Below are 53,923 nucleotides of genomic sequence, written 5' to 3' on the forward strand. Positions count from 1 at the left end.
GCCGGTGCTGGTGACCGAGCACATGATCGGTCACAAGTTCGGCGAGTTCGCTCCGACGCGGACCTTCTACGGCCACGCGGCGGACAAGAAGGCGAAGAGGAAGTAAGCGATGGGCAAGCCTTCCAACCCCAGCCGAGTCGCGGAGAACGAGGCGCTCGCCTCCAATCCGATGATCCGCACCAGCCCGCGCAAGCTCAACCTCGTCGCGCAGCTGATCCGCAACAAGGACGCCGGCAGCGCTCTGGCCGAGCTGACCTTCTCCAAGCGCCGCATCGCCGGCGAGGTGAAGAAGGTCCTGCAGGCCGCGATCGCCAACGCGGAGAACAACCATCAGCTCGACGTCGATCGGCTGTATGTGTCCTCCGCCACGGTCGGCCGCGCTCTGGTGATGAAGCGCTTCCACGCCCGTGCCCGCGGTCGCGGCGCCCGGGTCGAGAAGCTGTTCAGCAACCTGACGATCATCGTTCGCGAGCGCGACGCCGCCGTTGCCGAAGGGGCCGAGTAAGATGGGTCAGAAAGTCAATCCGATCGGGCTGCGCCTCGGCATCAACCGCACCTGGGACAGCCGGTGGTTCGCCAAGCGCGACTACGCCAACCTGCTGCACCAGGACCTGAAGCTTCGTGGCTACCTGCAGCAGCGCCTCCAGCAGGCGGGCTGCTCGCGCGTCGTCATCGAGCGTCCGGCCAAGAAGGCCCGCGTCACCATCCACTCGGCCCGTCCGGGCGTGGTGATCGGCAAGAAGGGCGCGGACATCGAGAAGCTGCGGTCCGAGCTGTCGAAGATGACCGGCAGCGAGGTCAGCCTGAACATCGTCGAGATCCGCAAGCCGGAGATCGACGCCCGGCTGATCGCCGAGAACATCGCCAGCCAGCTCGAGCGCCGCGTCGCCTTCCGTCGCGCCATGAAGCGCGCCGTGCAGTCGGCGATGCGTCTGGGCGCCCAGGGCATCCGGATCAACTGCTCCGGTCGTCTCGGCGGCGCCGAGATCGCCCGCATGGAGTGGTACCGCGAGGGCCGCGTTCCGCTGCACACCCTGCGCGCCGACATCGACTACGGTGTGGGCACCGCGAAGACCACCTACGGCACCTGCGGTGTCAAGGTGTGGGTGTTCAAGGGCGAGATCATGGCTCACGACCCGATGGCGCAGGACAAGCGCATGGGTGGCGAGCCGGTGTCGACCGATGGCGAGCCGCGCCGCGAGCGGCGCGAGCGCGGTGACCGCGAGGATCGGGGCGGCCGCGGCCGTGACCGGTCCGAGCGCACCGAGCGCGAGTAAAGGGGCTGAGCGATGCTTTCTCCGAAGCGTACGAAATACCGCAAGGCCCATAAGGGCCGCATCCACGGCAACGCCAAGGGCGGCACCGAGCTGAACTTCGGGTCCTTCGGCCTGAAGGCCCTGGAGCCGGAGCGCATCACCGCGCGTCAGATCGAGGCGGCCCGCCGCGCGATCACCCGCACGATGAAGCGTCAGGGTCGCGTCTGGATCCGGGTGTTCCCGGACCTGCCGGTGACCACGAAGCCCGCCGAAGTCCGCATGGGTTCCGGTAAGGGTTCTCCGGAATACTGGGCGGCCCGCGTCAAGCCCGGCCGCATCCTGTTCGAGCTCGACGGCGTTCCGGCCGACGTGGCGAAGCTGGCCTTCGCCCTGGCGGCGGCCAAGCTGCCGATCAAGACCAAGGTCGTGAGCCGCCTCGGCGGCGTTGAAGAGGTGGCGGCATGAAGGCCGTGGACATTCGGACCAAGAGCACGGACGAGCTGAACGATCAGCTCCTCCAGCTCAAGAAGGAGCAGTTCAACCTGCGCTTCCAGCGGGCCTCCGGCCAGCTGGAGAACACCGCGCGGGTTGGTGTGGTGCGTCGCGACATCGCCCGCATCAAGACCATTCTCGGCGAGCGCGCCCGCGCTCCCGAGGCCGGCAAGTAAGGGGGGTTGACCAATGCCTCGCCGCGTTCTGCAGGGCACGGTGGTCAGTGACAAGGAAGACAAGACGATTACCGTCCTTGTCGAGCGCCGCGTCATGCACCCCGTGTACAAGAAGTTCATTCGTCAGTCGAAGAAGTACGCCGCCCACGACGAGGGCAACCAGTTCAAGGTCGGCGATACGGTTTCGATCATCGAGTGCCGTCCGATCTCCAAGCGCAAGCGCTGGATGGTCGTGACGGAATCCGCCGCCACCGGCGGCGCCGCGTGATTACCGAAAGGTCGTAAACCATGATCCAGATGCAAACCAACCTGGAAGTCGCCGATAACAGCGGGGCGCGCCGGGTGCAGTGCATCAAGGTGCTTGGCGGGTCCAAGCGGAAGGTTGCCACCGTGGGCGACATCATCGTCGTCTCGGTCAAGGAGGCCATTCCGAAGGGCCGCGTCAAGAAGGGCGACGTGCATCGCGCCGTCATCGTCCGCACCGCGAAGGAACTGCGACGGGAGGACGGGTCGGCGATCCGCTTCGACCGCAATGCCGCCGTGCTGATCAACAAGCAGGGCGAGCCGATCGGCACCCGTATCTTCGGGCCGGTCACCCGTGAGCTTCGTGCGAAGAAGTTCATGAAGATCATCTCGCTGGCGCCGGAGGTGCTGTAATGGCCGCCAAGATCAAGACCAAGGACAAGGTCGTCGTCCTGGCCGGCAAGGACAAGGGCAAGACCGGCGAGGTGCTGAAGGTCCTCCCCAAGGAGGAGCGCGTCGTCGTCCAGGGCGTGAACGTGGTGAAGAAGCACCAGCGTCCCAGCGCCCGCTCGCAGGGCGGCATCGTCGAGTTCGAGGCGCCGATTCACGTCTCGAACGTTGCCCATGTCGATCCCAAGGACGGCAAGCCGACCCGCGTCGGTTTCAAGGTCCTTGAGGATGGCCGCAAGGTGCGTGTCGCCAAGCGGTCCGGCGAAGTCATCGACGTGTGAGGACCGGACCATGGCTGCACGTTTGAAGGAAGTCTACGAGAGCAAGATCCGCGCGGCTCTCAAGAGCGAGTTCGGCTACAAGAACGACCTCGAGGTTCCGCGTCTGGAGAAGATCGTGATCAACATGGGCGTCGGCGAGGCCGTCGGCGACTCCAAGAAGATCCAGAACGCGGTCGCCGAGCTGACCGCGATCTCCGGCCAGAAGCCGGTGGTGACCAAGTCCCGCAAGTCCATCGCGCAGTTCAAGCTGCGTGAGGGCATGGCGATCGGCTGCAAGGTCACGCTGCGCCGCGACCGGATGTACGAGTTCCTGGATCGCCTGGTGACGATCGCTCTGCCGCGCGTCCGCGACTTCCGCGGCATTCCCGGCAACAGCTTCGACGGCCGCGGCAACTATGCCATGGGCGTGAAGGAGCAGATCATTTTCCCGGAGATCGACTACGACAAGATCGATCAGATCCGCGGCATGGACATTATTTTCGTCACCACGGCGAAGACCGACCAGGAGGCCAAGGCTCTCCTCAAGGGCTTCGACATGCCGTTCGTGAGCTGACGGGAGCACGATCATGGCCAAGACCAGCGCTGTCGAAAAGAACAAGCGTCGTGCGAAGATGGTTCAGCAGTACGCCAACCGGCGTGCCAAGCTGAAGGCGATCGCCAACGACAAGACCCTCCCCCCGGAAGAGCAGTTCGCCGCCCGCCTGAAGCTGGCGGAACTGCCGCGCAACTCGTCGAAGGTGCGCATCCGGAACCGCTGCGAGATGACCGGCCGTCCGCGGGCGTTCTATCGCAAGTTCAAGCTGTCCCGTGTCACCCTGCGCGAACTGGCCTCCACCGGCCAGATCCCGGGCATGGTGAAGTCGAGCTGGTAAGGGGGGTCTGAGAATGTCTTTGAGCGATCCGCTCGGCGATATGCTGACCCGCATCCGCAACGGTCAGCACGCCCGCATGTCCGTTGTCGTGAGCCCGGCGTCCAAGCTGCGCACCAACGTCCTGGAAGTCCTGAAGCGCGAGGGGTTCATCCGCGGTTATTCCGAGGAAGAGCTGCGCCCCGGCGTGAAGAACCTGAAGATCGAGCTGAAGTATCACGAGGGGGAGCCTGTCATTAAGCAGATCTCCCGCGTGTCGAAGCCCGGCCGCCGCGTCTACTCGAAGATCGCCGACCTGCCCCGCGTCTACAACGGCCTGGGCATGGCGATCCTGTCGACGCCGCGCGGCGTGATGTCGGATAACGAGGCCCGCGCCGCCAACGTCGGCGGCGAAGTCCTCTGCCGCGTGTTCTAAGGGGGATCCGCGATGTCGCGCATTGGCAAGCATCCCGTGCCGGTCCCCGCTGGCGTTGACGTCTCCGTCAACGGCCAGCAGGTGACGGCCAAGGGCAAGCTGGGCTCGCTCAGCATGACCCTGATCGACGACATCTCGGCCAAGCTGGAAGACGGCAAGGTCGTGGTGACGCCGGCGAACGACAGCAAGCGGGCCCGCACCATGTGGGCCACCTCGCGCACCCTGATCAACAACATGGTCACCGGTGTCAGCCAGGGCTTCACCATCAACCTCGAGATCAACGGCGTCGGTTACCGCGCGGCCGTGCAGGGCAAGGAGCTGGTCATGCAGCTCGGCTTCTCGCACGACGTGAAGTACCCGATCCCCGAGGGTATCTCGATCAAGTGCGACAAGCCCACCTCCATCTCCGTGTCGGGTTTCGACAAGCAGAAGGTCGGTCAGGTCGCCGCCGAGATCCGCGGCTGGAAGAAGCCCGAGCCTTACAAGGGCAAGGGCATCAAGTACGAGACCGAGACCGTCCTCCGCAAGGAAGGTAAGAAGAAGTAACCGCCATGCTGAAGCCCAAGCAACTTCACGAGCGCCGCAAACTGCGTGTGCGCGCGCAGATTGCCAAGAAGGCTGGCGGGCGTGTTCGCCTCTCTGTCTTCCGGTCCAATCTGCACATCTATGCCCAGGTCATCGACGACGAGAGCGGCCGCACCCTTGCGTCCGCCTCGACGCTGGAGAAGGAGCTGCGCGAGCAGCTCAAGCACGGCGGCAATGTCGAGGCAGCCAAGCGGATCGGCGGTCTGATCGCCGAGCGCGCCAAGGCGGCGGGCGTCACCGAGGTGGTCTTCGACCGCGGTGGCTACATCTACCATGGCCGGGTCAAAGCCCTGGCCGACGCCGCCCGTGAGGGCGGGCTGTCGTTCTAAGGAGGCCCGAATATGGCACGTGAACGAGGGGAGCGGGACAACCGCGACCGGCAGCCGCGCGAGCGGGAAGAGAGCGAGCTGATCGAGAAGCTCGTCGGCATCAACCGCGTCGCCAAGGTGGTGAAGGGTGGCCGTCGCTTCGGCTTCGCCGCCCTGGTCGTGGTCGGTGACGGCAAGGGTCGCGTCGGCGTCGGCTCGGGCAAGGCCCGCGAGGTGCCGGAAGCCATCCGCAAGGCCACTGATCAGGCCAAGCGCGGCATGATCCGCGTCCCGCTGCGCGAGGGCCGCACCCTGCACCACGACACCAACGGCCACTTCGGTGCCGGCAAGGTCGTGCTGCGTGCGGCTCCGGCCGGTACCGGCATCATCGCCGGCGGCCCGATGCGCGCGATCTTCGAGGCTCTCGGCGTCCAGGACGTCGTGACCAAGTCGATCGGCACGTCGAACCCGCACAACATGATCAAGGCGACCTTCGACGCCCTGTCGCAGGTCACCAGCCCCCGCTCGGTCGCCGCCCGCCGCGGCCGCCGGGTCAGCGACATCCTCGGCCGTCGCGAGACCGCCGCCGGTGCGCAGGAGGCCTGATCATGGCTGACAAGAAGACTGTCGTCGTCACCCAGATCGCCAGCCCGATCGGGCGGAAGAACGACCAGCGTGCCACGCTGGTCGGTCTGGGTCTCAACAAGCTGCACCGGACCCGTGAGCTGGAGGATACTCCGGCGGTGCGGGGCATGATCGCCAAGGTCGCGCACCTGGTCCGCGTCGAGAACGAGGGCTGATGCCATGACGAAGCTCAACGACCTCCGGGACAACCCCGGTGCCCGCAAGTCGCGCATGCGCGTCGGTCGCGGTATCGGCTCGGGCAAGGGCAAGACCGGCGGCCGTGGCGTGAAGGGTCAGACCTCGCGCACCGGCGTCGCGATCAACGGCTTCGAAGGCGGTCAGATGCCCCTGCATCGCCGTCTGCCGAAGCGCGGTTTCCGGAACATCTTCGCCAAGGAATACTCGGTGGTGAATCTGGGCATGGTCCAGAAGGCCATCGACGCCGGCAAGCTGAACGCCGGCGAGACCGTGGACGCCGCGGCCCTGCAGGCCGCCGGCGTCACCGGCAAGGTGAAGAAGGACGGTGTCCGTCTGCTGGCCAAGGGCGCGCTGACCGCGAAGGTTTCCTTCACGGTCGCCGGTGCCTCCAAGTCGGCGGTCGAGGCGGTCGAGAAGGCGGGTGGCAGCGTCACGCTGACCGCTCCCGCCGCCGAAGCCGCCGAGTAAACCGGTCCATCCGGTGACGGGCCGGTCCCGTGCGGTCTTGCGCACGGGCGGCCTCCGGCACTAAAAGAAGCGCAGTCGCGAGGGGCGGCCTGCATAAAGCAGGACCGCCCCGTTCGCACGTAAGGGACAGGGATTCTACCCATGGCATCAGCGGCCGAGCAGCTTGCCGCAAACATCAACTTCGGCGCCTTCGCCAAGGCGACCGAGCTGAAAAAGCGGATTTGGTTCACCCTGGCGGCTCTGATCGTGTACCGCCTGGGCACCTACATTCCGCTCCCCGGGATCGACCCGCACATCCTGCAGGACGTGTTCAAGCAGCAGGGCGGCGGCATCCTCGGCATGTTCGACATGCTGGCGGGCGGTGCGCTGCACCGCATGACGATCTTCGCGCTCAACATCATGCCGTACATCTCGGCGTCGATCATCGTGCAGCTGCTGACCGCCGTGTCGCCGCAGCTCGAGGCGCTGAAGAAGGAAGGCGAGTCGGGCCGCAAGAAGCTGAACCAGTACACCCGCTTCGGCACCGTCGCGCTCGCCACCGTCCAGGCCTACGGCCTCGCGGTCGGGCTCGAGGCGATGAGGGGCTCGACGGGGGCTGCGGTCATCGATCCGGGCCTGTTCTTCCGCGTGTCCACGGTCATCACGCTGGTCGGCGGCACGATGTTCCTGATGTGGCTGGGCGAGCAGATCACCGCCCGCGGCATCGGCAACGGCATCTCGCTGATCATCTTCGCCGGCATCGTGGCCGAGCTGCCCCGCGCGCTGGTCAACACGCTGGAACTGGGACGCCAGGGTGCGCTGTCCACCGTCTTCATCATCTTCATGCTGCTGATGGCGGTCGGCGTCGTGTTCTTCATCGTGTTCATGGAGCGCGCCCAGCGCCGCCTGATCGTGCAGTATCCGAAACGACAGGTCGGCAACCGCGTGTTCGGCGGCGAGGCGTCGCACCTGCCGCTGAAGCTGAACACCTCGGGCGTCATTCCGCCGATCTTCGCGTCCTCGCTGCTGCTGCTGCCGCTGACGGCGGTCGGCTTCGCGGGCGGGGAGGGGCCGGAGTGGCTGCAGGCGGTGTCGCGCTATCTGGCGCACGGCACGCCGCTGTACATGTTCATGTACGCCGCGCTGATCGTGTTCTTCTGCTTCTTCTACACCGCCATCGTGTTCAACCCGTCCGAGACGGCCGAGAACCTGCGCAAGTATGGCGGCTTCATTCCCGGCATCCGTCCGGGCAAGAACACGGCCGACCATATCGATTACGTGCTGACCCGCCTGACGGTGATCGGCGCGGCCTACCTTGTGGCGGTTTGTCTCCTGCCCGAAATCCTGATTTCCCAGCACTCGGTTCCGTTCTATTTTGGCGGCACCAGTCTGCTGATCGTCGTCACCGTGACGATGGACACGGTCGCGCAGATCCATTCCCATCTGCTGGCTCACCAGTATGAAGGGCTGATCAAGAAAGCGAAGCTTCGGGGGAGAAAGTAATGAACCTCATTCTGCTCGGCCCGCCGGGCGCCGGGAAGGGGACCCAGGCGCGCCGGCTCGAGGACAAGCGGGGGCTCGTCCAGCTGTCGACCGGCGACATGCTCCGCGCCCTGGTTGCCGAAGGCGGTCCTCTCGGGCAGCAGGCCAAGGACATCATGTCGGCCGGCAAGCTGATGCCGGACGACCTGATGGTCCAGATGATCGGCGAGCGGATTGCGAAGCCGGACGTCAAGAACGGCTTCATCCTCGACGGCTTCCCGCGGACCGTCGCGCAGGCCGAGGCGCTGGACAAGATGCTGTCGGACAAGGGCCTGAAGCTCGACCATGTGATCGAGATGAAGGTCGTCGACGACATCCTGGTCGAGCGCATCACCGGCCGCTACACCTGCGCCAAGTGCGGCAAGGGCTATCACGACACCTTCGAGACTCCGAAGGTGGCCGGGGTCTGCGACGTCTGCGGCAGCACGGAGTTCAAGCGCCGGGCCGACGACAACGCCGAGACGGTGAAGACCCGCCTGACCCAGTATCACGAGCAGACGGCGCCGATCCTGCCCTATTACCAGGGCCGCGGCGTGCTGAAGTCGGTGGACGGCATGGCCGACATCGATGAGGTCACCAGGCAGATCGAAGCGATTCTCGGCGCCTGACGCCGGAGATCGGACCATGAGGAAAGCCGCCGTCCCGCGTGGGGCGGCGGCTTTTTGCCGTCTGCCGCGGTGTGGTCGGGGCCGCCGGTCAGGCGGCGGGCGGGGAGGGCGGCCGGGCGGCGGTCTGCTCGCTGATGCCCATGGCGCGGTAGCGCGCCAGCACCCAGCCGAGATGGGCGGTGACCGCCTGGGCCGCGGCGTCGGCGTCGCGGCGGGCGATGGCTTCGTAGATCGCGCGGTGATGCTCGATCATCAGCGCCTCGTGGCCCTCCATGAAGGGTTCGGTATGGTGCATCTCCACCATGTCGCTGAGGATGTCGCGGATCGTGGAGAGCAGGTGCAGATAGACCGGACTGCCGGCCGCCTGCGCCACCGCGACGTGGAAGTCCATGTCGCTCGCCACCCGTCCGCCGTCGCCCTTGGTCTCGCCCATGCCGGCGAGGATATGGCCGAGCCCGGCGATCTGCTCCTCGGTGGCGCGCAGCGCGGCGCGGCGGGCGGCCCAGCTTTCCAGCGCCATGCGGATCTCGACCAAGTCGCACAGGTTGTCGTGCTTGCTGCGCACCATGGCGGTCAGCGCGCCGTCCATCACGCCGGCCGACGACACCACGCGGGTGCCGCCGCCCTGGACCGCGGTGAGGAATCCCTGGGTCTTCAGCTTCTGCAGGGCGGCACGGACCGAGACGCGGCTGACGCGGAGCTGTTCGGCAAGCTGGCGTTCGCCGGGCAGCCGCTCCCCCGGGACCAGCTCGCCACGCGCAATCCGGTCGAGCAGTTGCTGGGCAACCCACTCCGAGATGCGCTGCGCGGAGGGCTGCGGAGAGAGGGAGTCGTCGGTGTCCGGCACTTGGTCAATCCCCTTCAGGATCTTCAAGGACTATAACTACCCGTAGCGGGGTTCGGCCCGGTAATCAACGGCACAAGGGGTGCGCCCAATCGGCCCACCCCTGCACCGGGCGCGGGGGCCGGGCGCGGGGCGGGGGAAACGCTCAACGGCTTCCGCGCCGTGCCAGCAGGATGCCGCCCAGGATCACCGCCGCGCCTGCCGCCTGCAGCGCCCCCAGCGGTTCGGCGAACAGCACCCAGGCGAGGATGGCCGCGCCGGCCGGCTGCAGCAGCAGGCTGACGGAGGAGAAGGCGGCCGGCAGATGGGCCAGCGCATGGGCGATCAGGCTCTGCCCGCCGACGTGGCTGACCAGCGCCAGCCCGGCCAGCACCGCCCAGCCGTCGAGGCTCGCCGGCAGCATCGTCTCACCGAACGCCAGCGCCACCGGCAGCACGGCGACCGCGGTGATGGCCGAACTCCAGGCCATGACGGTGGCGGTGGTGAAGGCGGCGCGCAGCCGTCCGATCGCCAGGATGTAGCCGGCGTAGAAGGTGGCGGAGAGCAGGGCGAGCGCGTCGCCGTAGAGCTGGTCGGCATTCAGCCGGAAGCTCTGCCCCATCAGCAGCACCGCCCCGGCGACGGCCATCGCCAGCCCGGCCAGGAAGCTGCGGCGGAACCGCTCGCCGAACAGCAGGAAGGAGACGGGGGCGACGAACATCGGCGCGAAGTTGGCGAGCAGCGTCGAGTTCGCGACCGAGGTGTAGCGCAGCGACAGGTGCCAGATGATCAGGTCGCCGGCCAGGAAGACGCCGGCCAGCGCCAGCCCGGCGAAGTCGCGGAACCCCGTCGGCGACCGGCGGCTGAAGCCCGGGCGCTCCGCCACCATCCAGGCCGCCAGGACCGGTGTCGCCAGGGCGACGCGCCAGAAGGCGGTGGCGGTCGGTCCGACCTCCGACAGGCGGACGAAGATGGGTGCGAAGGCGATCGCCAGCGCGCCGGCGAACAGCGCGATCAACGCGGTTCGCTGGGTGCGGTCATGGCTCAGCACAAGGGCGGCGGACGCGTCGGGCATCGCTTGCTTATAGCGCGCATCCGGCGGAGCCCGCCATCCCGGCCGGGGCATGGCTGGGATGCGGCTCTACCTGGAATGGCACATTGCGGAAGGGGCTTTCGTCACTCGCGGGGGCGCAGCCGGCGCGGCGATACCGCCTCGTCGTCCTGGCGGCTGTAGCCTTCGTAGTGGATCGGGCAGCGGCCGTCGCCGCGCGGGCCGCCGGTCACCACGGCGGGATACCACTCGCCCTCCCACAGAGCCTCCACCCGCTCGCCCTTGCGGCAGGTGACGGCGGACTGGTCGGAGCGGCCGGCGACCACCATGCCCGGAGCGCCGCCCTGCGGGATCGGGCTGTAGGCCGCCGCCGGGGGCGCCGGCGAGAGGACGGGCTGGCGCGGCGCCTGATCGCAGAACATGGTGCAGACCTGCTGCGCGATCACCTGACCTCCGCAGGAGGAGAAGCAGCCGCGATAGTCGCTCTCGCACCGCTCCTCGCAGGAGCTGTTGCCGCAGGCCCAGGTCTGCTCGAAGTCGCTGGGGCTCTTCTTGATGGGCTTCTTTTCGGCCGTCTGCCGGTTGACGTAGGCCTGGTAGTCCATCATGGCGCGCGTCTTGGCGTCATTGCGGCAGGCCTGCTGTTCCAGGGTACAGCCCTGCCGGCAGATGGTGCGGCCCTGCTGGCACTGGCCGACGCACATCCGGCCTTCGGTCGAGTTGGGCGGAATGAAGCTGTACTGTGTTTCATAGATCGGCCCGCAGGCCCCGAGCAGGGCCAGCACGGCGAAAAGGAGGAAACGGAATTGGCGCATGACCATGCCTTTTGGATAGGTATAGCCCGACCGTAGCAGTTTTCGCCCCGGCCGGCCACGCGTGCCGGCGCTTCCGGGCGGCGGCGTCCTTGCGGTAGAGTTGCGACATGTCCCTGCAGTCCCCCCGACCATCCGATCCGCAGCCCGGCGATGCCCACGCCGGTCCGGCGACGCACGAGCGGCCGGTGACCGGACCGACTCCGCCGCGCCCGGCCCCGCCGAGGCCCCTGCTGGGGCCGGAGGACCCGCCGCCGGTCACCATCCTGAAGGCCGAGTCGCCGAGCCCGGTGCTTCTCGTCTGCGACCACGCCTGCCGCGCCGTGCCGCGCGGCTTGCGGGACCTCGGCCTGACGGAGGAGCAGCTCTGCCGCCACATCGCCTACGACATCGGTGCCGCCGAACTGACCCGGCACCTGTCGGAGAGGCTTGGGGCGACGGCGGTGCTGTCCGGCTTCTCGCGGCTGGTGATCGACCCCAACCGGGCGCTGGAGGATCCGACGGCGATCCCGGTGATCAGCGACGACGTGGTGATCCCCGCCAACCGCGCGCTCGACGCGGCTGAGCAGGAGCGGCGGGTGGAGGCGATCTTCCGCCCCTACCATGCCGCCGTCGCCGGCGAGATCGCCCGGCGGCGGGAGCGCGGGCAGGTGCCGGCCATCGTCTCCGTCCACAGCTTCACGCCGGTGATGCGCGGCGTGGCGCGGCCCTGGCACATCGGCGTGCTGTGGGACCGCGACCCGCGCATCCCGCTGCCGCTGATGGAGCGGCTGCGGGCCGACGGCCGCTGGTGCGTCGGCGACAACGAACCCTATTCCGGCCGCAACACCGCGGGCGGCACCATCGAGACGCATGCCACGCCGGCCGGGCTGCCCAACGTCCTGCTGGAGGTGCGGCAGGACCTGATCGCCGTGCCGCAGGGGGTGGAGCTGTGGGGTCGGGTGCTGGGCGATGCGCTGGACCCCATCCTTGCCGATCCGTCCCTCTACCGGATCGCGCTTTACCCGCGGGAGTGAGAGACCCTCATGGAACCGGCCTTCACCCTCGGCCTTGAAGAGGAATATCTGCTGGTCGACCGCGGCACGCGCGACATCGTGCCGAGCCCGCCGGAGGAGATGCTGGCCGCCTGCCAGGAGCGGGCGCCCGACCGCATCCATCCCGAGTTCCTGCGCTGCCAGATCGAGGTCGGCACGCCGGTCTGCACCACGCTGGCGCAGGCGCGGGCGGAACTCGCCACGCTGCGCGCCACGGTGGCGGGGGTGGCCGGCCAGTACGGGCTCGCCCCCATCGCCGCCTCGACCCACCCCTTCGCTGCCTGGGAGCCGCAGCAGCCGACCAACCGCGACCGCTACAACATGCTGGCGCGCGACCTCGGCGCCCCGGCACGGCGGCTGATGATCTGCGGCATGCACGTGCATATCGGGATCGAGGACGACGACCTGCGCATCGACCTGATGAACCAGGTCCGCTACTTCCTGCCGCATCTGCTGGCGCTCTCCACCTCCTCGCCCTTCTGGCGGGGGCGGGACATGGAGCGGAAGTCCTACCGCCTGTCGGTCTGGCACGAGCTGCCGCGCACCGGCATGCCCGACGGGTTTCAGAGCTTCGGCGAGTACCAGCACCATGTGAACGTGCTGGTGCAGGCCGGCATCATCGAGGATGCCAGCAAGCTGTGGTGGGACATCCGCCCGTCGCACCGCTTCCCGACGCTGGAGATGCGCATCACCGACATCTGCACCCGGCTGGACGACGCGGTGACGGTGGCGGCGCTGTTCCGCTGCCTGCTGCGCATGCTGTGGCGGCTGAAGCTGCGCAACGTGACCTGGCGTCCCTACAAGAACCTGCTGATCGAGGAGAACCGCTGGCGGGCCCAGCGCTACGGCTTCGACGACGGGCTGGTGGATTTCGGCCAGGGGCGGATCGTCCCCTATGGCGAGCTGCTGGACGAGATCATCGAGCTGACCCGCGAGGATGCCGAGCATTTCGGCTGCACGGCGGAGGTGGAGCGTGCCCGCGACATCCTCGGCCGCGGCACCAGCGCCCACCGTCAGGTCGCCATCTACCGGCAGGCCCTGGAGGACGGGGCCACGGGCTGGGAGGCGTTGCAGCAGGTGGTGGACTGGCTGGTGGAGGAGACGATGCTGGGCGTGCCCGCCGCCGAGGTGCAGCCGGCCTGATGGCCCGGCCGGACGCAGGAGCCGTCAGCCGCGCAGCGCCAGATATCCCCCCAGCAGCAGGACTCCGCAGAGGAAGCACAGGCGGAAGGCCGCCGGGGGATCCGGCGCCGCGCCCACTGGCCGGCCGCCATCCCGGCCAGCGCGGGGGCGAGGGCCAGCAGGGAGGCCAGCGCATCCCGTCCCCCGAACAGGCCCGTTCCCGCCAGACCGGACGCCAGCGCCAGCGTCGACACCGTGAAGGACAGCCCGAGCGCCTGGATGAGATCCTCCTTCTCCAGCCCGAGCGCCTGCAGGTAGGGCACCGCCGGGATCATGAACAGTCCGGTCGGCGCGGTGATCAGCCCGGTCGCCGCCCCGACCAGCGGCGCCAGCCAGCGCTCGCTTCCCGCCCGGACGCCGGGCCGCAGCGGGCTGAGGGCCAGCAGCGCGTAGACGGCCAGGGCGACGCCCATCGCCGCCGTCGCCTTGCGCCCGTCGATCCCGGCGAACAGCAGGGCGCCCGCCCAGGTGCCGGCGACGATCGCCGCCAGCATCGGCCACAGCCGGGCCAGCAGCGGACCGAAGGCCGGGCCGGAGGCGAGCTGCCAGACATTGGTGACCAGCGACGGCACCACCAGCAGGGCCGCCGCCTGGGCCGGCGGGACGGCGAGGCTCAGCAGGCCGACCGCGACGGTCGGCAGCCCGAGCCCGACCACGCCCTTGACGAAGCCGGCGATGAGGAAGGTGGCGGTCGCCAGCATGGCGAAGGGGAGCGGATCGTTCAGCATGCGTACAAGCTGAGCGGACCGGACCCCGCCCGACAATGCGGGAATGGCGGACCGAGCCTTCGTCCTGTACGAAGGCAGGACCGGCCTCTTGCCCGTCGCGGGGACATGCCATGCGCTTCGACCTCACCGACCTGCGCCTGTTCCTCCATGTGGTGGAGGCGGCGAGCATCACCCATGGCGCCGAGCGCAGCCATCTGGCGCTCGCCTCGGCCAGCGCCCGCATCCGCGGCATGGAGGAGGCGCTGGGCGTGCCGCTGCTGGAACGCGGGCGGCGCGGGGTACGGCCGACCCCGGCGGGCCGGGCGCTGGTCCATCACGCCCGCATGGTGACGGAACAGCTCGAACGGATGCGCGGCGAGCTGGGTGCCTACGCCCGCGGGCTGAAGGGCCATGTCCGGGTGATGAGCAACACCGCGGCACTGACCGAATTTCTGCCGGAACTGCTCGGCAGCTTCCTCGCCGCCAATCCCAGCGTCGACATCGACCTCCAGGAACGCCTCAGCTACGAGATCGTCCAGGCGGTGGCGGAGGGGCTGACCGACATCGGCATCGTCTCCGATTCGGCGGACCCGGCAGACCTGCAGGTCTTTCCCTTCCGGACCGACGCGATGGTGCTGGTGGTGCCGCGCGACCACCCGCTGGCCGGCCACCGGCAGATCGCCTTCCGCGAGGTGATGGGGGCGGAGTTCGTCGGGCTCAGCACGGGCAGCGCCTTCCAGGACCATCTCGACCAGCATGCGGCGCGGGCCGGCCGGCCGCTGAAGATGCGGGTGCGCTTGCGCAGCTTCGAGGCGGTTTGCCGGATGGTGGAGCAGGGGGTGGGCATCGCCGTGGTGTCGGAAACCGCCGCCCGCCGCTGCCGCCGCACCATGGCGCTGTGGACGGTGCGGCTGACCGACCCCTGGGCCAAGCGGGCGCTGACCATCGCCGTGCGCCGCTTCGACGCGCTGCCGCTGCATGCGCAACGGCTGGTCGAGCATCTGCGGGCGCCGGAGGCTGCGGCATCGCGGCCGAGCCATGCGCCGCCCGCACAGCCGGCTTGACGTTCGCGTTACCCGGCCATACGCTCGCGCATCGTCAGCTTCCCCGGCAGTCAGCGGCCGGGGCGAGTTGGACAGGGCAGGCAGAATAACGAGGGCCGCTCACCGTAAGCGGCCCTCATTCTATTTCCCATCAGGATCAAGGAGAGGACGCCCGTGGCCGAAGCCAAGTTCCTCAAGTTCGACACGCTGAGCCTGCATGCCGGCCAGCAGCCGGACCCGGCGACCGGGGCGCGGGCCGTGCCGATCCACATGACGACCTCCTACGTCTTCAACGACACCGACCATGCGGCGTCGCTGTTCAACCTGGAGCGGGCCGGCCATATCTATTCCCGCATCTCCAACCCCACCGTCGCGGTGCTGGAGGAGCGGCTGGCGGCGCTGGAGGGCGGCGTCGGCGCCGTCTGCACCGCCAGCGGGCAGGCGGCCCTGTCGCTGGCGATCATGACGCTGATGGGGGCGGGGGGCCATATCGTCGCCTCCGCCTCGCTCTATGGCGGCAGCCGCAACCTGCTGGCCTACACGCTGCCGCGCTTCGGCATCACCGCCACCTTCGTCGATCCGCGCGACCTCGACGGCTTCCGCGCGGCGATCCGGCCTGAGACGCGGCTGGTCTTCGGCGAGGTGCTGGGCAATCCGGGGCTGGAGGTGCTGAACATCCCGGCGCTGTCGAAGATCGCGCACGAGGCGGGGCTGCCGCTGATGGTCGACGCGACCTTCGTCACGCCCTATCTCTGCCGGCCGCTGTCGCACGGCGCCGACCTCGTCATGCATTCCTGCACCAAGTGGCTCGCCGGCCATGGCGTCGCCATCGGCGGCGTGGTGGTGGACGGCGGCAGCTTCGACTGGGAAGCCTCGGGCAGGTTCCCCACCCTGACCGAGCCCTATGCCGGCTATCACGGCATCGACTTCGTCGAGGAGTTCGGGCCGGCCGCCTTCGTCATGCGCGCCCGCGCCGAGGGGCTGCGCGACTTCGGCGCCTGCATGAGCCCGATGAACGCCTTCCAGATCCTGCAGGGCGTCGAGACGCTGCCGCTGCGCATGAAGGGGCACATCCACAACGCCCGCAAGGTGGTCGGTTTCCTGGAGACGGAGCTGGCGAGCGAGAAGGGTGCGGTCGCCTGGGTGTCCTACCCGGAGCTGATCGACCATCCCGACCATGCGCTGTGCGCCAGGCTGCTGCCGCATGGTGCCGGCTCCATCATCTCCTTCGGGATCCGGGGCGGGCGCGAGGCCGGCCGGCGCTTCATCGAGGCGCTGGGGATCTTCTCCCACCTCGCCAACGTCGGCGACGCCAAGTCGCTGGTCATCCATCCCGCCAGCACGACCCATGCCCAGCTCGACGCCGAGGCGCTGGCCGCCTGCGGCGTGGGCGAGGACATGATCCGCCTGTCGATCGGGCTGGAGGATTGCGAGGATCTGATCGACGACCTGCGCCAGGCGCTGCGCGCCGCGATGAAGGGGTGAGACCGCCATGGAGCTGACCGTCAACGGACAGACCGTCTTCGCCCACACCGGCGGGCGCGCCTTCGACCCGGCCCGGCCGCCGGTGGTGCTGATCCACGGCGCCGGCATGGACCATACGGTGTGGAGCCTGCAGAGCCGCTTCCTCGCCCACCACGGCCGCTCGGTCCTGGCGGTCGACCTGCCGGGCCACGGGCGTTCGGCCGGCGAACCGCTGCCGTCGATCGAGGCGCTGGCCGACTGGGTGGTCGCGCTGCTCGACGCCGCCGGCGCCGGCACGGCGGCGCTGGTCGGCCATTCCATGGGCGCGCTGGTGGCGCTCGACACCGCGGCCCGCCATGGCGGGCGGGTCGAGGCGGTCGCGCTGCTCGGCGTGGCGGAGCGGATGCCGGTCCATCCCGACCTGCTGGCGATGGCGCGCGACGGCGATCCCGTCGCCATCGAGCTGGTGGTCGGCTGGGGCCACGGACCGCGCGGCCATGTCGGCGGCTGCCGGGCGCCCGGCCTGTCGCTGATCCCCGGCGGGCGGCGCCTGATGGGGACGGTGCGGCCGGGGGTGCTGGGGGTGGACCTCGCCGCCTGCAACGCCTTCACCCGCGGGGCGGAGGCGGCGGAGGCCCTGTCCTGTCCGGCGCTGTTCGTCCTGGGTTCGGCCGACCGCATGACCCCGGCCAAGGCCGGGCGGGCTCTGGCGGCGCGGGTCCGGGATGCCCGCAGCGTCCTGCTGCCGGCGACCGGCCACATGGTGATGACCGAGGCGCCGGACGCCACCATCGATGCGCTGGCGGATTTCCTCAGGCTCAGGCGGGACTGAGCACCGGCACAATTGATGGCCGGTACAATTGGGGATCGTCACGAGCTGTTAAGATTTCCCGGCCTAGCGTTGAGGCTCTGAAGGATCAGGGCCCATCGCGGCGCCCGTCCGGCCGGGAGCACGACAGTGACGCTCAGCGAGTCCGATGTCCGTGCCTTGATGAGCGGCGCGCGGGACGTGGCGGCGGTCCTGGCGGGCGACGGGACGATCCGCTTCATCAGCGACGCGGTGCATCGGATGCTCGGCTACGACGCGCAGGCGCTGGTCGGCGGCTCCTTCTACGGGCTGCTTCATCCGGCCGACCGCGAGCGTGTGCGCCAGCGCACCGTCCAGCGGCTGCAGAGCCCGCCGGCATCGTCGGGCGAGATCGTCTTCCGCCTGCGCCATGCCGGTGGCCAGTGGATCGACGTCGAGGGGACCGGCTACAACCGGGTGGAGGATCCCGGCATCGCCGGCATCGTGGTCAACCTGCACGACATCACCGACCGTGTGCGTGCCGAGCAGGACCTGATCCGCGCCAAGGAGGCGGCGGAGATCGCCAACCAGGCCAAATCCACCTTCCTTGCCACCGTCAGCCACGAGCTGCGCACGCCGCTGAACGCAGTGCTCGGCTTCGCGCAGCTCCTGGAGATGCAGGTCGGCAATCCCCCGGCGGCGGAGCGCTGCCGCGACTATCTCACGGCCATCCGGCAGTCCGGACAGCAGCTCCTGACGATCATCGACGACATCCTGGACATCGCGCGCATCGAGGCCGGCGGGCTGGGGTTGCAGGAGGCGCCGGTGGATCTGGCGGTCCTGGTCGGCCAGAGCGCCCTGATGGCCCAGGCGGCCTGCGTCAGGGTCGGTGTCGCGCTGTCCGTGGAGGTGGCGGGCGACCTGCCGCCGCTGCATGGCGACGAGCGGCGCCTGCGCCAGGCGCTCGACAACCTGCTGTCCAACGCCGTGAAGTTCACCGGCCGGGGAGGGCGTGTCGCCGTCACCGCCCTCAACGGGCCGGCCGGCGATGTCCTGGTATCGGTGCGGGACACCGGCATCGGCATGACGGCGGCGGAGATCGCCGCCGCGCTGGTGCCCTTCACCCAGATCGACCAGTCCTTTTCCCGCAAGCACGAGGGCCTCGGCCTCGGCCTGCCGCTCGCCCGCCGGCTGGTCGAGCTGCATGACGGCGCGCTGACGGTCGAGAGCGTGCCGGGCGAGGGGACGGTGGCGACCATCCGCCTGCCGCACAGCCGCGTCCTGACGCTGGAGGCCCTGCTCGCCGCCGGCGCCTGACCCGGGAAGCCGAAAAGGGCGCCCCGGTTTCCCGGGACGCCCTCCATGATCCTGCCGGCGGTCCTGCCCGCTCACCCTGCCGGCCCCGGTTGCCGGGACGGCGGGATCAGGCGGCCTGCGGAACCTTGCGGCCGTCGTCCGCCTGCGGTTCGGCGGTCAGCGCCGGCTGGCCCTGGGGCTTCGCCTCGATCCGGATGGTGCGCGGCTTCATCGCTTCGGGTACCTCGCGGACGAGGTCGATGTGCAGAAGGCCGTTCACCAGAGACGCGCCGTTCACCTTGATGAAGTCCGCCAGTTGGAAGCGGCGCTCGAAAGCGCGCCCGGCGATACCCCGGTAGAGGAATTGGCTGTTGGCCGCGTCCTTCTTAGCTTTCCCCGTAATCACCAGCGAATTCTGGTGGGCGGTGATCTCCAGGTCCTCCGGACCGAAGCCGGCGACGGCCATGGTGATGCGGTAGGCCTCTTCGTCCATCTTCTCGATGTTGTAGGGCGGATAGGAGGCGGCCGCCTCGTCCCCGGTCATCGCGCTTTCCAGCAGGCGCGACAGGCGGTCGAAACCGACGGTGGAACGGAACAGCGGCGAAAGATCGTAGGTACGCATGTCATATCCTCCGAATAGAGCGATATTGCGGTCGGGAACCACGGCAAGGGTCGATCCCCGTCTGCGAAAGTCCGACGGACCCCGACTGGGCATCCGCCGACACCATCCAAGATAAGAACCGGGTTCCCCGGTTCAAGAGGTGTGGTCGGGACCCGCCCTGACTTGCGTCCGGGACCGGAAACCGCCACTCACAGATTGTTAATCAGTTGCGGCGAGGCTCGTGCTTGGGCCGGACGGCCGCAGGAGGGGTACGGCTGTGGACGGCTCTCGCACCTTCTTCTTCAATGGTCCCTATGACGAGACCATGGCGCTGCTGATCGAGGCGCGCAATTACATCGCCTACCACGAGGCGGTGGACCACCGGTCCTTGCCCCCCCATGTGCGCCTGCAGATTTCCTATGAGTCGATGCGCGTCACCAGCCGCCTGACCCAGGTGATGGCGTGGCTGCTGGCGCAGAAGGCCGTCCATGCCGGCGAGCTGACGAAACAGCAGGGCGCCAGCGAGGAATTCGCCCTGTCGGGCGGCGAGGTCTGCAGCGATCCCTCCGGTCCCGAGAACGAGACCCTGCCCGCCGGCCTGCGCAGCCTGCTGGAGCGCAGCCACAAGCTCTACATGCGGGTCGCCCGGCTGGACGAGATGGTGCGCGACCAGGTGCAGCAGGAGGCGGCGGTCGGCTGATCCCCCCGGCAGCGCCGGTTTCCTGCGGACAACACGAAGCGGGCGCCCGACCGGATCGGGCGCCCGCTTCGATATGCGGCAACAGCGCTGGCTTGCGGTCCCGAAGAACCGGTCGGCTTACTTCTTGAGGCCGAAGTTGGCGAAGCGCTTGTTGAACTTGGCGATCTGCCCGCCGGTGTCGAGCAGCTTCTGCACGCCGGTCCAGGCCGGGTGCGACTTCGGGTCGATGTCGAGGCGCATCGTGTCGCCCGGCTTACCCCAAGTGGAGCGGGTCGTGAACGAGCTGCCGTCGGTCATCACCACGTTGATCTCGTGGTAATCGGGATGAATGTCAGTCTTCATGGCCGGGGTTCCTGCTAAACGAGCGGCGTCTATATCAAAGCGGACCCGGCGATGCAACCGGAATCGGTCGGCCCGAGGCGGCCGGGGACCGCCTCGGCGCTTGACACCCCAAGGTCCGGCCCATAAATAAACCGAACGTTCGGTCTATTTATGGGCCGTTCCGTACGAGAGGGTTTCCGGACCATGCGCGTCGTCGATCCGGCAAGACATGACGAACGGCGGAGGGCGATCCTGCGTGCCGCCGCCCGCTGCATCGCGGACAAGGGGTTCCATGCGGCGAGCACCGCCGACATCCGTACGGCGGCGGGGGTGAGCACCGGGACGCTCTTCCACTATTTCCCCGGAAAGCAGGCGATCGCCGCCGCCATCGTCGATCTGGAAGGGGAAGAGGTTCGGGAACTGCTCGACGGCCTTGCCGCGGATGTCGCGGCCGGCGGCAGTGCGCTCGCGGCGCTGCGCCATGTGCTGGACGCCGTGGTCGATCATGCGGCGGACCCGGCGAACGTCCGCCTCGCCCTGGAGCTTGCGGCGGAGGCGGCGCGGGACTCCGACCTTGCCCGCCACATCGCCCGCAACGACGCCGCCTTGCAGGAGGGGATGCGGGCGCTGCTGGCAACGGCGGCGGCCCGGCGCGAGGCCGGAGCCGACCCCACCCTGGACGTCCGTGCGGCGGCGGCCTGGATCGGCGTGCTGATCGACGGCTTCTTCAATCGGGCCGCCCTCGATCCCGGGTTCCGGGTGGGGGAGCAGCGGGCGGCGCTGCACCGTCTGGTCGCCTCGCTCATCGGCTCCTGCAGCATGGGGGTACGATGACCGGCCGCATCGCTGAAGTGGATGCGCTGCGCGGATTCGCGCTCTTCGGCATCCTCGTTGTGAACATCCAGGCCTTCGCCTCGACCTTCTACGGCAGCGGCATCGTCGATCCCGCCTTTGCCGGGCCGCTCGACCGGATGGTCCGGCTGCTGGTGGCGGTGGTTTTCGAGACGAAGTTCTATCTGCTGTTCTCCTTCCTGTTCGGCTACAGCTTCACCTTGCAGATGGAGGCGGCGGACCGCGCGGGAGAGGCGCTGCCCGGGCGAATCCTGCGCCGTCAGGCCGGCCTGCTCCTCATCGGCCTGATGCACGCGGTGCTGCTGTTCACCGGCGATATCCTGACCATCTACGGCGTGCTCGGGGTGCTGCTGCTGGCGCTGCGCCGCTTGTCCGACCGGACGGTATCGTGGCTGGCCGGGGTTCTGGTTCTGGCGACCGGCGGCGCATGGCTGGTCCTGGGCCTCCTTCTCGCCTCCGTCGGTGCCGGAACGGACGGCCAGCAGGCTGCCGGCGCGGCCCTGGCGATGCGGGATTCCTATCGTGGCGACGCCGCGGCGATCGTGGCCCGGCATCTGGCGGATCTTCCGGACGTCTGGATCGCCCTTGTCCTGTTCCAGGCTCCTTGCGCGATGGCGATGTTCCTGCTGGGGCTGATGGCCGGGCGGCGCCAGCTTCTGCGCCGGATCGGCGAGGTCGATGCGGCCCTGCGCCGGATATCTGTGGTGGGGCTGCTCGTCGGCCTTCCCGGAGCCGTCCTCTATGCGGCCGGCGGGGCGGTTCGCGGTGGTTCTGGCTGGGAACTCGCGGCATTCGGCATCGGTCTGCTGACCGCTCCGTTCCTGACGGCGGCCTATGGCGCCGCCGTCCTGCTGGTCTTCCGGAGGCCGGGCGGGGAGCGTCTGGTGCGGTGGCTGGCGCCGGCCGGCCGGATCGCCCTGTCCAACTATCTGTTGCAGTCGGTCGTCTGCGCCTTGCTGTTCACCGGCTACGGCGCCGCGCTGGTGGGCAGGGTTTCCCCGGCCGGTGCGCTCGGCATGGCCGCTGCGATCTTCCTCCTCCAGACCGTTCTCAGCCGATGGTGGCTCCGGCGCCATGTCTACGGCCCCATGGAATGGCTGCTGCGGGCGCTGACGATCTGGCGGGTGCCGTCATGGCGGTTCTCCTAGGGCGGTTCTCCTAGGGCGGTTCTCCTAGGGCGGATCTGGCGGGGAACGGCGGGCGCCTTGTGGGGGCTGGCGGCCATTGCTATATGGCACACCGCCGGCGCCCCGTGCGCCCCGACCTGAGCAGGCGAAACCGGTGTCCAAGTCCTCCCTCGATCTCCCTGCGGCTTCGGGCACGGAGTCCGCCGCCGAGACCCGCCGCCGCGACCTGTCGCCGCTGCGCCATCTGCTGCCCTTCCTGAAGCCCTACCGCTGGCAGATCCTGGGGGCGCTGCTGGCCCTGACGGTGGCGGCGGGCACCGTGCTGGGGATGGGGCAGGGGATGCGCATCCTGGTCGACCAGGGCTTCGCCGCCGGCAATTCAGCCCTGCTCGACCGCGCGCTGCTCGTCCTGATGGGCGTCATCGCCCTGATGGCCGGCGCCACCTACAGCCGCTTCTACCTGGTGAGCTGGATCGGCGAGCGGGTGGTGGCCGACATCCGGCGGGCGGTCTACGACCATGTGCTGACGCTGTCGCCCGGCTTCTTCGAGACCACCAAGACCGGCGAGATCCTGTCGCGCCTGACCACCGACACGACGCTTCTTCAGGTGGTGGTCGGCTCCTCCGTCTCGATCGCGCTGCGCAACACGCTGCTGTTCCTCGGCGGCACCGGGATGCTGCTGGTGACCTCGCCCAAGCTGACCGGGCTGGTGGCGCTGGTGGTGCCGCTGGTGGTGGCGCCGATCATCCTGTTCGGCCGGCAGGTGCGCCGGCTGTCGCGCGCCAGCCAGGACAGGGTCGCCGACGTCGGCTCCTTCGTCGAGGAGACGCTGGCCGCCATCCGCACCGTCCAGGCCTTCACCCACGAGGCCATCGACCGCGCCCTGTTCGGCCGCCGGGTGGAGGAGGCGTTCGACGTCGCCATCCGCCGGGTGAAGGTGCGCGCCGTCATGACGGTGATCGTCATCGTGCTGGTCTTCGGCGCGGTCGGCACCATCCTGTGGATCGGCGGCCATGACGTGCTGGCCGGCCGCATCTCGGCGGGCGAGCTGTCGGCCTTCGTCATCTATGCCGTGGTGGTCGCCGGATCGGTCGGTGCCATCAGCGAGGTGATGGGCGACCTGCAGCGCGCCGCCGGCGCCACCGAGCGGCTGGTCGACCTGCTGGCGACCCGGTCGGAGATCCGTCCCCCGCCTCGCCGGTGGCGCTGCCGGTGCCGGCGCGGGGCGCCCTGTCCTTCGGGCAGGTGCGCTTCCACTACCCCTCGCGCCCCGACTGGGCGGCGCTGGAAGGCTTCACGCTCGACGTGGCGCCGGGCGAGCGGGTGGCGCTGGTCGGGCCGTCGGGGGCGGGCAAGTCCACCGTCTTCCAGCTCCTGCTGCGCTTCTACGACCCGCAGGCGGGGTGGTGCGGCTGGACGGGGTGGACGTGAAGGCCGCCGATCCGGTGGAGCTGCGCAGCCGCATCGGCCTCGTCGCGCAGGATCCCGTCATCTTCTCCGCCAATGCCTGGGAGAACATCCGCTATGGCCGGCCCGGCGCCGGCGACGCCGAGGTGCGTGCCGCCGCCGAGGCGGCCCACGCGCTGGAGTTCCTCGACGCCCTGCCGGAGGGATTCGACACCTTCCTCGGCGAGAAGGGCGTAAGGCTGTCGGGGGGCAGCGCCAGCGCATCGCCATCGCCCGCGCCATCCTGCGCGACCCGCCGGTTCTGCTGCTGGACGAGGCGACCAGCGCACTCGACGCCGAGAGCGAGCGGATGGTGCAGGACGCGCTCGACCGGCTGATGCATGGCCGGACCACGCTGATCGTCGCCCACCGCCTTGCCACCGTGCTCAACGCCGACCGCATCGTGGTGATGGAGCAGGGGCGGGTGGTGGAGACCGGGACCCATGGCGAACTGGTGCGCCAGGGCGGGCTCTATGCCCGTCTGGCCGCGCTGCAGTTCGATCAGGCGCCGGCGGTCTGAGCGGCCGGCCGCGGGGCGGCGGGGTCAGCGGAACTTCGGCCGCCGGCCCGCCTTCAGCGCCTGCACCGCCTGGTCGAGCGTCTGGAGGAACTGGGAGCGGTCGCGCTGGCTCATCGGCGCGTTGCCGCCGCCGGCCACCCCCATGTCGCGCAGGTCCTGCATCAGCGCGCGGGAGGCCAGGGCCTGGCCGATGTTGTCGCCGGTGAAGGGGCGGCCGGTCGGGCCGATCACCACCGCGCCACGCTTGACGCAGCGGTCGGCCAGCGGGATGTCGGCGGTCACCACGACGTCGGTCGGCCCGGCCCGCTCGGCGATCCAGTTGTCGGCGGCGTCGAAGCCGTCGCCGACCACCACCAGCTCCGCCCGGCATTCGGTCGGCAGGCGCAGCGGGCTGTTGGCGACCAGCAGCACCGTGCAGCCGGTCCGTCCGGCCACCTTGTAGATCTCCGGCTTTACCGGGCAGGCATCGGCATCCACATAGATATTGATCGCGATGTCGGCCACCGGCGCCTCTCCTTCGTCGTTTCACAGGGCGTCCTTATGCGCTAAAACCTCGGTCCAGCGAAGTGGCGCCGCGGGCGGCGTCCAATTTTCTTTCCCGTGCAGAAGGTCGGAGCGGCGCATGGCGTCCTACCAATACGTTTATGTCATGAAGGGCCTGACGAAGGTCTATCCTGGCGGCAAGAAGGTCCTGGACAACGTCTGGCTTTCCTTCCTGCCGGGGGCCAAGATCGGCGTGCTGGGCGTCAACGGCGCCGGCAAGTCGACCCTGATGAAGATCATGGCCGGGCTGGACAAGGACTTCTCGGGCGAGGCCTGGGCCGCCGACGGCGCCAAGGTCGGCTATCTGCCGCAGGAGCCGCAGCTCGACCCGGCCAAGACCGTCCAGGAGAACGTTCTGGAGGCGCTGGCCGACACCAAGGCGCTGATCGACCGCTTCAACGAAGTGTCGAACCTGATGGCCGATCCGGACGCCGACTTCGACGCGCTGCTGGCCGAGCAGGCCGAGCTGCAGGAGAAGATCGACCACGCCGACGCCTGGGACCTCGACCGCACGGTCGAGATCGCCATGGACGCGCTGCGCTGCCCGCCCGGCGACGCCGACGTCACCAAGCTGTCGGGCGGCGAGAAGCGCCGCGTGGCGCTGTGCAAGCTGCTGCTGGAGAAGCCGGACCTGCTGCTGCTCGACGAGCCGACCAACCATCTCGACGCCGAGTCGGTGGCCTGGCTGCAGAAGCACCTGGAGGACTACAAGGGCACCGTGGTGCTGGTCACCCACGACCGCTACTTCCTCGACAGCGTGACCGGCTGGATCCTCGAACTCGACCGCGGCTCGGGCATTCCGTGGGAAGGCAACTACTCCTCCTGGCTGGAGCAGAAGCAGAAGCGGCTGGAGCAGGAAGGCCGCCAGGAAGAGGCCCGGCAGAAGCAGCTCGCCACCGAGCTGGAATGGATCCGGCAGAGCCCGCGCGCCCGTCAGGCCAAGAGCAAGGCCCGCATCACCGCCTACGAGACGCTGCTGGCCGAGAGCGCCAAGGAGCAGACCGGCGAGACCAGGATCGTCATCCCGGTGCCGCCGCGGCTCGGCAACGTCGTCATCGAGGCGGAGCACATCGCCAAGGGCTTCGGCGACCGTCTGCTGATCGACGACCTGTCCTTCCGCCTGCCGCCGGGCGGCATCGTCGGCGTGATCGGCCCGAACGGCGCCGGCAAGACCACGCTGTTCCGCATGATCACCGGGCAGGAGGGGCCGGACGCCGGCAGCTTCCGCGTCGGCGACACCGTCAAGCTGGGCTATGTCGACCAGAGCCGTGACTCGCTCGACCCCAAGAAGACGGTGTGGGAGGAGATCTCCGACGGGCTCGACGTGATCGAGCTCGGCAAGAAGACGATGCCCAGCCGCGCCTACGTCTCCAGCTTCAACTTCCGCGGCCCCGACCAGCAGAAGAAGGTCGGCCAGCTCTCGGGCGGTGAGCGCAACCGCGTCCACCTCGCCAAGATGCTGAAGTCCGGCGCCAACGTCCTGCTGCTCGACGAGCCGACCAACGACCTGGACGTCGATACGCTGCGCGCGCTGGAAGACGCCCTGCAGAGCTTCGCCGGCTGCGCGGTGGTCATCAGCCACGACCGCTGGTTCCTCGACCGCATCGCCACCCACATCCTCGCCTTCGAGGGCGAGAGCCATGTCGAGTGGTTCGAGGGCAACTTCCAGGACTATGAGGCCGACAAGAAGCGCCGCCTGGGCGCCGATGCCGACCAGCCGCACCGCATCAAATACAAGCCGCTGGTCCGCGGCTGACCGGCCGCGGGATGTCCCGATAAGGCGAAAGCCCCTCTCCGGCGACGGAGGGGGGCTTTTCGTTTGGCCGGACTGGATCGTCCGGCCGCTCAGAGTTCGAAGAGAAGCTGGGCCGGGCCACCGGGCTTCTTGCGCTTCTTCGCCGGCTTCCTTCCGGGCGCCGCTTCCTCGCCGGCGGCGGGCTTCGCCGTTTCGGCCGCCGTCGGCTTCGTCTCCTCGGGCGGCTCAACCGGTTCCGGCGTCGGCTCCTCGACCGGTTCCGGCGCCGCCTCGGGGATGGGGGCGGCGGCCAGTTCGAGCAGAGAGGGTTCCGCGTCGTCGGGCTTGCCCGCTTCCGGCAGGGACTCCTGCGGCTTCGCCTCTTCCGGCAGGGCCTTTCCCTCCGGCGCCTGTGCTGCGGCGGGAGGCTCCCCGGCCGCGGCGGGCGGCTCGGCGGCGGCCTCGGCGGAAGCGGCGACCTCCTCCGTCTTCTTCCCCGCCTTCCTGCGCGGTGCGCGCGGGGTGAAGCCGACGCCCTGTTCGGCGCGCTCCAGCGCCTTGTCGCGGGCGACGGCTTCCGGCGCGTTGGGGTCGCCGTCCAGCCACTTGCCGCGCTTGATGACCTCGTTCACCCGGCCCTGGTTGACGCCGAGCTGGAAGGCGATCTCCTGCTGGGTCATGTCGGTGGTCTGGTGGAGGTGCAGGATCTCGGCCGCCAGCTCCGGAGTCATCTTGCGTCCGGTGACCCGGCGCGCCGGCCGGATGGAGCGGCTGGCCCGGTCGCGCTCCCGCAGCGATTCCAGGATCGCCAGGGCCTCCGTATTGCCGGCCGCCTTCAGCGCCTCCTCGAACTCCTTCAACGTCGCCATTCCTCTACCCCGCCAAGTCGGCCGTTCCCCCGGGGGCGCGGCCTGCTGTCCTGAACCGTTCCTATAGATAAGGCAAATTGACGGGAATTTGACCGTCCGTCTTGGGAGTATCCGACGATTCGTTCAGCCGCCCGCCCGGCGGATTGGGACGTCCGGCGCGGAGATTGGGACGGAGCGGCAAGTCCTGCTCCGCCTTCCCTGCTATCGTCGGAACATCGAGACGACCCGAGCGGGAGCCAGGACCATGAGCGACGAGACCAAACCCGAGGCGACGGCGGAGCACGCGCCGCAGCAGGCCGGCCCGCAGAGCGGCGAACTGTCGGACGAGGCGCTCGACGCGGTGGCCGGTGGCGCGACCTATACGATCAACATCGTCAACCAGTCGCCGGACACCAACCGCTTCCTGGTCTTCCAGAAGCCCGCCCCGGCGCCCGGCAACCATGCCCCGATCGCCTGGAGTCCCTTGACCCCCTGGCGGTGAGCCGCGACAGGCGGCCTTACCCCGCCATCTTCTGGTGGTCGAGGAAGGCGGTCTTCAGCAGGGCCTTCAGGTCGTCGCCATACTGGTGGAACCGGACGGAGAGCTGGCCGCGCTCGTCGTCGCGGTGCAGCACCACCAGATGGGCGGCGGCCTGCACCTCCTTCCGGTCGGTCATCACCACGCGGGCCGGGAACATGTCGCCGCGGCGGAAGGGCTGGTCGGGCGCCAGCAGGCACAGCCCGCCGACCGACCAGTTGCGGGTCGGGAAGACGCCATGCTCGGTATGGACCACCATGCCGGGCCGCACGAAGCGCTTCTGCCGCCGCCGCTCCTCCAGCGGGGGAGGGGGAAGGGAACCGCGGCCTCCGGCACCTTCAGGTCGGTGCCGGCGAGGATCGTCCGCTTGAAGGTGGCGCCGCGCACCACCGCCTCGCCCATGCGCGCCTCGCTCAGGTCGGCATCCGAGAAATCGGCGCCCTCGAAGTTCGTCGGCCAGGCCCGTCCGCCGGCCAGCACCGCCGGCCGGGCATCCAGCCCTCTCAGGACGGCGTGCGACAGGAAGGCGCGCCGCAGCGTGGCGCCGCGCAGTGTGGCGCCGCTGAGGTCGGCCTCGTCGAGGTCGATGTAGGACAGCTCCGCCATCTCCAGGCTGGCCTTGACCAGCCGCGCTCCCGGCAGGCGGCAGCGCCGCAGCCTCGCCGCGGCCAGAGTCCGCCCCTCCAGATCGGCGCCCGCCACCGAGACGAGATCCAGGTCCAGCCGCCTGCCGTCCGCCCCCTGGCTGTCCACCCACCGCTCGTGCGTCGCCACCAGCTCCAGGAACTCGGCGACCGGCATGGCGGTGTAGACCGGCGGTACGATGGCGTCGGGCGGCAGCGCGAAGGGGATGTAGGTCCGCTGCAGGGTCGCGTGGTCCATCACCGTGTTGCCGAAGGTGGCGCCGTCCAGCGTCGCCCCGCCGAAATCGGTGCCGACCAGCACGGCCGAGGTCAGCTCCGCCCCCGTCAGGTCGGCGTCGTTGAGGTCGGCCCCCGTCAGGTCGCAGCCGGCGAAGTTGGCGCCGGCCAGGATGGAACGCTCCATCTTCGCTTCGGTCAGCCGGGTCGTGCCGCCGCGGGTGGCCCTGCCTTCCGAGTCGGTCATCAGTTCGCCCGCCCGGAAATCCGCCCCGCGCAGGTTGGCGTCGGTCAGCTGCGCCCGGTGCAGGTTGGCGCCGCGCAGATCGGCGCCGGCCAGCATGGCGCCGGACAGGTTCACCCCCTCCATGTCGGCACCGAACAGGTCGGCCTGCGACAGGTCGGCCTTGACCATGCGGGTGCCCGACAGGTTGGCGCCGGCCAGCTTGGCGGCCACCAGGGAGACGCTGTCGAGGTTCAGGCGGGAGAGGTCGCGGAAGCTGAGATCGGCACGCCGCCCGCTGCTCGGCCGCTTGAGCCACTTCTGATGGGCGAGGATGATCGCGCGCAGTTCCTCGATCTCTTTCGGGTCGCGTTCGGCCATCGGTCGGGGGGTTCCGCAGCAGGCTCAACAAGGACGGGCGGTCGCCGGCAGAATACCGGTTCCGGCGCGCCGCGTCACGCGATGGTGGTAGGCCCTTCGTGCAATTCGCTGCAATGAAAAAGGGCCGCCCCGCGGGACGGCCCTGAGTCGGCGTGCCGGACCGTGAACCGGCGGCAGGTCAGCCGGCGGTGCCGGTCTTCTGCCGCATGGCGCGCAGCAGGCCTTCGATCTGCCCGCCGCTGGAACTGATGACCGAGGCGAACTCGGACCGCTGGGTGACGCTCATGCTGACGCCCTCGACGATCACGTCGATGATCTTGAAGCCGGCGTCGCGCTTGCGCACGCGCCAGTCGACATTCACCGGCGGGCCGTTCGGCCGCACGATCTGGGTGGTGACCACCGCGTCGGTGTCGCCCTCGGGGCGGCTGCCGGTGATCTTGAAGGTCTCGCCCGAATATTCGACGAAGCGATCGGCATAGGTGGCGACGATCATCTTCTCGAACAGCTTCTGGTACTCGTCCTGCTGCTGCGGCGTGGCCTGGTTCCAGAACCGGCCGAGCACGAAGCGCCCGATGTACGGGACGTCGAAGCCGCGATAGAGCAGGGTGCGGAACTTCTGCACCGACTGATCGCGCGGGACGCTCTTGTCCGAGAAGGTGGCGATCGCCTCGTTGCCGAGCGACTGGATGAAGGCACCCGCCCCGGCATCGGCCTGGGCGAGGACGGATCGGCCGGCCCAGCTGCTCACCGCGAGCAGGGCCGCGCACGCGACGAACAAACGACGTGTCAGCATGGCATTCGAAAAGTGGCTGCCCTGGGGGCTTTGTCAACACTCTTTGCGTGATAACAATCGCCTGGAGGGGCCTTGCGGTTCCCGGCAGGAGCGGCGGGGAGGATCCCCGCCGCCCGCCAGGATAGCGCCCTGCGATTACGGCTTGGTATATTCCGGATATTCGGTGGCCGAGCCGGTGGAGCGGTTCTCGACCTCCGCCTGGCGCTGCTGGTGGTGCAGGCTGCGCACGGTGGCGTAGAAGTCGAGCGAGTTGCGCTTCAGGTCGTCGACCTCCTTCAGCACGCGCGAGCGGCGGTCGACGGCACCGGTGACGGCGCGGGTGACCAGCACGTTCTTGTGGTCCTGGGCGTAGGCCCAGATGCGCACCGGATCGGCCACCGTGTCGACGCCGTAGCCGACCGCATCGCGCAGGTTCGACGGGCCGAGCAGCGGCAGCACCAAGTACGGCCCCTCGTCGACGCCCCAGACGGCCAGCGTCTGGCCGAAATCCTCGGGCTTGTTGGGGATGCCGGCCTGGCTCGCCACGTCGGCGATGCCGCCGGCGCCCAGGATGGTGTTGGTCATGAAGCGGCCGGTCGCGTCGCTCGCCCCCTGCAGGTCGCCCTGGAGGAGGTTGTTGGCGATGTAGAGCGGCCCCAGCAGGTTGTCGATGAAGTTGTGGATGGCGTCGCGCACGGGGTCCGGAACCACGACGACATAGACCTCTGCCGCCGGGCGCAGCGCCAGCGTGTCCACGGCCTCGTTCGCCGCGAAGACGAAGCGGTTCGGCACCTCGAGCGGGTCATAGACCTCCTGGCTCGCGGTTGCGCCCGAATCGGCCGGCTTGTTCGCGCAGGCGGCGGCGGACAGGGCCAGGGCGGCAACAGCGGCCGAACGGAGGAGGGAGCGGGTGAATTGTGCCAGCTTCATCGTGCGACGGCTCTTGTTGGGGGGCTCAAGCTCTGGGCGGGTCGCCGTCTTCCCCTCCGGTCGCGGCGGTGACCGCGCCCATCGGGGCAGTGGCGTCTGACTCGCGGGATTCGCCCGGAAGATCCGCACGAAACCCCACTCTTATCGTCCACTAGCACAGCAGTCGGGCTTTGACCAGCGTGCCCCGCGAGCATACGGCGGGGTTTCCCGCTTCTGTGGTACTCTTGCCGCGCCGCAAACCGCGCGGTCGAACGGACGGCGCGCCAGGACCCGCGCCCAGGAGGTCCCGGAGAGGTCCCGGGGAGGTCCTCGCCGCGGCCCGGCGCGGGCGGCGGGCCGCGGCGGCGGATTTCGGTTTACCTTGCATAAAGATATCTTTATATCTGTATCTGAAGGCGGTTCTATGGCGGCGATGCCGGGCGAACCCGATTTTGGAGCAAGTTGTTGGGCGGCATGGAAGAATTGCTGGCGACATTGAAGGCGGCGGCGGAGACCACGAGGCTCCGGCTGCTCGCTTTGTGCGCCAACGGCGAACTGACGGTGACGGAGCTGACCCAGATCCTGGGGCAGAGCCAGCCCCGCGTCTCGCGTCACCTGAAGCTGCTGTGCGACGCCGGGCTGCTCGACCGTTTCCGCGAGGGCACCTTCGCCTTCTACCGGCTGGCGGAGCGCGGCTCCTCGGCCGACCTCGCCCGCGTGCTGGTGGATGCCATTCCGGCCGACGATCCGACCCTGATCCTCGATCTCGAACGGCTCGAGTCGATCAAGCGGGCGCGCTCCGAGGCGGCGGCGAGCTACTTCCGCGACAATGCCGAGCGCTGGCACGAGATCCGCTCCCTCCATGTGCCGGAGCGCGAGGTGGAGGAGGCGCTTCTCCGCCTGCTGCCCGAGGCCGGGGTGGAGGAGCTGCTGGACATCGGCACCGGCACCGGCCGGATGCTGGAGGTGCTGGGGCCGCGCGCCCAGCGCGCGGTCGGCATCGACCAGTCGCGCGAGATGCTGGCCATCGCCCGCACCAAGCTGGAGGAGGCCGGCCTGCGCAACTGCCATGTCCGGCAGGCCGACATGTACCAGCTTCCCTTCCCCTCGGGGTCCTTCGACGCCGCCGTGGTGCATCAGGTCCTGCATTTCGCCGAGACCCCGGCGGAACTGCTGGCCGAGGCGGCGCGCGTGCTGCGTCCGGGCGGCTGCCTCCTGGTGGTGGACTTCGCGCCCCACGCGCTCGAGTCCCTGCGCGGGGAGCACGCCCACCGCCGGCTCGGCTTTTCCGACGAGGAGGTGGCCGGCTGGTGCCGGCAGGCCGGCCTCGCCTGCGACACGGTCGTCCATCTGCCGGGCGACCCGCTCACCGTTTCCATCTGGCCGGCGATCCGCACCGCCGCGGGCGTGCCGGCCGTCAAATCCCCCGTCCTCTCCATCAGCGGAGCCCCTTCATGACGTCCGCCGCCTCTTCCGCCGCCCCGGCGGTCAGCTTCGAGTTCTTCCCGCCGAAGACCGAGAAGATGGAGCAGAGCCTGTGGCAGGCGATCGAGCGGCTCGCCCCGCTGCGGCCGGCCTTCGTCTCGGTGACCTACGGTGCCGGCGGCTCGACCCGCGAGCGGACCCACGCGACCGTCTGCCGCATCCAGAAGGAGACGGGCATCCCCGCCGCCGCCCACTTCACCTGCGTCGGCGCAACGCGCGAGGAGATCGACTCGATCGCCCGCACCTATTGGGAGGCCGGCATCCGCCATCTCGTCGCCCTGCGCGGCGACCCGCCCGAATCGGCGGGCGGCATCGGCGGCCGCTACGAGCCCCATCCCGGCGGCTATGCCTACGCCGCCGATCTCGTCGCCGGCATGCGGGAGGTCGCGGATTTCGAGATCTCGGTGGCCGCCTACCCGGAAACCCATCCGGAGGCGCCGAGCGCCCAGTTCGACCTCGACAACCTGAAGCGCAAGGTGGACGCCGGCGCGACCCGCGCCATCACCCAGTTCTTCTTCGACAACGACGCCTATTTCCGTTTCCTCGACCGCTGTGCCGCGGCCGGCATCCATGTCCCGATCGTCCCCGGCATCCTGCCGATCACCAACTTCGCCCGCGCGGTGGAGTTCGCCGGCAAGTGCAACGCCTCGGTCCCGCAGAAGCTGGCCGACACCTTCGATGGGCTCGATTCCGACCCGGAGACCCGCCATCTCGTCGCCGCGACCGTCGCGGCGGAGCAGTGCCAGGCGCTCCAGGCCCAGGGGGTGAACGACTTCCACTTCTACACCCTGAACCGGGCCGACCTGACGGTCGCCATCTGCCGCATGCTCGGCGTGAAGGCGAAGGCCGCCGCCCCCTCGCCGGCTCCGGCGGCCTGAGGCGACGGCAGGGCTCGGCCTGTGCTAGTTTGACGCAGCGGCACGGACGGTGCGGAGGGCGGACGCGATGGACGGTCGGATCGGCTACGACGACGACTTCTATGCCTGGACGCAGGAGCAGGCGCGGCTTCTGCGCGAGGCGGCGTCCGAGCGGTCCAACTCGCCCATCGACCATGAGAACCTGGCCGAGGAGATCGAGGGCATGGGGCGGTCCGACGCACGGGCGCTCAACAGCGCGCTGATGCGCGTGATCGAACACCTCCTGAAGCTCGACCACTCTCCGGCCGCCGCGCCGCGCGCCGGCTGGCGAAGCTCGGTCATCAACCACCGGATCGAGGCGCTGGAGCAACTGGAGACCAGCCCCAGCCTGCGCAACCGCATCGAACTCGAGCGCGCCTACCGCAACGCCCTGCGCCTTGCCGCGGACGGGCTGGCCCGGGACGGCATCGCGCCGCACGCCCTGCCGGCCGAATGCCCCTACACGCTCGGCCAGCTCCTCGACCACGACTGGTGGCCCGCCGGCCGCCAGGACCAGCCCTGACCTCCCGTCTCCCGACGCCAAGCCAACGGACAAGACCCGACCCATGCCCCACATTCTCGACACCCTGCGCGACCGTGTTCTGCTCTGCGACGGCGGGTTCGGCAGCCGGATCCAGGCGCTCGACCTCGATGTCGAGAAGGACTACTGGGGGCATGAGAACTGCACCGACATCCTTCCGCTGTCCCGCCCGGACATCGTCCGCGAGATCCATCGCGGCTATTACGAGGCCGGTGCGGACATGGTGGAGACCGACACCTTCGGCGCCTCGCCGGTGACGCTGGGCGAGTTCGGCATCTCCGAGAAGGCGTTCGAGATCAACCAGCGCGCGGTCGAGCTGGCGCGCGAGGCGGCGGAGACCTTCACGGACGGGCAGCCGCGCTTCGTCATCGGCTCCATCGGGCCGGGCACCAAGCTGCCCAGCCTCGGCCATATCGCCTACCAGGACCTGGAGGACAGCTTCGCCGTCCAGGCGGCCGGGCAGATCGCCGGCGGCGCCGACGCCATCCTGGTGGAGACCTGCCAGGATCCGCTGCAGATCAAGGCCGCCGTCAACGGCATCAAGCGTGCCCGCAAGGAGGCCGGGGTCGACACCCCCGTCTTCGTCCAGGTGACGGTGGAGACGACCGGCACGCTGCTGGTCGGCACCGACATCGCCGCGGCGGCCACGGTCATCCAGGCGCTCGACGTGCCGCTGATGGGGCTGAACTGCGCCACCGGGCCGCTGGAGATGAGCGAGCACGTCAAGTGGCTGACGCAGAACTGGCCGGGCCTCGTCTCCGTCCAGCCCAACGCCGGCCTGCCGGAGTTGGTGGACGGCAAGACCCATTACCCGCTGCGCGCCGAGGATTTCGCCACCTGGCTGGAGCGTTTCGTGGTCGAGGACGGGGTGAACCTCGTCGGCGGCTGCTGCGGCACCAACGTCCCGCACATCGCCGCCGCCAACCAGATGCTGCGCCGGCTGGCGCCCGCCGGCTCGCACCGCCCGGCGCCGAAGAACCGCACCGTGCACTGGGTGCCGGCGGTGGCGTCGCTCTACTCGCAGGTCACGCTGCGGCAGGAGAACGCCTTCTTCGCCATCGGCGAGCGCTGCAACGCCAACGGTTCCAAGAAGTGGCGCGAGCTGCAGGAGAGGAACGACTGGGACGGCTGCGTCGAGATGGCGCGCGAGCAGGTGAAGGAAGGCAGCCACTCGCTGGACGTCTGCACCGCCTTCGTCGGCCGCGACGAGGTGGCGGAGATGCAGGCGGTGGTCTCGCGCTTCGCCGGGTCGGTGACCGCTCCCCTCGTCATCGACTCGACCGAGTATATCGTGCTCGAGAAGGCGCTGGCGCTCTACGGCGGCAAGGCCATCCTCAACTCCATCAACTTCGAGGATGGCGAGGAGCCGGCGCGCAAGCGGCTGGAACTCGCCAAGAAGTTCGGCGCCGCGGTCATCGCCCTGACCATCGACGAGGAGGGCATGGCCAAGACGCCGGAGCGCAAGCTGGAGATCGCCCGGCGCCTCTATGATCTGGCGGTGAACGAGTACGGGCTCGCCCCGTCCGACCTGCTGTTCGATCCGCTGACCTTCACCATCGCCACCGGCAACGAGGACGACCGCAAGCTCGCCATCTGGACGCTGGAGGGCATCGAGGCCATCGCGCGGGAGATGCCCGGCTGCCAGATCATCCTCGGCCTGTCCAACGTCTCCTTCGGCCTGAACGCCGCGGCGCGCCATGTGCTGAACTCGGTCTTTCTCGACCATGCGGTGAAGCGCGGGATGACCGGCGCCATCGTCCATGTCTCGAAGATCCTGCCGCTGCACCAGATCCCCGAGCAGGAGGTCAAGGTCGCCGAGGATCTGATCTTCGACCGCCGCGCCGAGGGATACGACCCGCTGCAGGCCTTCATCGCGCTGTTCGAGGGGCGCAAGGCGGCCGACGCCAAGAAGAAGGCGCGCGCCGAGACGGTCGAGGAGCGGCTGAAGGAGCGCATCGTCGACGGCGACCGCACCGGGCTGGAGGACGATCTGGCGGAGGCGCTGAAGGGCCATTCGCCGATCGACATCATCAACACCCTGCTGCTCGACGGCATGAAGGTGGTCGGCGACCTGTTCGGCGCCGGCAAGATGCAGCTTCCCTTCGTCCTGCAGTCGGCGGAGACGATGAAGGCCGCCGTCGCCTACCTCGAACCCTTCATGGAGAAGGTCGAGGGCCAGCAGAAGGGCACGCTGGTGCTGGCGACCGTGAAGGGCGACGTCCACGACATCGGCAAGAACCTCGTCGACATCATCCTGACCAACAACGGCTACAAGGTCGTCAACCTCGGCATCAAGCAGCCGGTGACCACCATCATCCAGGCCGCCAAGGAGCATAAGGCCGACGCCGTCGGCATGTCCGGCCTGCTGGTGAAGTCCACCGTGGTGATGCGCGAGAACCTGGAGGAGATGACCCGCGAGGGGCTGGAGGTGCCCGTCCTGCTCGGCGGCGCCGCGCTCACCCGCGCCTATGTCGAGACCGACTGCGTGGCAGCCTACGGGTCGGGCCGCGTCGCCTATGCCGGCGACGCCTTCGACGGGCTGACGCTGATGGACCAGGTGGTGTCCGGCAGCTTCGACCAGCAGCTCGCCATCCAGCAGGCCAAGCGGGCGGGCAAGGCGGTCAACAAGCGCCGCGTGCTCGGCAAGGCCACCAGCGCCGCCGAGGGGCCGGTCGACCGCGAGGCCGCGCGCGCGCGCCGCGCCCGGCTGGCCGACGGCGTGCCGGTGCCGACCCCGCCCTTCTGGGGGCCGAAGCTGATCGAGCATGTGCCGCTGAAGACGCTGGTCACCTACCTCAACGAGCGGATGCTCTACCAGCTCCAGTGGGGCTACCGGAAGGACGGCAAGTCCTTCGAGGAGTTCAAGGAGTGGGCGAAGAAGGAGCTGCGCCCGGTGCTCGACCGCATCCTGCGCATCGCGGCGGAGCAGGAGATCCTGCGCCCGCAGGCGGTCTACGGCTATTGGAAGGCGGCGGCCGACGGCAACGACGTCATCCTGTTCGCCGAGGACGGCACCAGCGAGGTCGCCCGCTTCACGCTGCCGCGCCAGGCGAAGGAGGACGGCGAGTGCATCGCCGACTTCCTGCGCGACGTGAACGAGCCGGAGCGCGACGTGCTCGGTCTGCAGATCGTCACCATGGGGCAGCACTGCGCCGAGGTCGCCCGCCAGTGGTTCGCCGAGAACCGCTACCAGGACTATCTCTACCTGCACGGCCTGTCGGTGGAGATGACCGAGGCGATGGCGGAGTATGTCCATGCCCGCATCCGCGCCGAGCTGGGCTTCGCCGCCGAGGACAGCCGCGACAAGGAGAAGCTGCTGCAGCAGGGCTATCGCGGCAGCCGCTACAGCTTCGGCTATCCCGCCTGCCCGAAGCTGGAGGACCAGGAGCAGCTCCTGCGCCTGCTCGACGCCGGCCGCATCGGCGTCGAGATGTCGGACGAGCACCAGCTCCACCCCGAGCAGAGCACCTCGGCCATCGTCCTGCACCATCCGCGGGCCAAGTACTTCTCGGTCTGATCCGGTCGTTCTTGTCTGTTCGATCTTGGAGGAACGCCCTCCGCCGCCCATGCTATAGTGGCGGCGGAGGGCGGCCATGGCGGTGGTGGACGACAAGCTGAGGATCCTGCTGGACCGGATCGTTCCGGCCCTTCAGCCGGAGGCCGTCTACCTGTTCGGCAGCCGGGCGCGCGGCGACTTCGACGAGGACAGCGACTACGACCTGCTGGTGGTCGTCCCGGACGACGCGCCGAGGGAGCACCGCTCTGCCGTCTTCGCCCATGCCGCCAAGGCGGGTACCGGCATCCCCGCCGACATCGTGCCCTGCCGGCGGTCCTTCTTCGAGGCGAACAAGGATCAGGTCGGGACGCTGAGCTACAAGGCGGTCCGCGAGGGAATCCGGGTCTATGGTGCATAAGACCGGGGTGCATAAGGCCGGGGCGGACCGCTGGCTTGCCGTGGCGCAGACCGACCTTCTGGCGGCGCGGGCCTGCCTGGGGGCGCCGGGCCCGCTTGTCACGGTGGCCTCCTATCACTGTCAGCAGGCGGCCGAGAAGCTGGTGAAGGCGGTGCTGGTCCGGCTGGACATCGATCCGCCGAAAAGCCACGACATCGACGCGCTGCTCCTCAGGCTGCCGCGCGATCTTCCGCTGCGCCGGGTGCTTGAGCCGCTGGGCCGCTTCACCGCCTTCGCGACGCTCTACCGCTATCCCGGCGAGGCGGAGGACTCTTCCGATGAGCCGACGCCCGGGGAGGTCGCATCCTGGATCGTCGAAATCGACGCCGTGCTTGCCGAGGTGCGGCACGTCCTCGGCGCCCCACCCGAACCGGGCGGATCCGTATTATAACGACGGCGGAGGGCGGCCATGGCGGTGGTGGACGACAAGCTGAGGATCCTGCTGGACCGGATCGTGCCGGCCCTTCAGCCGGAGGCCGTCTACCTGTTCGGCAGCCGGGCGCGCGGCGACTTCGACGAGGACAGCGATTACGACCTGTTGGTGATCCTTCCCGACGATCGGGCCGAGACGAGGCCTGCTGTCCGCCGCGCCTACGAGGCCAAGGCGGGTACCGGAATTCCGGCGGATTTTCTCGCCTGCACCCGAGGCGGGTTCGAGCGCTCGAAGGATCTCAAGGGCACACTGAGCTATGAGGCCAGCCACTTCGGAGTCCTCGTCTATGGCCGGTGAGGCTCTTCTGGCCTGGATCAGGGTCGCTGACCTCGACATCAAGGCGATCCGCAACAACCTCTTCGGCCCCGATCCCACTGCCGATATTGCAGCCTACCATTGCCAGCAGGCGGCGGAGAAACTGGTGAAGGCGCTGTTGCTGGCAGCGGACATCCATCCGCCCAAGACCCATGACATTGAAGCGCTGGTCGACCGGCTCCCCAACGGGCATCCCTTGCTGCCCCTGATTGCGCCACTGGGGCGATTTACCGAGTTCGTCACGTCCGCCCGCTATCCCGGTCCGGATCCCTTCGCGGACGTTTCCTCCGGTTTGTCCATTGCCGACGTCGCCTCCTGGCTTGCCGAGATCCAGGGGGTGCGGGCCGAAATCGTCCGGTTCCTGGAGGTGTCGCCATGACCGCCGCCCCGCTCGACCTCCACCGGGCGACCGTCCGGCCGGAGTGGATCGACTACAACGGCCACATGAACGTCGCCTACTATCTGCTGGCCTTCGACCAGGCGACGGACGCCGTGCTCGACCGCTTCGCGATCGGCCGCCACTATGCCGAGACGCAGCAGCGCTCGATGTTCGTGGTCGATGCGCACCTGACCTATGCCCGCGAGGTGACGGAGGGCGATCCGCTGCGCTTCGCCTCCTGGCTGCTGGGTGCGGACGGCAAGCGGCTGCACCTGTTCCACGAGATGCGCCACGCGGAGGACGGGTTCCTGGCGGCGACGGCGGAGTTCATGCTGGTACATGTCGATCTGTCGCAGCGCAGGGCCGTCCCCTTCGCGGAACCGGTCGCCGCGGCGCTGTCCGCGGCGGTGCGGGCGCATGCCGCGCTGCCGCGTCCGCCGCAGGCGGGGCGGGCGGTGCGGTCCATCGGCGGCTGAGCGCCCGGCCTCCCGCCGCCTGCGGCTAATCGTCGGATGAAGCGACGGGCGGGTTTTCTCATGACACGCGTGCCCCCACATAAAGGGGCATGATCAGATCCGCCTTCGCCGCCGCCCTGCTCCTCGCGCTCTTTCCCCTCTCCGCCGCCGCCGACTGCGCGGATCCGGCGGCTCCCGCCGTCAATTGGCGCCGCTGTTACTTCGACGGGCAGGATCTGCAATCGGCCACCCTGACCGGCGCCATGCTGCGCGACGCGGTGTTCCAGCGCGCCACGCTCGACGGGTCCGACCTCGGCGAGGCCGACGGCTACCGGGCGAAGTTCGTCAGCGCCCGGGCGGTCGGCACCCGCTTCGACCGGGCCCGGTTGATCGAGGCCGACTTCACCCGTGCCGACCTGACCGGCGCCTCCTTCCGCGAGTCCGACCTGCGCAATGCCAAGCTGGTGGGGGCGACCCTGCGCAAGGCCGACTTCACGGGGGCGAAGCTGGCCGGCACCGACCTGCGCCACGCCGACCTCTCCGGGGCTGTCTGGCTCGATGGCCAGCGCATCTGCGCGGACGCGTCCATCGGGCAGTGCAACTAGCGGGCTTTGTTGCAGGGCGAAAGAGCAACGGTCTGTCTTGCGGACAGCCGCCGCTCCGGGATATCCTTCGGGACCGAATGAATTCCGATGGGCGAGTCCGGTGAGCGACGGGGATTTCGAACGGGCGAGCGGGCTTGCGGCACGGGCGATGGAGCGCATGCTGGCCGACCGGCTGCCGCCGACGCCGCAGAACTTCACGCTGTGGTACGTCTATTACAGCGGCCAGCTCCCCGACCTGATCCGCGCCATCGACCTCGCCGGCCGGGACGGCAAGACGCCGCCGCAATCGCTGCTCGACGAGTTCTACAAGCGCTTCTTCACCTTCGACGCGGAGGTGCAGGCGATCCGCGAGACGTCGGAGAAGGCGCGCCACGCGTTGAGCCGCGTGCTGGAGCAGATCGGCTCGGTGGAGACGGAGACCGACCGTTACGGCCACACCCTGACCGGCTTCCGCGGCGAGCTGGACCAGCCGCTGACCGTTGGGGAGCTGCGCGCCATGGTCGCCGCCATCGCGGCGGAGACCGCGGCGATCGTCGAGCGGCAGGCCCGGCTGCAGGCGCATCTCCAGGAATCGTCCCAGCAGCTCGCCGAAATCCGTGTCAGCCTCGACACCGCCCGGCGGGAGGCGCTGACCGACGGGCTGACCGGCATCGCCAACCGCAAGGCCTTCGATCAGGCGCTGGAGGACGCGATCGCGGAGGCCGGGCGCGAGTCCCTGCCGCTGTCGCTGCTGATGATCGACATCGACCATTTCAAGAGCTTCAACGACACCCACGGGCACCTGATCGGCGACCATGTCCTGAAGCTGGTCGGGCGCATGCTGATGGAGTGCATCAAGGGGCGCGACACCGCCGCCCGCTTCGGCGGCGAGGAGTTCGCCATCGTCCTGCCGCGCACCCCTCTCGCCAGCGCCATGACGGTGGCCGAGCAGGTGCGGAGTTGCGTCGGCGCCCGCCAGATCGTCAACAAGGCGCGCAACGCCAACTACGGCACCATCTCCCTGTCGGTCGGCGTCGCCGAATACCGGCCGGGCGAGGATGCCGGCAGCCTGATCCGCCGCGCCGACCAGGCGCTCTACGTCGCCAAGCGCTCCGGCCGCAACCGCGTCTGCGCCGACGCCTGACGCGCCGGCACCGACCTTCCCATCGATCGGCCCGGCGTCAGGCCGGGCGCATCCAGACCGCGGTGTCGTGGAACGCGGCGCCGCCGGCCGGCGGGACCGGCTCGGGCGAGGTCAGGCTGTTGATGCCGATGCCCTCGACGAAGGCGTGGTTCGGCCAGATGCCCTCGACGATCACCACGCCGCGCGGCACCCCGTCGAACGGCCTGGCATGGACCACGACGCTGCCCTGCGGGTTGCCCAGCCTCACCCTCTCGCCCTCGGCCAGCCCGAGATCCCCGGCGTCCAGCGGGTGGATCAGCGCGGTCGGCCGCCCCTCGCGCTTCTGCGAGGTCGCCGTCTCGGTGAAGGAGGTGTTGAGGAACTGGCGCGCCGGCGCGGTGACGAGGCGGAAGGGATGCTCGGCATCGGCGTCGCGTGCCGGCGGCATGTGGTCGGGAAGCGCCGGCATGCCGCCATAGGGGCCCAGCGCGCTCCAGTCCGGGGCGAAGCGGAAACGGCCGTCCGGCCAGGCGAAGCCGGTCAGGAAATGCGAGGTCTCGAAATCCGGCTGGGCGTCGATCCAGCGCGCCTCGGTCAGCGACTGCGCATCGCCGAGGCCCGACGTCTTCAGCATGGCGTCGATGATCTCCAGCGCCGACATGCCGAATCCGGGATGCTCGGCGCCGACGCGCCGCGCGATCTCGCTGACGACCCGGTGGTTCTCGCGCGCCTCGAACTGCGGCTCGATCACCTTGCGGCCGATCAGGATGTGCATCTGGCCGCCGCCGCGGTAGAGGTCGTCATGCTCCATGAAGGTGGTCGCCGGGATGACGAGGTCGGCCAGCCGCGCCGTATCGGTCATGAACTGCTCATGCACCGCGACGAACAGGTCCTCGCGCAGGAAGCCCTGGCGGACGCGGCGGGAATCCGGGCAGATGGCCGCCGGGTTGGTGTTCTGGATCAGCATCGCCGTCACCGGCACGCCGCCCTTCAGGTCGCGCGGGTCGCCGGTCAGCACCGCGCCGATGCGCGACTGGTCGAAGGAACGCACCGAGGGGTCGAGCCGGTCCAGCCCCTCCGACAGGGTGCGGTCGATGTGGTAGATGCCGGACGAGCAGTAGAGCGCCCCGCCGCCGCGGTGCTGCCAGGCGCCGGTCACCACCGGCAGGCAGGACACCGCATGCATCTGGGCCGCCCCGTTGTGGGCGCGTGTCAGCCCATAGCCCAGCCGCAGGTAGCTGCGCTTCGTCGTGCCGTAGAGCGTCGCGAAGGCCTCGATCTGCTCCACCGGCAGGCCGGTGATGGCCGAGGCCCACTCCGGCGTGCGGCCCGCCAGATGCTCCTCCAGCCGCTCCAGCCCGGCGGCATAGCGGGCGAGATAGCCGCGGTCGGCGTGGCCGTCGCGGAACAGCACATGCATCACCGCGCAGGCCAGCGCCCCGTCGGTGCCCGGCCGCAGCATCAGGTGCAGGTCCGACACCTCGGCGGTGCCGGTGCGGTAGGGATCGACGGTGACCAGCTTCGCCCCGCGCGCCTTGCGGGCGCGGCTGACGTGGGTCATCACGTTGACCTGGGTGGCGACCGGATTGCCGCCCCAGTTGACGATCAGGTCGCTTTCCGCCATCTCGCGCGGATCGGCGCCGCGGATGTCGCCGTGGCCGGCCAGCCAGCCCATGTTTGCCGGCGTGTCGCAGACGGTGCTGGTCTGGCGGGAATAGCGCTTGGCGTGGCGCAGGCGCTGGATGCCGCCGCGCTGCACCAGCCCCATGGTGCCGGCATAGTAGTAGGGCCAGACGGCCTCCGGCCCGTACTGCCGCTCCGCCGCCAGGAAGGCGTCGGCGATGCGGTCCAGCGCCTCGTCCCAGCCGATCTCCGTCCATTGGCCGGAGCCCTTGGGGCCGCTGCGCAGCAGGGGGACCTTCAGCCGGTCCGGCGCGTGGGTCCGCTCGGCGTAACGGCTGACCTTGGCGCAGATGACGCCGGCGGTATAGCTGTTGTCGGCCGCGCCGCGGACCTTGCCGATCCGGTCGGGGGCCAGCCGCTCCACCTCCAGGGCGCAGGTGCTGGGGCAGTCGTGCGGGCAGGCGGTGGGAAGGAACTCGGCCGGCATGGGCGCCTCGGGCTGGGGGATTGTCCAGGGGCGCGAAGTTTAGGCATGCGAACAGTCGGCCGGCAAGGGCGGGGGGCGGCGGGGCAGGGATGCGCCGTCCGGCCTCTGCCCCTCTCCCTGCCCGAAGGCGTCCCCCGGCCTCGTCCGGTCCGCGCTACATCACCCCGATCAGGCGGGGGAACCACAGCGAGATGGCCGGGATGTAGGTCACCATCGCCAGGAACACCAGCATGGTCAGCAGCCACGGCCAGACTGCCACGGTCAGCTCGGTGATGCCCATCTTGGTGATGCCGCTCGCGACATAGAGGTTCAGGCCCACCGGCGGGTGGCACATGCCGACCTCCATGTTCACGATGATCAGGATGCCGAAATGCACCGGGTCGATGCCCAGCTTCATCGCCACCGGGAACAGGATCGGCGCCAGGATCAGCACGATCGAGGACGGCTCCATGAAGTTGCCGGCCGCCAGCAGCACGATGTTGACCACCAGCAGGAAGACCCAGACGCCCATCTGCTGTTCGATGATCCAGGCCGCCATGGTCTGCGGGATCTGCTCCGAGGTCATCAGGAACGAGAACAGCACGGCGTTGGTGATGATGTAGAGCAGCATCGCCGACATGCTGGCGCTGTCCAGCAGCACCTTCGGCACCTGGCGCAGCGTCATGTCCTTGTAGACGAAGACCGCGACGACGAAGGCGTAGACCGCGGCCATCGCCGCCGCCTCGGTCGGGGTGAAGACGCCGCTGTAGATGCCGCCCATCACCACGACGATCAGCAGCAGGCCCCAGAAGCTCTCGCGGAAGGCCGCCCAGCGCTCGCCGAAGGTCGCCCTTGGCATGCGCGGATAGCCGTTGCGCCGCGCCCGGGTCCAGGTGGTGATGCCGAGCATGGTCGCCATCATCAGGCCCGGCACCACGCCCGCCAGGAACATCTGGCCGATGGAGGGGGCCTGCGGGTGGCCGGTGACGGCGACGCAGTACATCACCATCACGATGGACGGCGGGATCAGGATGCCGAGCGCGCCCGACGTGGTGACGATGCCGGCGCCGAAGCGCTTGGGAAAGCCCTGCTTCACCATCGCCGGCAGGATGATCGAACCGATGGCGACCACCGTGGCCGGGCTGGAGCCCGACACCGCGGCGAACAGCGCGCAGGCCATGACGCCCGCCAGCCCCAGCCCGCCGTGCCAGTGTCCGACCATCGAGGTGGCGAAGTTGATCATCCGCCGCGCCACGCCGCCGTGCGTCAGGAAGTTGCCGGCCAGGATGAAGAACGGGATCGCCATGATCTCGAACTTCTCGATGCCGGTGAACAGCTTCAGCGCCACCGCGTCGATCGGCACCTGGGTCAGGAAGAACAGGAAGCTCAGCACCGTCAGGCCGAGCGCGATGGAAATCGGCATGCCGGTCAGCATCAGCGTGATCAGCAGGCCGAAGATGATGGCGCCGTTCATGCCGGGCCTCCTTCCTTGGCGGCCTCGACCGGGTCGATGCCGTCGACATGGGCGTGGTCGTGGTGCGGCAGCTCGCCCGAGCGCAGGAAGCTCCAGGCCACCTGCAGGAAGCGGAAGCACATCAGGTAGGAACCGCAGGGAACGGCCAGATAGACGATCCACATCGGCAGTTCCAGGTCGGCCGACACCTGCTCGGTGTCCGCCATGTGCCAGACGAAGTTGGCGCCGAGCGTGCCGACGACCCCGGTGAACAGTGCCCCGGCCAGCAGGCCGAACAGCACGAAGGCATGGCGCGGGCCGCGGTCCAGCCGGTTGATGACGACGTCCACCCCGACATGGATGCCGGTCCGCACGCCGTAGGCGGCGCCGAACTTGGCCATCCAGACGAACATGTAGATGCAGAGCTCCTGCGCCCAGGCGAGGTTCCAGTGCAGGACATAGTCTTGGACGGCGGGGATGCCCGACAGGTAGCGGTGGACCACCGCCACGAAGATGACGAGCGTCGCCGCCGCCATCAGGGACGCGATCAGCGTCTCCTCAAGGCGGTCGAGGATTTTCATGAGCATCGGGGAAGCTCCCGGACGGGGGAGGAGGGCACGATGGGGGCGGCAGCGGGAACCGGATGCCCGGTCCCCCGGCGTCGCCCCGATCCTCCCCCGGGGCGGGGGAGGGGAACCGGGCGCGGGATGCCTTACATCTTGAAGCCGGCGGCCTCGGCTTCCTTGTAGATGGCCTGGATCAGATCCTTGCCGACGCGGGACTCGGCGTCCTTGTGGACGGGCAGCAGGGCCTTCATCCAGGCCTCGCGCTCTTCCTTGGTCTGCTCGTGGAACGCGGTCTTGCCCGACGCCTTCATCTGGGCCATCGAGGTGTCGTTCTCGCTCTGCGCGATGTCGTTGGCGAAGGTGGTCGCCTCCTTCATGGCGCCTTCGAGAGCGGTGCGCACGTCGGCCGGCAGGCCGTCCCAGAACTTCTTGTTCACGATGACCGCATAGCCGAGATAGCCGTGGTCGGTCAGCGTGGCGTGCTTCTGCACCTCGTGCATCTTCTGGGTATACATGTTGGACGGCGGGTTCTCGGTGCCGTCCACAACGCCGGTCTGCAGCGCCTGGTAGACCTCGGAGAAGGCCATGACCTGCGGCAGGGCGCCCAGCGCGCGCATCTGCGCGTCCAGCACCTTGGAGGACTGGATGCGCATCTTCAGGCCCTTCATGTCCTCCGGCTTGATGAGCGGCTTGTTGGCGCTCATGACCTTGAAGCCGTTGTCCCAGTAGGCCAGCCCGATGATCCCCTTGCTCTCCAGCTTCTGGAAGAGCTGCTTGCCGATCGGACCCTCGGTCACGCGGCGCAGCACGGTCTTGTTCGGGAAGATGTAGGGCAGGTCGAAGACCTCGAACTCCTTGGCGCCCAGCGGGCCGAACTTGGCCAGCGACGGGGCGAGCATCTGCACCGCGCCGAGCTGCAGCGCCTCCAGCTCCTCCTTGTCCTTGTAGAGCTGGCTGTTCGGATAGACCTCGACCTTCACCTTGCCGCCGGTCGCCTTCTCCGCCAGCTCCTTGAAGCGCTCGGCACCCTTGCCCTTGGGGGTGTCGGGGGCGACGACGTGGCTGAACTTGATGACGATGGGATCCTGGGCGTAGGCGGCCGGGCTGAAGGCGACCGGCGCCGCCATCAGGCAGCCGAGCGCTGCGGCGCAAAACAGCTTGGTGAACGTCATTACTCGCTTCCTCCGGGACGTCTTTGGCCGATTCGTTGCGGGATATGCCGATTATACGGCCCCGTACATATCGCCTATTGTTCAATATGCTTTCGATCGGGGCTATTGTGGAAATCCGCATGCCCAATGAGTACTTCCGGTTTCAGCCCGTGCCCGCATCGCCCGACGCCCCGCATCCCCAGCTTCCCGCCGCTCCGCGGGCCGCCTCGCACGCCATGCCCATCGCGGCGATGGCGCTGGTCGTCGTCCTGCTGGGCGTCTTCCTCTGGCTGCTCCATCGCAGCGAGCAGGAGGAAGAGGCGGAGACCCTGATCAAGGACGTGCTGTGGGTCGAGCAGACCCTGCACTTCCAGATCGCCTCCGACGAGGAGAAGCTGCTGCACCTCGCCGAACAGCTCGCGGGAGAGGAGGGCGGGCGCAGCCGCTTCGACTCCATGGCCCGGCTGGTGGTCAGCGCCAACCCGGCGATCGAGCGGGTGGTGTGGCTCGATGCCGCGGGCCATCCGCTGCTGACCGAACCGCCGGCCGGTCGGGCCGAGGGCGGCGCCGGCGACGGCGCCGGCGACGGTGCCGGTGGGGGCGCCGGCGGGGGAGGGGACCCGGCCGGCCGGGCGCGGGCCGACGCCTTCCTGATCGCCCGCTCCTCGGGCCTGCGCAGCTACGGCGCGCCCTACCGCACGGCGGCGGGCGGCGCCGGCTTCGATCTCGTGGTCCCGATGTCGCGCGACGGGCGCTTCATCGGGGCGCTGGTCGGGGTGATGTCGCTCGACGCCATGCTGACCCATCACGTCCCGTGGTGGGTGGCGCAGCGCTACCGCATCGAGGTGGTGAACGCCACCGGCGCCGTGCTCGCCGCCAAGTCGCGGGTCGCCCCGCCCGACCCGCGCCACAGCCACACCGTGCCACTCGACCGGCCGGGGCACGGGCTGGCCCTGGTGGCGACCCTCTACCGGACGGACGCGAACATGACGCGCATCGTCCTGCTGGTGGCGATCTTCGGCCTGACCGCCGCGGCGCTGGCCAGCCTGTGGTCGCTGCGCCGCCACATCGCCCGCCGCATCCGGGCGGAGGAGGCCCTGCGCGCCGAGCACGCCTTCCGCAAGGCGATGGAGGACAGCCTGACCGTCGGCATGCGGGCGCGCGACCTGGAGGGGCGCATCACCTACGTGAACCCCGCCTTCTGCCGGATGGTCGGCGTGCCGGCGGAGGAGCTGATCGGCCGCGGCCCGCCCATGCCCTATTGGCTGCCCGAGGAGCTGGAGGAGGCCGAGGCCGCCTTCCGCGCCGTGCTGGCCGGCAAGGCGCCGTCCAACGGGCTGGAGATGCGCTTCCGCCGTGCCGACGGCGAGCGGTTCGACGCGCTGATCTACGAGGCGCCGCTGATCGACGCCAACGGCCGCCATGCCGGCTGGATGGGCTCCGTCCTCGACGTGACCGAGCGCAAGCGGGCGGAGGAGCTGGCCCGCCAGCAGCAGGAGAGGCTGCAGCACACCGCCCGGCTGATCACGCTGGGCGAGATGGCCTCCACCCTGGCGCACGAGCTGAACCAGCCGCTGTCGGCCATCGCCAGCTATTGCACCGGCTGCCTCAACAAGCTGCGCTCCGACCGGTTCGAGCGCGAGGAGGTGGCGGCGGCGCTGGACAAGCTGGCCGCCCAGGCCCGGCGCGCCGGCCAGATCATCCGCCGCGTCCACGAGTTCGTGCGCAAGCGCGAGCCGGTGGTCGCCCCCTGCTCGCTGACCCGGGTGGCCGAGGACTGCGTCGCCCTGATGGGCGCCGACGCCGCCCGCCACGGCGTCCGGCTGGAGCTGGAGGCGGCGGAGGGGCTGCCCGAGGTGTGCGGCGACCGCATCCTGCTGCAGCAGGTGGTGCTGAACCTGATGCGCAACGGCATCGAGGCGATGGCCCGCACCCCGCGCGGCGACCGCCGCCTGACGATCGCCGTCTCGGCGGGGGAGGCGGGGCCCGGCGAAAGGCAGGCCGGCGAGCCGGCGGTGCGGCTGTCCGTCCAGGACCGCGGCTGCGGCATCCCGCCGGAGAATGCCGCCTCCCTCTTCACCCCCTTCTTCACCACCAAGTCCGAAGGCATGGGCATGGGGCTGAACATCTGCCGCAGCATCGTCGAGCATCACCGCGGCCGCCTGTGGTTCGAGCCGGGGGAGGACGGCGGCACCCGCTTCCTGGTATCGCTTCCCGTGGCGCCGGTTCCGTCCGCGTCCCCGACCTCGTCCCAAATCCCGGCCCCGGCCCCCACCGCCGCCCGGCCTCTCGCGGATGCCGCACAATGACCACGCTGCACATCATCGACGACGACGAAGCGATCCGCGACGCGCTGAGCTGGCTGTTCCAGTCGCGCAACGTGCCGGCCCGCTGCTGGCCCTCGGCCGAGGCCTTCCTGGAGTCCTGCACGCCGCAGACCGCCGGCTGCCTGCTGCTCGACGTCCGCATGGAGGGGATGGGCGGGCTGGAGCTGTTCGACCGGCTGCAGGATCTCGGCTGCCGCATGCCGGTGATCTTCCTGACCGGCCATGCCGACGTGCCGATGGCGGTGGCGGCGCTGAAGAAGGGGGCGCGCGACTTCGTCGAGAAGCCCTTCAACGACAACGAGCTGGTCGACCGCGTGATCGAGGCGCTGGCCTTCGACGCCGGACAGCGCGAGCGGGAGGCCGGGCAGGCCGGCATCTCGGCGCGGCTCGCCACGCTGACCCACCGCGAGCGGCAGGTTATGGAGCTGGTGGTCGCCGGCCGGCTGAACAAGGTGATCGCCGACGAGCTCGGCATCAGCATGCGCACGGTCGAGGTCCACCGCGCCCACGTCTTCGAGAAGATGCGCGTGAAGACGGCGGTCGAGCTGGCGCGGCTGCTCGCCGCATCCGGAGAAGCCGCGGCGGGGACGACTCGTTAACCGGTCTTTTCGTAAAATGTCGCCGTCGGGCCGGTCCGCCGGCCGCCTTCGCCGGAGCCGTCTTGCGTTCACCGTCCGCCATCCTCGCGCTCGGCCTCGCCGTCATCGCGCCTCTGCTGCTGTTCACCGCCGTCGTCGTCTGGGTCCTCGACGATTACCGGCGCGGCGAGCTGGAGGAGGAGATGCGGGCGATGGTGCGCGCCGCCTCGCTCAGCGTGGACCGGGAGCTGGTGCGCCAGCTCCGCCCGCTGGAGCTGCTGGGCGCCCTCTCGGCGGCGGAGGTTGACAATGTGCACGGGCTCTACGGCTCGCTGTCCGACGCCCAGCGCACCCAGCCCTCCTGGCTCGCCATGGGGCTGATCGACGCGCGCAGCAACAGCTTCGTCTTCCACACGCAGTATCCGCTGGGCGTCCAGCCGCTGCCGCCGCCCCGCCTCGACCCGGTGACGGCGCGGGTGCTCTCCACCCGCCGCGCGGTGATCGGCGGCGTGCTGCCGCCCGGCGGCCCGCCCGGCCGCTCCGCCCTCATCATGCGGGCGCCGGTCTTCAAGGGGAACGACATCCGCTATGTCATCTCGCTCGCCCTCGGGCTCGAAGGGATGGCGAGCGTGCTGGCCTCGCATCCCGTGCCGGAGTCGTGGGTCTTCGCGGTCATCGATCCGGAGCTGATCATCGCCGCCCGCTCGCGCGATGCCGCCGCCTTCCTCGGCCAGCGCGTCACCCCGACGCTGGAGGCGCAGGTCCTGGCCAACCGCGAGGGCTGTTCATCGCCAAGACCAAGGAGGGCAACGACGCCTACACCGTCTTCCACCGCTCCGCCGAGACCGGCTGGACGGTGGCGCTGGGCGCCCCGGTCGATCTGGTGCAGGAACGGCTGAACCAGTCGCGCCGCATCGTCATCGGCGGCGGGCTGGGCGCCTGCCTGCTCACCCTGCTGCTGGGCTGGGTGGTGCTGCGCAGTTTCAGCCGCCGCCGCCGGGCGGAGCGGCAGGTGCGCCGCGCCCATGAGGCGTTGCTGCTGGAGCAGCAGCGCCGGCTGCAGGCGGAGAAGGAGCATGCCGAGGCCGCCAACCGGGCCAAGAGCGAGTTCCTCGCCAACATGAGCCACGAGCTGCGCACGCCGCTGAACGCCGTCATCGGCTTCACCGAGGCGCTGATGTCCGGCCTGTTCGGCGCCGCGCCGCCGAAATACGAGGAGTACATCCGCGCCATCCACCAGTCCGGCACCCATCTCCTCCACCTCGTCAACGATATGCTGGACATGGCGAAGATCGAGGCCGGCCGGATGGAGCTGACCTTCACGCCGGTGCCGCTCGACGACCTGCTCGGCGACTGCCAGCAGTTGATGGAGGCGGTCGCCGCCAACCGGGGCGTCGTGCTGGAGGTGCGGCCGGCCCCGGAGCGGATCGTGGTGATCGCCGACGGGCTGCGGCTGCGCCAGGCGGCGCTGAACCTGCTGTCGAACGCCGTCAAGTTCACCCCGCCCGGCGGGCGCGTGGTGGTCGAGAGCGCGCCGGGCAAGGCGGGGCAGGCGGTCGTCACCATAACCGACAGCGGCATCGGCATGACGGCGGAGGAGGTGGAGATCGCGCTGGAGCCCTTCCGTCAGGTCAACAACTACCTGACCAAGAGCGAGGCGGGCACCGGGCTCGGCCTGCCGCTCGCCAAGCGCTTCGTCGAGGCGCATGGCGGCACCCTGACGGTGGAGAGCACCCCCGGTGCCGGGACGCGCGTCATCATCACGCTTCCGGCCGCCGGCGCCGCCGCGTCACGCTGACGCCGGCGCGGCCGGGGTCACTGGTCGGGGATCAGGCTCGACAGGGTGCGGGCGAGCAGGCGGGGGCTGATCGGCTTGCTCAGCACCACGGTGCTCGCGTCGGAGGCGAGCGGGCCGCCCTGCGCGGCATAGCCGCTGATCAGGATCACCGGCAGGCCCGGCCGGCGCTGGCGGATGCGGGTGACCAGCTCCTTGCCGTTCATGCGCGGCATGTTCATGTCGGTCACCACCGCGTCGGCCGGGTCGCTGTCGTCCGCCTCCAGCGCCTCCACCCCGTCGCCGGCCAGCGTCACGCGGTGGCCCTCGCCCTCCAGCGCGGTCTGGAACAGCATGGCGACCAGCGCCTCGTCTTCTACCAATAGGATATGCGCCACGTCCTGTCGTCCGTTTGCCTGTGGTTCGTGGAATCGCCCTCCGGACCACCGTCGGACCGATCCTGGAATAGGGCCGGGCACCGGACCGGTCAAGCCGGGCGAAGGCGTAGGCCGCCCTGGCGAAAGCCTTACGTTCCAGTGTTCCGAAGGTGCAATCCGTCCGCAGGTCCGGCCTGCCCGCCGTCCCGTCCGGTCCTCCCTCCGGTCCCCCTTCCCGCCAGGGCGTCCCCGACCCGGTCGGCCAGTTCCGCCCGGCGGTAGGGCTTGCCCAGCACCGCCCCCTCCGGAAGGTGCGGGGAGTCGTCGTTCAACTCTTCATTGTAGCCGGTCGTCAGCAGGACGGCGGTGTCGGGGGAGCGGCGGCGGAACCGCTCGGCCAGCACCAGCCCGTTGATCCCACCGGGCATGACGAGGTCGGTGAACAGCAGGTCGATCGGCGGCCCGTGGTCGAGCAGGGCCAGCGCCTCCTCGCCGGACCGGGCGGACAGCACCCGGTAGCCGAGCCCCGTCAGGTGCGAGACCGCAAGCTCCCGCACGTCGTCGCTGTCATCGACCACCAGGACGGTCGCCGGGGTGCCTTCCGATGCGGCGGACGGCTGGCGCGGCACCGGCGCCTGCTGTTCCGCCGGCCGGGCGGCGGCGCGCGGGAACAGCATGCGCAGGGTGGTTCCCTGGCCGGGTGTGCTCTCGATCTCCAGCCGGCCGCGCGACTGCTGGACGAAGCCGTGGACCATGGCGAGGCCGAGCCCGGTGCCCCGGCCGGGCCCCTTGGTGGTGAAGAAGGGTTCGGCCGCCCGGCGCAGCACGTCCGGCGGCATGCCGTCGCCGCGGTCGCTGACGCTCAGCGTCACATACTCGCCGGGCGGCAGGTGGTCGCTTTCGGCCTCGCCGTCGAGCTGGGTCAGGCCGGTGGCGATGACCACCTCGCCGCCGTCCGGCATGGCGTCGCGCGCATTGATGACCACGTTCAGCAGCGCCATCTCCAGATGGACGGGGTCGAGCTGGCAGGGCGGCAGCGGCGCCCGCAGGTCCAGCCGCAGCGACACCCGGTCGCCCACCGTGCGCGACAGCATGTCGACGAACTCGGTCACCAGCGCGTTGAGCCGGACCGGCTTCGGGTCCAGCCGCTGCTTGCGGGCGAAGGTCAGGAGCTGCTGCGTCAGCCGCGCGCCCTGCTGGGTCGCCCGCTCCGCCAGCTCCAGCGGACGGCGGATCGCCGCCGGATTGGTGTCCAGCAGGTCGGTCATCTGCTCCAGCGTCCCGGCGATGACCTGCAGCAGGTTGTTGAAGTCGTGCGCCAGCCCGGCGGTCAACTGGCCGATCGCCTCCATCTTCTGCGCCTGGTAGAAGGCCTGCTCCGACACGCGCCGCCGGGTGATGTCCATCTGCGAGGCGAAGAAATACAGGAGCTTGCCCTGCGGGTCGAAGACCGGCCCGATGAACAGCGCGTTCCAGAAGGCGCTGCCGTCGCGCTTGTAGTTCAGCACCTCCAGCGAGATCGGGCGCCGGTTGCGCACCGCCTCGCGGATCTCCGCCACCGTCTCGCGGTCGGTCTGCGCCCCCTGCAGGAAACGGCAGTTGCGGCCCAGCACCTCGTCCTTCTCATAGCCGGTCAGGTCGAAGAAGGCGCCGTTGGCGAAGACGATGGGATTGTCCGGCTGGTTGGGGTCGGTCACCACCATCGGCATGCGCGTCATCGCGACCGCGGCGAAGAACACGTCGCCGCGGCCTTCCAGTCCCGGCTGCGACACCATCCCCATCTGCCAGTGGTGGAGGGGCGGCCTGCCGGTCGGACTGACGGAGGCCCTGTCGTCCATGCCCTCGGCGGCCAGCCCGGCGCTCGCGTTGCCGCCGCTTCCTTCGGTCCGCACCCGCTCGGCCGAGTCTCCGGATGGCCCGGCGGACAGCTCGCTGCGATCCGACATGCCGTCTCCCATCCCATGCTATCCTGCCTGCTGTAAACGCCTGTGCGCCGCGAAAGTTCACGCGTAGTTCGGCAGCGCGCAGGACATCGAGGACATCGAATTGTCTCATCCGTCCGGCGGAATCCTGCGGGATTTGAGCATTTTCCCAAGAACCGGCGCGGCGCGTTTTTCGGATCGAAAGAGTTATGTAAAAAGTTACTTCATATTGTCGGCGAAGTGCGTTGCGTATTTGCCACTGTTTACCTGAGTCTCGCTCGGTTGCCGAATCTACCGATTTCGTCGGATGCGGCACTATACCCTTTGTTAACCAACAAACCCTACCATGCGCACGATCGCCGGTCCCAGGCAGCGGGCGGCTCCGGCCGCCGTGCGGCGGCAGGGGCCCAAGGGGTGGCGATGCCGGACGAACCCCGACTTTTCGAAACCCTG

Annotated in this window: 62 protein-coding genes and 1 pseudogene (1 of these 63 cut by a window edge); 45 read left to right on the forward strand and 18 right to left on the reverse strand. The window is 69.4% G+C overall.

Annotated elements, in window-relative coordinates:
* The 18 genes from rpsS to DEW08_RS10500 all read left to right on the forward strand — a co-directional run.
* Window positions 1-106, forward strand: partial view of a 30S ribosomal protein S19 gene (gene rpsS / locus DEW08_RS10415; protein WP_012973209.1) — the 3' portion only. 173 nt of this gene lie to the left of the window's left edge; 106 of the gene's 279 nt are visible here — the last part of the coding sequence; its start codon lies off the left edge, out of view; it ends in the stop codon at window positions 104-106.
* Between the two features lie 3 nt (window positions 107-109).
* Window positions 110-505 (forward strand): 50S ribosomal protein L22, encoded by a 396-nt coding sequence (gene rplV / locus DEW08_RS10420; protein WP_109326873.1) that lies wholly within the window; start codon window positions 110-112, stop codon window positions 503-505.
* A gap of 1 nt (window position 506) precedes the next feature.
* Window positions 507-1,277: a 30S ribosomal protein S3 gene (rpsC, locus tag DEW08_RS10425; RefSeq protein ID WP_109326877.1), complete on the forward strand. Its 771-nt coding sequence runs from the start codon at window positions 507-509 to the stop codon at window positions 1,275-1,277.
* Window positions 1,278-1,289: 12 nt separating this feature from the next.
* Window positions 1,290-1,721, forward strand: a complete 432-nt coding sequence (gene rplP / locus DEW08_RS10430) for a 50S ribosomal protein L16 (RefSeq protein WP_109326884.1) — start codon at window positions 1,290-1,292, stop codon at window positions 1,719-1,721.
* Window positions 1,718-1,924 carry a 50S ribosomal protein L29 gene (gene rpmC / locus DEW08_RS10435; protein WP_109326885.1) on the forward strand — a complete coding sequence of 69 codons (207 nt, stop codon included), beginning with the start codon at window positions 1,718-1,720 and terminating at the stop codon, window positions 1,922-1,924. Before rplP ends, rpmC begins: the two co-directional genes overlap by 4 nt.
* Before the next feature lie 13 nt (window positions 1,925-1,937).
* Window positions 1,938-2,192, forward strand: coding sequence for a 30S ribosomal protein S17 (rpsQ, locus tag DEW08_RS10440; protein ID WP_109326886.1), 255 nt, complete (start codon window positions 1,938-1,940; stop codon window positions 2,190-2,192).
* Window positions 2,193-2,212: 20 nt separating this feature from the next.
* Entirely contained in the window at window positions 2,213-2,581 is a 369-nt protein-coding gene (gene rplN / locus DEW08_RS10445) for a 50S ribosomal protein L14 (protein ID WP_109326887.1), read from the forward strand.
* Window positions 2,581-2,898, forward strand: a complete 318-nt coding sequence (gene rplX, locus DEW08_RS10450) for a 50S ribosomal protein L24 (RefSeq protein WP_109326888.1) — start codon at window positions 2,581-2,583, stop codon at window positions 2,896-2,898. Before rplN ends, rplX begins: the two co-directional genes overlap by 1 nt.
* Window positions 2,899-2,908: 10 nt before the next feature.
* Window positions 2,909-3,451: a 50S ribosomal protein L5 gene (rplE, locus tag DEW08_RS10455; protein ID WP_109326889.1), complete on the forward strand. Its 543-nt coding sequence runs from the start codon at window positions 2,909-2,911 to the stop codon at window positions 3,449-3,451.
* Window positions 3,452-3,464: 13 nt separating this feature from the next.
* On the forward strand, window positions 3,465-3,770 hold the full coding sequence (gene rpsN, locus DEW08_RS10460) for a 30S ribosomal protein S14 (RefSeq protein ID WP_109326890.1): 306 nt from the start codon (window positions 3,465-3,467) through the stop codon (window positions 3,768-3,770).
* 13 nt (window positions 3,771-3,783) lie between these two features.
* Window positions 3,784-4,182, forward strand: a complete 399-nt coding sequence (gene rpsH / locus DEW08_RS10465; RefSeq protein ID WP_109326891.1) for a 30S ribosomal protein S8 — start codon at window positions 3,784-3,786, stop codon at window positions 4,180-4,182.
* 12 nt (window positions 4,183-4,194) lie between these two features.
* Window positions 4,195-4,728, forward strand: coding sequence for a 50S ribosomal protein L6 (gene rplF, locus DEW08_RS10470; RefSeq protein ID WP_109326892.1), 534 nt, complete (start codon window positions 4,195-4,197; stop codon window positions 4,726-4,728).
* Window positions 4,729-4,733: 5 nt separating this feature from the next.
* Window positions 4,734-5,096 (forward strand): 50S ribosomal protein L18, encoded by a 363-nt coding sequence (rplR, locus tag DEW08_RS10475; protein WP_109326896.1) that lies wholly within the window; start codon window positions 4,734-4,736, stop codon window positions 5,094-5,096.
* A 12-nt stretch (window positions 5,097-5,108) separates the two neighbouring features.
* A complete protein-coding gene (gene rpsE, locus DEW08_RS10480; protein ID WP_109326897.1) occupies window positions 5,109-5,681 on the forward strand; it encodes a 30S ribosomal protein S5 in 573 nt (190 codons plus the stop codon).
* A 2-nt stretch (window positions 5,682-5,683) separates the two neighbouring features.
* A complete protein-coding gene (gene rpmD / locus DEW08_RS10485) occupies window positions 5,684-5,875 on the forward strand; it encodes a 50S ribosomal protein L30 (protein WP_109326898.1) in 192 nt (63 codons plus the stop codon).
* A 4-nt stretch (window positions 5,876-5,879) separates the two neighbouring features.
* Window positions 5,880-6,365, forward strand: coding sequence for a 50S ribosomal protein L15 (gene rplO, locus DEW08_RS10490; protein ID WP_109326902.1), 486 nt, complete (start codon window positions 5,880-5,882; stop codon window positions 6,363-6,365).
* Window positions 6,366-6,506: 141 nt separating this feature from the next.
* Complete coding sequence (gene secY, locus DEW08_RS10495; RefSeq protein WP_109326903.1) at window positions 6,507-7,847, forward strand: preprotein translocase subunit SecY; 1,341 nt, start codon at window positions 6,507-6,509, stop codon at window positions 7,845-7,847.
* Window positions 7,847-8,494 carry an adenylate kinase gene (locus tag DEW08_RS10500; RefSeq protein ID WP_109326904.1) on the forward strand — a complete coding sequence of 216 codons (648 nt, stop codon included), beginning with the start codon at window positions 7,847-7,849 and terminating at the stop codon, window positions 8,492-8,494. Before secY ends, DEW08_RS10500 begins: the two co-directional genes overlap by 1 nt.
* Window positions 8,495-8,582: 88 nt before the next feature.
* Here DEW08_RS10500 and DEW08_RS10505 read toward each other — a convergent pair whose 3' ends face one another.
* The 3 genes from DEW08_RS10505 to DEW08_RS31135 all read right to left on the reverse strand — a co-directional run bounded on the left by DEW08_RS10505 (window position 8,583) and on the right by DEW08_RS31135 (window position 11,183).
* Window positions 8,583-9,341, reverse strand: coding sequence for a FadR/GntR family transcriptional regulator (locus DEW08_RS10505; protein ID WP_109326905.1), 759 nt, complete (start codon window positions 9,339-9,341; stop codon window positions 8,583-8,585).
* Between the two features lie 142 nt (window positions 9,342-9,483).
* The gene (locus DEW08_RS10510) at window positions 9,484-10,392 is read right to left on the reverse strand and encodes a DMT family transporter (protein WP_109326913.1); all 909 of its coding nucleotides are present in this window, start codon (window positions 10,390-10,392) and stop codon (window positions 9,484-9,486) included.
* Window positions 10,393-10,493: 101 nt separating this feature from the next.
* A complete protein-coding gene (locus DEW08_RS31135; protein WP_168220338.1) occupies window positions 10,494-11,183 on the reverse strand; it encodes a hypothetical protein in 690 nt (229 codons plus the stop codon).
* 107 nt (window positions 11,184-11,290) lie between these two features.
* On the opposite strand from DEW08_RS31135, the gene DEW08_RS10520 reads away from it, so the two are divergent.
* Together DEW08_RS10520 and DEW08_RS10525 are read left to right on the forward strand one after the other, a co-directional pair.
* Complete coding sequence (locus DEW08_RS10520; RefSeq protein WP_109326916.1) at window positions 11,291-12,196, forward strand: N-formylglutamate amidohydrolase; 906 nt, start codon at window positions 11,291-11,293, stop codon at window positions 12,194-12,196.
* Window positions 12,197-12,205: 9 nt separating this feature from the next.
* Window positions 12,206-13,357, forward strand: a complete 1,152-nt coding sequence (locus DEW08_RS10525; RefSeq protein ID WP_109326930.1) for a carboxylate-amine ligase — start codon at window positions 12,206-12,208, stop codon at window positions 13,355-13,357.
* Here the strand turns inward: DEW08_RS10525 and DEW08_RS10530 are convergent.
* Complete coding sequence (locus DEW08_RS10530; RefSeq protein ID WP_245986563.1) at window positions 13,240-14,124, reverse strand: sulfite exporter TauE/SafE family protein; 885 nt, start codon at window positions 14,122-14,124, stop codon at window positions 13,240-13,242. The two genes, DEW08_RS10525 and DEW08_RS10530, sit on opposite strands and share 118 nt — an antisense overlap.
* Window positions 14,125-14,234: 110 nt before the next feature.
* Between DEW08_RS10530 and DEW08_RS10535 the strand changes: the two genes are divergently transcribed.
* The 4 genes from DEW08_RS10535 to DEW08_RS10550 all read left to right on the forward strand — a co-directional run bounded on the left by DEW08_RS10535 (window position 14,235) and on the right by DEW08_RS10550 (window position 18,714).
* Entirely contained in the window at window positions 14,235-15,167 is a 933-nt protein-coding gene (locus tag DEW08_RS10535; RefSeq protein WP_109326931.1) for a LysR family transcriptional regulator, read from the forward strand.
* 153 nt (window positions 15,168-15,320) lie between these two features.
* Window positions 15,321-16,631: an O-acetylhomoserine aminocarboxypropyltransferase gene (locus tag DEW08_RS10540; RefSeq protein ID WP_109326932.1), complete on the forward strand. Its 1,311-nt coding sequence runs from the start codon at window positions 15,321-15,323 to the stop codon at window positions 16,629-16,631.
* 7 nt (window positions 16,632-16,638) lie between these two features.
* A complete protein-coding gene (locus DEW08_RS10545) occupies window positions 16,639-17,442 on the forward strand; it encodes an alpha/beta fold hydrolase (protein ID WP_109326934.1) in 804 nt (267 codons plus the stop codon).
* Window positions 17,443-17,568: 126 nt separating this feature from the next.
* Window positions 17,569-18,714 carry a PAS domain-containing sensor histidine kinase gene (locus tag DEW08_RS10550; RefSeq protein ID WP_109326937.1) on the forward strand — a complete coding sequence of 382 codons (1,146 nt, stop codon included), beginning with the start codon at window positions 17,569-17,571 and terminating at the stop codon, window positions 18,712-18,714.
* A gap of 106 nt (window positions 18,715-18,820) precedes the next feature.
* On the opposite strand, the gene DEW08_RS10555 is transcribed toward DEW08_RS10550, so the two are convergent.
* On the reverse strand, window positions 18,821-19,315 hold the full coding sequence (locus DEW08_RS10555) for an Hsp20 family protein (RefSeq protein WP_109326938.1): 495 nt from the start codon (window positions 19,313-19,315) through the stop codon (window positions 18,821-18,823).
* Between the two features lie 304 nt (window positions 19,316-19,619).
* On the opposite strand from DEW08_RS10555, the gene DEW08_RS10560 reads away from it, so the two are divergent.
* The gene (locus DEW08_RS10560; RefSeq protein WP_109329721.1) at window positions 19,620-19,994 is read left to right on the forward strand and encodes a DUF1465 family protein; all 375 of its coding nucleotides are present in this window, start codon (window positions 19,620-19,622) and stop codon (window positions 19,992-19,994) included.
* 117 nt (window positions 19,995-20,111) lie between these two features.
* On the opposite strand, the gene rpmE is transcribed toward DEW08_RS10560, so the two are convergent.
* Window positions 20,112-20,336, reverse strand: a complete 225-nt coding sequence (rpmE, locus tag DEW08_RS10565) for a 50S ribosomal protein L31 (protein ID WP_109326939.1) — start codon at window positions 20,334-20,336, stop codon at window positions 20,112-20,114.
* A 183-nt stretch (window positions 20,337-20,519) separates the two neighbouring features.
* Between rpmE and DEW08_RS10570 the strand changes: the two genes are divergently transcribed.
* The 3 genes and pseudogenes from DEW08_RS10570 to DEW08_RS10580 all read left to right on the forward strand — a co-directional run bounded on the left by DEW08_RS10570 (window position 20,520) and on the right by DEW08_RS10580 (window position 24,260).
* On the forward strand, window positions 20,520-21,149 hold the full coding sequence (locus DEW08_RS10570) for a TetR/AcrR family transcriptional regulator (protein WP_109326941.1): 630 nt from the start codon (window positions 20,520-20,522) through the stop codon (window positions 21,147-21,149).
* Window positions 21,146-22,315: a DUF418 domain-containing protein gene (locus tag DEW08_RS10575; RefSeq protein ID WP_109326942.1), complete on the forward strand. Its 1,170-nt coding sequence runs from the start codon at window positions 21,146-21,148 to the stop codon at window positions 22,313-22,315. Before DEW08_RS10570 ends, DEW08_RS10575 begins: the two co-directional genes overlap by 4 nt.
* Before the next feature lie 307 nt (window positions 22,316-22,622).
* A pseudogene (locus tag DEW08_RS10580) lies at window positions 22,623-24,260 on the forward strand (ABC transporter transmembrane domain-containing protein).
* 24 nt (window positions 24,261-24,284) lie between these two features.
* On the opposite strand, the gene DEW08_RS10585 reads toward DEW08_RS10580, so the two are convergent.
* The gene (locus tag DEW08_RS10585; protein ID WP_211107213.1) at window positions 24,285-24,749 is read right to left on the reverse strand and encodes a YaiI/YqxD family protein; all 465 of its coding nucleotides are present in this window, start codon (window positions 24,747-24,749) and stop codon (window positions 24,285-24,287) included.
* A gap of 133 nt (window positions 24,750-24,882) precedes the next feature.
* On the opposite strand from DEW08_RS10585, the gene ettA reads away from it, so the two are divergent.
* Window positions 24,883-26,559 carry an energy-dependent translational throttle protein EttA gene (gene ettA, locus DEW08_RS10590; protein WP_109326945.1) on the forward strand — a complete coding sequence of 559 codons (1,677 nt, stop codon included), beginning with the start codon at window positions 24,883-24,885 and terminating at the stop codon, window positions 26,557-26,559.
* 89 nt (window positions 26,560-26,648) lie between these two features.
* Here ettA and DEW08_RS10595 read toward each other — a convergent pair whose 3' ends face one another.
* Window positions 26,649-27,407 carry a hypothetical protein gene (locus DEW08_RS10595; protein ID WP_109326946.1) on the reverse strand — a complete coding sequence of 253 codons (759 nt, stop codon included), beginning with the start codon at window positions 27,405-27,407 and terminating at the stop codon, window positions 26,649-26,651.
* 244 nt (window positions 27,408-27,651) lie between these two features.
* On the opposite strand from DEW08_RS10595, the gene DEW08_RS10600 reads away from it, so the two are divergent.
* A complete protein-coding gene (locus DEW08_RS10600) occupies window positions 27,652-27,888 on the forward strand; it encodes a hypothetical protein (protein WP_109326947.1) in 237 nt (78 codons plus the stop codon).
* A 16-nt stretch (window positions 27,889-27,904) separates the two neighbouring features.
* On the opposite strand, the gene DEW08_RS32245 is transcribed toward DEW08_RS10600, so the two are convergent.
* The 4 genes from DEW08_RS32245 to DEW08_RS10615 form a co-directional block, all read right to left on the reverse strand.
* Window positions 27,905-28,180 (reverse strand): PilZ domain-containing protein, encoded by a 276-nt coding sequence (locus tag DEW08_RS32245; protein ID WP_245986627.1) that lies wholly within the window; start codon window positions 28,178-28,180, stop codon window positions 27,905-27,907.
* Window positions 28,063-29,388: a pentapeptide repeat-containing protein gene (locus DEW08_RS10605; protein ID WP_245986564.1), complete on the reverse strand. Its 1,326-nt coding sequence runs from the start codon at window positions 29,386-29,388 to the stop codon at window positions 28,063-28,065. The genes DEW08_RS32245 and DEW08_RS10605 overlap by 118 nt, the downstream gene beginning before the upstream one ends.
* 178 nt (window positions 29,389-29,566) lie before the next feature.
* On the reverse strand, window positions 29,567-30,181 hold the full coding sequence (locus DEW08_RS10610) for an MlaC/ttg2D family ABC transporter substrate-binding protein (protein ID WP_109326948.1): 615 nt from the start codon (window positions 30,179-30,181) through the stop codon (window positions 29,567-29,569).
* A gap of 135 nt (window positions 30,182-30,316) precedes the next feature.
* Window positions 30,317-31,090, reverse strand: coding sequence for an MlaA family lipoprotein (locus DEW08_RS10615; protein WP_109326949.1), 774 nt, complete (start codon window positions 31,088-31,090; stop codon window positions 30,317-30,319).
* Window positions 31,091-31,543: 453 nt separating this feature from the next.
* On the opposite strand from DEW08_RS10615, the gene DEW08_RS10620 reads away from it, so the two are divergent.
* The 11 genes from DEW08_RS10620 to DEW08_RS10670 all read left to right on the forward strand — a co-directional run bounded on the left by DEW08_RS10620 (window position 31,544) and on the right by DEW08_RS10670 (window position 41,254).
* Entirely contained in the window at window positions 31,544-32,527 is a 984-nt protein-coding gene (locus DEW08_RS10620; protein ID WP_109326951.1) for an ArsR/SmtB family transcription factor, read from the forward strand.
* On the forward strand, window positions 32,524-33,432 hold the full coding sequence (metF, locus tag DEW08_RS10625) for a methylenetetrahydrofolate reductase (RefSeq protein WP_109326952.1): 909 nt from the start codon (window positions 32,524-32,526) through the stop codon (window positions 33,430-33,432). The genes DEW08_RS10620 and metF overlap by 4 nt, the downstream gene beginning before the upstream one ends.
* Window positions 33,433-33,499: 67 nt before the next feature.
* Window positions 33,500-33,973 (forward strand): DUF29 domain-containing protein, encoded by a 474-nt coding sequence (locus DEW08_RS10630; protein WP_109326954.1) that lies wholly within the window; start codon window positions 33,500-33,502, stop codon window positions 33,971-33,973.
* Between the two features lie 43 nt (window positions 33,974-34,016).
* Window positions 34,017-37,508 (forward strand): methionine synthase, encoded by a 3,492-nt coding sequence (gene metH / locus DEW08_RS10635; RefSeq protein WP_109326955.1) that lies wholly within the window; start codon window positions 34,017-34,019, stop codon window positions 37,506-37,508.
* A gap of 76 nt (window positions 37,509-37,584) precedes the next feature.
* On the forward strand, window positions 37,585-37,905 hold the full coding sequence (locus tag DEW08_RS10640; RefSeq protein ID WP_109326956.1) for a nucleotidyltransferase domain-containing protein: 321 nt from the start codon (window positions 37,585-37,587) through the stop codon (window positions 37,903-37,905).
* A 40-nt stretch (window positions 37,906-37,945) separates the two neighbouring features.
* On the forward strand, window positions 37,946-38,335 hold the full coding sequence (locus DEW08_RS10645) for a HEPN domain-containing protein (protein WP_211107199.1): 390 nt from the start codon (window positions 37,946-37,948) through the stop codon (window positions 38,333-38,335).
* A gap of 18 nt (window positions 38,336-38,353) precedes the next feature.
* On the forward strand, window positions 38,354-38,674 hold the full coding sequence (locus DEW08_RS10650; protein WP_109326968.1) for a nucleotidyltransferase domain-containing protein: 321 nt from the start codon (window positions 38,354-38,356) through the stop codon (window positions 38,672-38,674).
* Window positions 38,664-39,071, forward strand: a complete 408-nt coding sequence (locus DEW08_RS10655; protein WP_168220339.1) for a HEPN domain-containing protein — start codon at window positions 38,664-38,666, stop codon at window positions 39,069-39,071. The genes DEW08_RS10650 and DEW08_RS10655 overlap by 11 nt, the downstream gene beginning before the upstream one ends.
* Entirely contained in the window at window positions 39,068-39,547 is a 480-nt protein-coding gene (locus tag DEW08_RS10660) for a thioesterase family protein (RefSeq protein ID WP_109326974.1), read from the forward strand. Before DEW08_RS10655 ends, DEW08_RS10660 begins: the two co-directional genes overlap by 4 nt.
* 89 nt (window positions 39,548-39,636) lie before the next feature.
* Window positions 39,637-40,131 (forward strand): pentapeptide repeat-containing protein, encoded by a 495-nt coding sequence (locus DEW08_RS10665; RefSeq protein WP_109326975.1) that lies wholly within the window; start codon window positions 39,637-39,639, stop codon window positions 40,129-40,131.
* A 100-nt stretch (window positions 40,132-40,231) separates the two neighbouring features.
* Window positions 40,232-41,254 (forward strand): GGDEF domain-containing protein, encoded by a 1,023-nt coding sequence (locus DEW08_RS10670; protein WP_245986565.1) that lies wholly within the window; start codon window positions 40,232-40,234, stop codon window positions 41,252-41,254.
* Between the two features lie 37 nt (window positions 41,255-41,291).
* On the opposite strand, the gene DEW08_RS10675 is transcribed toward DEW08_RS10670, so the two are convergent.
* The 4 genes from DEW08_RS10675 to DEW08_RS10690 form a co-directional block, all read right to left on the reverse strand.
* A complete protein-coding gene (locus DEW08_RS10675) occupies window positions 41,292-43,343 on the reverse strand; it encodes a molybdopterin-containing oxidoreductase family protein (RefSeq protein WP_109326984.1) in 2,052 nt (683 codons plus the stop codon).
* A 154-nt stretch (window positions 43,344-43,497) separates the two neighbouring features.
* Entirely contained in the window at window positions 43,498-44,796 is a 1,299-nt protein-coding gene (locus DEW08_RS10680; RefSeq protein ID WP_109326988.1) for a TRAP transporter large permease, read from the reverse strand.
* On the reverse strand, window positions 44,793-45,362 hold the full coding sequence (locus DEW08_RS10685) for a TRAP transporter small permease (RefSeq protein WP_211107201.1): 570 nt from the start codon (window positions 45,360-45,362) through the stop codon (window positions 44,793-44,795). Before DEW08_RS10685 ends, DEW08_RS10680 begins: the two co-directional genes overlap by 4 nt.
* A gap of 125 nt (window positions 45,363-45,487) precedes the next feature.
* On the reverse strand, window positions 45,488-46,513 hold the full coding sequence (locus DEW08_RS10690) for a TRAP transporter substrate-binding protein (protein ID WP_109326989.1): 1,026 nt from the start codon (window positions 46,511-46,513) through the stop codon (window positions 45,488-45,490).
* 119 nt (window positions 46,514-46,632) lie between these two features.
* Here DEW08_RS10690 and DEW08_RS10695 point away from each other — a divergent pair, with 119 nt between their 5' ends.
* From DEW08_RS10695 to DEW08_RS32255, 4 genes are all read left to right on the forward strand, one after another.
* A complete protein-coding gene (locus DEW08_RS10695; RefSeq protein WP_181449443.1) occupies window positions 46,633-48,801 on the forward strand; it encodes a PAS domain S-box protein in 2,169 nt (722 codons plus the stop codon).
* Window positions 48,798-49,418, forward strand: coding sequence for a response regulator transcription factor (locus tag DEW08_RS10700; RefSeq protein ID WP_109326991.1), 621 nt, complete (start codon window positions 48,798-48,800; stop codon window positions 49,416-49,418). The genes DEW08_RS10695 and DEW08_RS10700 overlap by 4 nt, the downstream gene beginning before the upstream one ends.
* Window positions 49,419-49,480: 62 nt before the next feature.
* Window positions 49,481-50,296 carry a hypothetical protein gene (locus tag DEW08_RS32250; RefSeq protein WP_245986566.1) on the forward strand — a complete coding sequence of 272 codons (816 nt, stop codon included), beginning with the start codon at window positions 49,481-49,483 and terminating at the stop codon, window positions 50,294-50,296.
* A complete protein-coding gene (locus DEW08_RS32255; protein ID WP_245986567.1) occupies window positions 50,254-51,195 on the forward strand; it encodes a sensor histidine kinase in 942 nt (313 codons plus the stop codon). The genes DEW08_RS32250 and DEW08_RS32255 overlap by 43 nt, the downstream gene beginning before the upstream one ends.
* 17 nt (window positions 51,196-51,212) lie before the next feature.
* Here DEW08_RS32255 and DEW08_RS10710 read toward each other — a convergent pair whose 3' ends face one another.
* Together DEW08_RS10710 and DEW08_RS10715 are read right to left on the reverse strand one after the other, a co-directional pair.
* Entirely contained in the window at window positions 51,213-51,569 is a 357-nt protein-coding gene (locus DEW08_RS10710; protein ID WP_146214681.1) for a response regulator, read from the reverse strand.
* Window positions 51,570-51,697: 128 nt separating this feature from the next.
* A complete protein-coding gene (locus DEW08_RS10715) occupies window positions 51,698-53,494 on the reverse strand; it encodes a histidine kinase famiy protein (protein WP_211107202.1) in 1,797 nt (598 codons plus the stop codon).
* Window positions 53,495-53,923 lie beyond the last annotated feature (429 nt).

The organism is Azospirillum thermophilum, assembly GCF_003130795.1.
In the GTDB taxonomy this organism is placed as follows: Bacteria; Pseudomonadota; Alphaproteobacteria; order Azospirillales; family Azospirillaceae; genus Azospirillum; species Azospirillum thermophilum.

Bases quoted from the DNA above. Each gene is read 5' to 3' on its own strand.
- metH (WP_109326955.1), top strand. From the start codon at position 34,017: ATGCCCCACATTCTCGACACCCTGCGCGACCGTGTTCTGCTCTGCGAC.
- DEW08_RS10595 (WP_109326946.1), bottom strand. From the start codon at position 27,407: ATGGCGACGTTGAAGGAGTTCGAGGAGGCGCTGAAGGCGGCCGGCAAT.
- rpmE (WP_109326939.1), bottom strand. From the start codon at position 20,336: ATGAAGACTGACATTCATCCCGATTACCACGAGATCAACGTGGTGATG.
- DEW08_RS10525 (WP_109326930.1), top strand. From the start codon at position 12,206: ATGGAACCGGCCTTCACCCTCGGCCTTGAAGAGGAATATCTGCTGGTC.
- DEW08_RS10655 (WP_168220339.1), top strand. From the start codon at position 38,664: ATGGCCGGTGAGGCTCTTCTGGCCTGGATCAGGGTCGCTGACCTCGAC.
- DEW08_RS10560 (WP_109329721.1), top strand. From the start codon at position 19,620: ATGGCGCTGCTGATCGAGGCGCGCAATTACATCGCCTACCACGAGGCG.
- rpsC (WP_109326877.1), top strand. From the start codon at position 507: ATGGGTCAGAAAGTCAATCCGATCGGGCTGCGCCTCGGCATCAACCGC.
- rplO (WP_109326902.1), top strand. From the start codon at position 5,880: ATGACGAAGCTCAACGACCTCCGGGACAACCCCGGTGCCCGCAAGTCG.
- DEW08_RS10575 (WP_109326942.1), top strand. From the start codon at position 21,146: ATGACCGGCCGCATCGCTGAAGTGGATGCGCTGCGCGGATTCGCGCTC.
- DEW08_RS10600 (WP_109326947.1), top strand. From the start codon at position 27,652: ATGAGCGACGAGACCAAACCCGAGGCGACGGCGGAGCACGCGCCGCAG.
- rpmD (WP_109326898.1), top strand. From the start codon at position 5,684: ATGGCTGACAAGAAGACTGTCGTCGTCACCCAGATCGCCAGCCCGATC.
- rpmC (WP_109326885.1), top strand. From the start codon at position 1,718: ATGAAGGCCGTGGACATTCGGACCAAGAGCACGGACGAGCTGAACGAT.
- rplE (WP_109326889.1), top strand. From the start codon at position 2,909: ATGGCTGCACGTTTGAAGGAAGTCTACGAGAGCAAGATCCGCGCGGCT.
- DEW08_RS10520 (WP_109326916.1), top strand. From the start codon at position 11,291: ATGTCCCTGCAGTCCCCCCGACCATCCGATCCGCAGCCCGGCGATGCC.
- DEW08_RS10530 (WP_245986563.1), bottom strand. From the start codon at position 14,124: ATGCTGAACGATCCGCTCCCCTTCGCCATGCTGGCGACCGCCACCTTC.
- rplN (WP_109326887.1), top strand. From the start codon at position 2,213: ATGATCCAGATGCAAACCAACCTGGAAGTCGCCGATAACAGCGGGGCG.
- DEW08_RS10630 (WP_109326954.1), top strand. From the start codon at position 33,500: ATGGACGGTCGGATCGGCTACGACGACGACTTCTATGCCTGGACGCAG.
- rpsQ (WP_109326886.1), top strand. From the start codon at position 1,938: ATGCCTCGCCGCGTTCTGCAGGGCACGGTGGTCAGTGACAAGGAAGAC.
- rpsE (WP_109326897.1), top strand. From the start codon at position 5,109: ATGGCACGTGAACGAGGGGAGCGGGACAACCGCGACCGGCAGCCGCGC.
- DEW08_RS10700 (WP_109326991.1), top strand. From the start codon at position 48,798: ATGACCACGCTGCACATCATCGACGACGACGAAGCGATCCGCGACGCG.
- rpsN (WP_109326890.1), top strand. From the start codon at position 3,465: ATGGCCAAGACCAGCGCTGTCGAAAAGAACAAGCGTCGTGCGAAGATG.
- DEW08_RS10535 (WP_109326931.1), top strand. From the start codon at position 14,235: ATGCGCTTCGACCTCACCGACCTGCGCCTGTTCCTCCATGTGGTGGAG.
- DEW08_RS10570 (WP_109326941.1), top strand. From the start codon at position 20,520: ATGCGCGTCGTCGATCCGGCAAGACATGACGAACGGCGGAGGGCGATC.
- ettA (WP_109326945.1), top strand. From the start codon at position 24,883: ATGGCGTCCTACCAATACGTTTATGTCATGAAGGGCCTGACGAAGGTC.
- DEW08_RS10545 (WP_109326934.1), top strand. From the start codon at position 16,639: ATGGAGCTGACCGTCAACGGACAGACCGTCTTCGCCCACACCGGCGGG.
- secY (WP_109326903.1), top strand. From the start codon at position 6,507: ATGGCATCAGCGGCCGAGCAGCTTGCCGCAAACATCAACTTCGGCGCC.
- DEW08_RS31135 (WP_168220338.1), bottom strand. From the start codon at position 11,183: ATGCGCCAATTCCGTTTCCTCCTTTTCGCCGTGCTGGCCCTGCTCGGG.
- DEW08_RS10510 (WP_109326913.1), bottom strand. From the start codon at position 10,392: ATGCCCGACGCGTCCGCCGCCCTTGTGCTGAGCCATGACCGCACCCAG.
- DEW08_RS10660 (WP_109326974.1), top strand. From the start codon at position 39,068: ATGACCGCCGCCCCGCTCGACCTCCACCGGGCGACCGTCCGGCCGGAG.
- DEW08_RS10640 (WP_109326956.1), top strand. From the start codon at position 37,585: ATGGCGGTGGTGGACGACAAGCTGAGGATCCTGCTGGACCGGATCGTT.
- rplR (WP_109326896.1), top strand. From the start codon at position 4,734: ATGCTGAAGCCCAAGCAACTTCACGAGCGCCGCAAACTGCGTGTGCGC.
- rplV (WP_109326873.1), top strand. From the start codon at position 110: ATGGGCAAGCCTTCCAACCCCAGCCGAGTCGCGGAGAACGAGGCGCTC.
- DEW08_RS10605 (WP_245986564.1), bottom strand. From the start codon at position 29,388: ATGGCCGAACGCGACCCGAAAGAGATCGAGGAACTGCGCGCGATCATC.
- DEW08_RS10685 (WP_211107201.1), bottom strand. From the start codon at position 45,362: ATGCTCATGAAAATCCTCGACCGCCTTGAGGAGACGCTGATCGCGTCC.
- DEW08_RS10695 (WP_181449443.1), top strand. From the start codon at position 46,633: ATGCCCAATGAGTACTTCCGGTTTCAGCCCGTGCCCGCATCGCCCGAC.
- DEW08_RS10665 (WP_109326975.1), top strand. From the start codon at position 39,637: ATGATCAGATCCGCCTTCGCCGCCGCCCTGCTCCTCGCGCTCTTTCCC.
- DEW08_RS10690 (WP_109326989.1), bottom strand. From the start codon at position 46,513: ATGACGTTCACCAAGCTGTTTTGCGCCGCAGCGCTCGGCTGCCTGATG.
- DEW08_RS10675 (WP_109326984.1), bottom strand. From the start codon at position 43,343: ATGCCGGCCGAGTTCCTTCCCACCGCCTGCCCGCACGACTGCCCCAGC.
- DEW08_RS10620 (WP_109326951.1), top strand. From the start codon at position 31,544: ATGGAAGAATTGCTGGCGACATTGAAGGCGGCGGCGGAGACCACGAGG.
- DEW08_RS10555 (WP_109326938.1), bottom strand. From the start codon at position 19,315: ATGCGTACCTACGATCTTTCGCCGCTGTTCCGTTCCACCGTCGGTTTC.
- rplP (WP_109326884.1), top strand. From the start codon at position 1,290: ATGCTTTCTCCGAAGCGTACGAAATACCGCAAGGCCCATAAGGGCCGC.
- DEW08_RS10650 (WP_109326968.1), top strand. From the start codon at position 38,354: ATGGCGGTGGTGGACGACAAGCTGAGGATCCTGCTGGACCGGATCGTG.
- DEW08_RS10610 (WP_109326948.1), bottom strand. From the start codon at position 30,181: ATGCTGACACGTCGTTTGTTCGTCGCGTGCGCGGCCCTGCTCGCGGTG.
- DEW08_RS10500 (WP_109326904.1), top strand. From the start codon at position 7,847: ATGAACCTCATTCTGCTCGGCCCGCCGGGCGCCGGGAAGGGGACCCAG.
- rplF (WP_109326892.1), top strand. From the start codon at position 4,195: ATGTCGCGCATTGGCAAGCATCCCGTGCCGGTCCCCGCTGGCGTTGAC.
- metF (WP_109326952.1), top strand. From the start codon at position 32,524: ATGACGTCCGCCGCCTCTTCCGCCGCCCCGGCGGTCAGCTTCGAGTTC.
- rpsH (WP_109326891.1), top strand. From the start codon at position 3,784: ATGTCTTTGAGCGATCCGCTCGGCGATATGCTGACCCGCATCCGCAAC.
- DEW08_RS10715 (WP_211107202.1), bottom strand. From the start codon at position 53,494: ATGTCGGATCGCAGCGAGCTGTCCGCCGGGCCATCCGGAGACTCGGCC.
- DEW08_RS10615 (WP_109326949.1), bottom strand. From the start codon at position 31,090: ATGAAGCTGGCACAATTCACCCGCTCCCTCCTCCGTTCGGCCGCTGTT.
- DEW08_RS10680 (WP_109326988.1), bottom strand. From the start codon at position 44,796: ATGAACGGCGCCATCATCTTCGGCCTGCTGATCACGCTGATGCTGACC.
- rplX (WP_109326888.1), top strand. From the start codon at position 2,581: ATGGCCGCCAAGATCAAGACCAAGGACAAGGTCGTCGTCCTGGCCGGC.